Here is a 54,976-nt window from a genome sequence, read left to right on the forward strand (position 1 = left end):
GACGTGGTCAAGGCGGTCACCGGTGAGGAGATCACCCAGAACGGTCTGGGCGGCGCGGACGTGCACGCGGAGACCTCCGGCGTGTGCCACTTCGCCTACGACGACGAGGAGACCTGCATCCACGAGGTGCGCTACCTCCTCTCCCTCCTGCCGCAGAACAACCGCGAGAACCCGCCGCACGCCGCGACCGCCGACCCGGCCGACCGGCGCTGCGAGGCGCTGCTGGACCTGGTGCCGGTCGACGGCAACCGGCCGTACGACATGGCCAAGGTGATCGAGGAGATCGTCGACGACGGCGAGTACCTGGAGGTCCACGAGCGCTGGGCGCGCAATGTGATCTGCGCGCTGGCCCGGCTGGACGGCCAGGTCGTCGGCATCGTCGCCAACCAGCCGCAGAGCCTGGCCGGTGTGCTGGACATCGAGTCGTCGGAGAAGGCGGCGCGGTTCGTGACGATGTGCGACGCCTTCAACATCCCGATCATGACTCTGGTGGACGTGCCCGGCTTCCTGCCCGGCGTCGGCCAGGAGCACGACGGCATCATCCGGCGCGGTGCGAAGCTGCTGTTCGCCTACTGCAACGCGAGCGTGCCGAGGATCTCGCTGATCCTGCGCAAGGCGTACGGCGGCGCGTACATCGTCATGGACTCGCAGGCGATCGGTGCGGACGTGACCTACGCCTGGCCGACCAACGAGATCGCCGTCATGGGCGCCGAGGGTGCCGCGAACGTCATCTTCCGGCGGCAGATCGCCGCGGCCGAGGACTCCGAGGCGATGCGGCGTCAGATGGTCGAGGAGTACAAGGCCGAGCTGATGCACCCGTACTACGCGGCGGAGCGCGGTCTGGTCGACGACGTCATCGACCCGGCCGAGACCCGGCAGGTGCTGATCAGGTCACTGGCGATGCTGCACGCCAAGCACGCCGACCTGCCCTCCCGCAAGCACGGCAACCCCCCGCAGTAGCCGACCCCGCAGTAACCGTCCCACAAAGACACCGCACCGTCCGGTTCTCCTCAAGAAGGGGACCGGACGGTACTTTTTTTCGTCGGGAATGTGGCAGAGTTGAGGCTTCGCAGGGGGTCCACGGGAGGGCTCCCAGCCAATTTGCCGGGCCGACGCTGACCTAAAGCCGCGCGACCGGTATGATATTGGCCGACCGTTCGTGCTGTTCTTGGCTGTACTTGTCGTAGGGAGACGGCGTTGGACATCGACGTACTGGGGGCCCTGGCGGTGCGGGAGGGCGGAGTGCCGGTCACTCCCACCGCGCCGAAACAGCGTCAGATGCTGGCCCTGCTCGCGCTCAACGCCGATCACGCCGTGCCCGTCACGGACCTGGTCGAGGAGCTGTGGGAGGGGCGGCCGCCGCGCAGCGCCCGTACGACCCTGCAGACCTACGTCCTGCACCTGCGCGACCACATCGCCCGGGCACTCGCCCTCGCCGCCGACGAGCCGGGGGCGCGGGACAGGCTCCCGCGCGGCGCCAAGGACGTCCTCGTGACCCTGCCCGGTGCCTATCTGCTCGCCGCCGGCGGCGGCAGCAGCGATGTGCGCCGGTTCGAGAACCTCGCGGGCAAGGGCTACCGGGCCATGGACGCGGCCTCCTACGCCGAAGCATCCGCCCGGCTGACCGAGGCGCTGAACCTGTGGACCGGGCCGGCGTTCGCCGACATCCAGCAGGGCACGCTGCTGGCGCGCGAGGCCAAGCGGCTGGAGGAGAGTCGGCTGTGCGCGCTCGACCAGCGGATCGAGGCCGACCTGCACCTCGGCCGGCACCGCGAACTGCTCGCCGAGCTCATCGTTCTGACCAGCCGCTACCGCACCCACGAGAACCTGCACGCGCAGTTCATGCTGGCCCTCGCCCGCTCCGGCCGGCGCAGCGAGTCCCTGCACGTCTACCGGCAGCTGCGCACCACGCTCGTACGGGAGCTGGGGCTGGAGCCGTCGCCCCGGCTGCAGCGGCTGCAGCACTCCATCCAGGTCTCGGCCGCCGAGGTACCGGGAGAGGCGGCCCTGGCGGCGAGCTGATTCACCTCCCTCGCAGGAGCGAGTCGGCGGCCCGTGGATCACCCCGGACGGCGATGCGGTCGCGGTGAACCAGCCTGCACAATGCGCAGACGGCCACCCGGGAACCGACCTTGGAGACGCCACCATGACTGCTGCCTCGCCCCCGCCGGGGCACCCCGCCCCGCAGATGCCGGCCGCCGACGTGCTGGCCGAACTCACCGCGCTGCTGGCGGGTTTCGTGGCTGTCGAGGCCCAGGCCGTCGACGCCGAGGAGAGCTTCGCGGTGCTGGGGCTGGACTCCCTGCTGAGCGTGGGGTTCATGGGTGCGCTCAACACTCGCTTCGGCACCTCGGTGCCGCCGGACGCCCTCTACCAGTACCCGACGCCGAAAGCCCTGGCCGACCGGCTGGCCGCCGAACTCGGCGGTGCCGCATCCGACCCGGCCGTGCCCGTGTCCGCACCGGTCCCGGCCGGGGACCACGACGGCGACGTCCTCGACCGACTGCGCGGCCTGCTCGCGCGGATCCTCGGCTGCGCACCGGACGACATCGAGGCCGACGTCCCCTTCGTCCTGCTGGGCCTGGACTCCATCCTCTCCGCGCAGTTCGTGGAGGGAGTCAACCGGATCTGGGGGCTGCGCGAACCCACGGCGCTGCTCTACGACCACCCCGACCTGGCCTCGGTCGCGGCGCATGTCGCGGCCAACTCCCGTGCGGGTGGGGGTGATTCGGCGTCCGGGGACGTGGTGCCGCCGGTGCCTGCGGAGCCGTCGGTGTCGCCCTCGGTGGCCGCGTCGGCCGCATCGGGCGCTCCGGGCGCGCAGGTCGACCTGGAGGCGTTGCTGGACGCGGTCCGTGACGATCTGCTCAGCGTCGACGAGGCGGCCGCCCTGCTCGGCACCCGGCCGGCCTGAGGCGCGGAGCGCTCCGTGTCCATGGACAGCCGGGAGATACTCACACGGTTCAAGGACGGCACCCTGGAACGCCGACGGGCGCTGGAGCTGCTGGCGGGCGCATCGGACGCACTGGAGGCACCGGTCGCTCCCGACGTGCCACATGTGCTTTCCGTGCCGTCGGTCGCGCCGGCCGTCCGGCCCGAGCCCCTCGCCTCCGCCGACCCTCCCGCCGACTCCCCGAGCGCCGGATGGTGTGCCGTCGTGGGACTGCAAGGGCGCTGGCCGGGGGCCGACGGTCCGGACGCCTTCTGGGAGGCGGAACTGCGCGCCCGTGGTGCGGCCGTGCGGGAGAGCGTCCCGGGAGGCGCGGAGGCCGTCGGCCCCGACCCGTTCGGGACGGACCCCGGTGAAGCGGCGCGCATGGACTCCCGTGAGCGGCTCCTGCTGTCCGGCGCCCGGCAGGTCCTGGAGGCCGCCGGGTACGCCGGTGCCCGCCTCGACGCGCTGACCGGCCCGGACGGCGAGCGCCGCAGCGTCGGGGTGTTCGCGGTCGGCGGCGCCGCCCGCCTCTCGCGCATCCTGGATCTGCGCGGCCCCAGCCAGGACATCGACACCGGGCCCTCCTCGTTCCTCACCGCCCTGCACCTGGCCCTCGGCGCGCTGCGCGCCGGCGAGTGCGCGGCGGCCCTCGTCGCGGGCACCGAGCCGGGCGCCGGTGGCACGACCGCCGGTGGTACGAGCGCCGTACTGCTGAAGCCGCGCGCCGCCGCGCGCGCCGCCGGTGACGTCGTGCACGCCGTCGTACCGGCCAGCGCGGTGGGGCATCCGGGGCGCGGTGCGCACCCCGCGCTGCGCGACCGGCTGCGGCGCCGGGCCCTGCGGGCCGCCGGGACACCGGCCGCGCAGGTGCAGGTCGAGGAGGACGGGTACGGCGCCGGGGCCGGGGGAGCGGGACAGGCGGCGGCGACCGCGCTGACCCGTGCCGTCCTCCAACTGCGCCATGCCACCCTGCTTCCGGGGCCGGGCAGGCCGCGGCCCGCCGTCTGGGAGGCCGGGCGCGCTCCCGAGGGGGGAACACTGCCGCGCACGGTCCTGGTCGGCGTGCACGCGCCGGACGCCCAGCACGCGGTCGTGGTGCTACGTGAGCCGGACCCGGATCCGGACCCGTCGCCCGTGGCGCGGGCACCGGGGGAGGACGACGGCGGGCCGCACCTCGTACTGCTGTCGGCGGCCACGCCCGGGCACCTCGCCGCCACCGCCGAACGGCTCGCCGCCTGGCTCACCGACCGTGAACGCGTCACCGGCCCCCGCGCGCCCGCCCTGCCCGCCGTGGCCCGTGAACTGAGGCTGGGACGGGCTGCGCTGGAGTGCCGTCTGGCGCTGGTGGCGTACGACACCTCCCAACTCGCCACCGCGCTGGCCGCGTTCGCGGCACGGAGCGGCTCCGAGGACTTGCCGGACGGACCGCCGGTGCACAGCGCGGATCTGCGGGACCCGCCCGCCGAACCGCTGCTGCTCGCCGGACTTCCCGAGACCCGCGCCTATGTCGACGCCCTGTGGGAGGGCCGGCGCTTCGAGCAGCTGATCCGGCTGTGGCTGGCCGGTGTCGACGTGCTGGGCGCGGGCCGCGCCCACCTTGCGGGGCCGGTGACGGAACTGCCCCCGAGCGCGGCATGGCCCCGAGGAGCGCAGACGTGACGGCTGCCGCACAGGAGGCGGACACGGCCGAGGTCACCCTCTGGCTGTGTCCCAACGACGGGCTCAGCCCCGAGATCGCCCGGCTGCTCGCCGAGCACTGGCTGGACGCCCAGGAGCGGCGCACCGCGGGGAAGTTCCTCTTCGAGCGCGACCGTCTCCAGTATCTGATCGCGCACACCCTCGTACGGCGCGCCCTGGCGCTGGAGGCGGGGCTGGCCGAGGCGGAGCTGGTCATCTGGCGCTCGGCACGGGGGCGGCCCTTCCTGCGGCCCACCTCCGATCTGGCCTCGCGCGGCGGGCGGGTGCTCGACTTCAACCTCTCCCACGCGGGCGGCTACAACTTCCTGGGCATCGTGCGCCAGGCCCGTATCGGCGTGGACGTCGAGCGGATCGCGGAACGCGACGAGAACGCCATCGCCACCATCGTGAACGCCATCTCGCCGCAGGAGCGCGACTGGGTGCGGGAGGCCGACCCCGGGCCCGAGCGGGACCGGCGCGCGCTGCGGGTGTGGGTGCTGAAGGAGGCGTACTCCAAGGCGCGCGGCCTTGGCCTCGGCATCCCGTTCGACAGCTTCGTCTTCACCCTGGACGACGAGGGCGGAGTACGCGCCTTCACACCGCCCGCCGACGACACCGGACGCCCCTGGCGGTTCCTCGAACTGGAGCCGGTGCCCGGGGTGCTGGTCGCCGTGGCCGTGCCCGCGGACGGGAACGAGGAGGCGGTCGTCCACCTCAACCGCGGCTTCCCCTGGAGCCGGTCGGCGCCGCAGAGGTTCCTGCTGCCCGAGCCCGTGGGAGGAGACACGTACGCCGCTGCCGCGTAACGGGCCGGTTTCCGGAAGGACGCCAGGAAAGAGCGTGACGTTCTTCGGCGCCCGTCTTCCGTGTGCACTTCATCGCTATTTCGATGTCTGTCGCAGGGGCTTGTGCGGAAATTCTCAAGTTATTGACCCGGAGTGTTGATCGAAATTCTGGAAGACCTTGCCGGCGCTCGACGGAATGTTGAATTCCGCACGTCCTGGCCGGTCTGACGAGCAAGTATGTGACACTCGCACAGTTGCTCTTGAAAGGGCCTGATCGAAAGCGCAATACCGCCCATGGGACTTCGCTTGAGAACCGCTAGAGGAATTGACTGGAAGAAGGGGAATGCCGCTAGCTTGCCTTGAAGTGGAGGCACAATTCTGGCCACTGGAAGGAAAGAGACAAGGAACTCGACGAGTACGGAGGAGACCGTGAGGATTCAGGTTCTGGGTCCGTTGAGTGCCGAGGTCGACGGGGGATCCATCGTTCCGTCCGCGAGCAAGCCGCGGCAGATTCTGGCACTGCTTGCCCTCTATCCGGGCCGTGTGATGCCCGTACCCACGCTCATGGAGGAGATCTGGTCGACCCGGCCGCCGCAGAGCGCGCTGACCACCCTGCAGACCTACATCCTCCAGCTGCGCAGGCGCCTGGGCACCGCGATGGGGCCCGGCGCGCCCGGACGCGCCAAGGAAGTCCTTGCCACCCGGCACGGTGGCTATCTGCTGCAGATCCCCGAGGAATCGGTGGACGTGCACGACTACGAGCGCCTGATCCGCGAGGGACAGTCGGCCTTCGACGTGGGCGACAGCGAGGTCTCCGCCGCCCGCTTCGGGGCCGCGCTGAACCTGTGGCGGGGCCCGGCACTCGTGGACGTGCGGGTCGGACCGATCCTCGACATCGAGGTACGGCGGCTGCAGGAGAGCCGGCTGGTGACCGTGGAACGGCGCATCGACGCCGAGCTCAGGCTCGGTCGGCACTCCGAACTGATCGCCGAGCTCACCGAACTGACCGCCCGCCACCCCCAGCACGAGGGCCTGCACTCCCAGGTCATGGTGGCGCTGTACCGGTCGGGGCGGCAGGCGTCGGCACTGGAGGTCTACCGCAGGCTGCGGATGCGGCTGATCGACGAGCTCGGGGTCGAGCCCTCGCCCCAACTGCAGCGGCTGCACCAGGCCATGCTGGCCGTCGACCCGCAGCTGGACGTCCTGGCCGGCCCCCGGCACACCTCCACGTTCGACCTGTTCGCGGCGTGAGCCCCGGCTGCGGAGAGGGGAGTTCGCCGTGCGCATCCTGAGACAGCTGGACAGCCCCCTGGACGGACTGCTGCGGCGGGCCGCCGCCCGCGCCGGCGGCCGGCCGGCCGTCACCGCCCAGGGGGGCACCACCGAGGGGGGTACCGCCGAGGGGCACACCACGACCTTCGAGGCGCTCGACCGGGAGGCCGACCGCGTCGCCCACTGGATCGACGGCGCCCTGCGGCGGGCGGACTCCGCCGTCGTGGTGGCCTGCGCCCTGGACGCCGCCTTTCCCGCGCTGTACTTCGGCGCGGTGCGCAGCGGACGGCTGCTGGCGCTGCTCGACCCGGCGGCGGGATCCGCGGCCGCCCGCGAGCTGTGCACGGCGGCCGGGGCCGAAGTCGCCTTCGTGCCCGGCCCCTTGGCCGAGCTGCTCACCGCGGAGGCGGAGGAGGGGCGGCTGCCGTCACTGCATACGATCGTTGTCACCGACGGTGACAACGATGGCGTGGCCGTGCCGCTGGCGGACGCCCTGAACGCCGTACCCGGTACGCCGTTCCGGACTCCCGTCGGTGACCTCGACGCGGTGGCCTGCGTGCAGCTCGTGCCGCATCCCGCCGCGGGGCTGCGCGAGGTGCGCCTGAGCCACCGCAATCTGCTCGCCAACGCCGCGCAGATCGCCGTGGCCCATCAGCTGGACCCCGCGAGCGTCGTGGTCAACCAGATGCCTGCCTACCATCCCGCCCTGCTCGGCGCCGCCGTGCACGCCGGGGCCGAGCAGGTGCTGGTGAGCGACACGGACCCGTGCGCGGGCATGACCGTGAGCCGCAGCCGGCAGGCCACCCACTACTACGGGCTGTCGACCCGGCTCGCCCGGCTCGCCGAGGACGAGCGGCTCGCCGACCACCGCACGGCCCTGCCCGGCGGCCGCCTGAGGGCCGTACTGTCCGCCGGCGTGGCCCTGGAACCGGTCGTCGCCCGCCGCCTCGGGGACACCCTGCGGGTGCCCGTGTTGCAGGGCTACGGCGTCGGCGGGCTCAGCGCGCTCTCCCACGTCCAGGCGCCCGGGGCACGGCCCGAACGGGGCGCGGTGGGCGTGCCGTTGCCGGGGACCGAGTGCCGGGTGGTCGACCCCGTCACCCGGGCGCCCGCGCCGGTGTGGTCCGACGGCGAGGTGGAGATCCGCGGCCCGCAGGTGCCCTCGGGCCGTGCCGACGGCTGGCTGGCCACGGGCGACGTCGGCTACCTCGACCTGGACGACCAACTGCACCTGGTGCGCCGGTCCGGCTCCCCCTTCGCCTGCGGCGACGCCGTCGTCGCGCCCGGAGTGGTCGAGCGCGTGCTGCGCCAGGACCCCCGCGTGGCGGACTGCGCCGTCGCCGACGTCCCCGATCCCGTCACCGGCTCGTCGGTGTGGGCGGGGGTCGTGCTGCGGGAGGATGTCCGGGACGCGCCGGACATCCTCGACGCCGTCGCCGAACGCGCCAACGCCCAGCTGGGACCCGGCGAGCAGATACGGCGGCTCGAAGCGGTCGAGGCGCTTCCCCGGAGGATCGGGGTGAAGCCGGTGCCGCGGATGCTGGTGCGGCAGTACCTGACGGCGGCCTGAGGGTTCCGCGGCCCTGTTCGGCGCTGTAGGGCGCGTGCAGGGCGGCGGCCTCCTCGCCGAGGCTGGGCAGAATCGTTTCTTTGACTGGTCGCGCCTACTGCTTCGGCCAGCCGATGTCGTCCTCGGACTGGTCCTGGACCGGCTCGGCGGGCTGGGGCGCGGTGACCCGTGCGGCCTCCTCGTCGCCGGGGGACACCTTCGCCGTATCGGCTGCGGAAGGCGTGCTCGCCCACGGCCTCATCATGGACCCCCTGGAAACGGAAAAGGGCAGGAACCGGCCCCCGGGCAGGAGCCGGGCAGTTCGAGAGCCTGCCGGGAACCGCTGGAGAAGTGCTCGAAGAACGTACGAGATGCGTACGAGGACTGCTGCAGGGCGGCGGCCGGGCGGTGCTGGGGCGGCGGTTGGGGCGGCGGCTGGGCCCCCGGCTCAGGGGCGGCCGGCGAAGAGGGTGAGCCGCGGGGTCCTGCGCGGAGCGGGGGCCGGGGCGGCGTCCCGCATGATCATGGTTGCGACCGCGCCTACGGCCCGCAGCCGCACGCGGCGCAGCGCGCGGCCCGCGGAATGGGGTGAGGGCATGTCCTGCTCCTTCATCGGCCTGTTTGGCAACTGTTTGCCACACAGCCTGTTCAGGCTTGCTCGAATGCACGCGGAGCGGCGCTGGACCGGGGCCGAAATTCTGGAATGCGTCTTGAATTCCGGCGGAATGCGGGGGAGTTGTCTTGACCCCTTGGGCGGCCGCTGGCGAACCTCGATTCCGGGTAATTCGAGAAGGAGGCACTGCCGTGGCCAGCAACAACAAGAACGTGCCGAACAGCGAGCCGGAGGCCGTCACCGACGCCCTCGCGGACGTGGACGTGGAGGCCGTCCTCGGCAACATCGCCCTGCAGTAGGGCGTACCGCCGCACGGCAAGGAGGGAGGGGACACCCGGCGGGGTGGCCCCTCCCTCCTTGGCTCGCCCGGCCGTTGGGCCGGCTCAGCTGCTCACGAGCGCCACGCACATCCCGCCCAGCGCCAGGGCCTGCAGGGCCACGCGGGCGTTGATGACGCTGTCCCAGGTCCGCTGGAGTCCACGGGCGTCGGGGGCGACCCGGCAGTCCAGGGCCGCGCCGGTGAGCTCCTTGTTCACCGGGGCGCTGACCTTGTTGTAGATGGCCAGCCACACCACCAGGGACACGGCCGCGACGCCCGCGGCCACGGCCGGCACCGCCTTGCCGTCGACGGCGGCCACGGCGACCGTGGCAACCGTCGCCACCAGCCCGAACACGCCCGGTACCGGCATGCGCTGGTCGCCGAAGCGGTGGGTCTGGCCCATGGCGCTGGTGAGCACCACGTCGTCGACGTGGGCCATGGCGGGCCGCTGCACCAGGGCGGAGAAGACGTCGGTCCCGTAGACCACCGCGTTGGCCATGGTGGCTATCACGGCCAGCGTTTGCAGGAGCGCTTCCATCACACACAACCACCTTTGTGGGTCTGCCGGTTGGCATGTGGTCCTGAGCCACACGGATATGTCGATGCTAGATACTCTTTCGAGACTATATTGGTCGCCGCTCCGAATGCTAGCGTTGACAACAACATTGTTCCGTCGGGGACTTCGCACCGGACCTGCGCCCGGACAGAGCCACGAGGAGACCAAGAGATGGCCATAGGACGTGCCCGTCGCATACTCATCGCCGGCGGAGGGATCGGCGGCCTGGCCGCGGCCCTCGCACTGCAGCAGAGGGGGTTCGAGACCGTCGTGTTCGAGCGCGCCGAGTCGCTGCGCGACGGCGGCGCGGGCCTGCACATCTGGAGCAACGGCGTCCTCGCGCTGGACTACCTGGGCGTGGCCGAGCAGGTCCTGCGGGTCGCGCCCGTCCAGCAGGTCGCGCACTTCAGCACCTGGCGCGGCGAAGTGCTGGGCGCCTGGCCGGTCGGTGACTTCATCGAGCGGTACGGGGCACCCACCATCGCCGTCGAGCGGTCCGAGCTGCACGGTGTGCTGCGCGACGCCCTGCAGGGCTCGCCGCTGCGCACCGGCGCCCACGTCGTGTCCTTCGACCAGGACGCGGACGGGGTGACGGTGCACTTCGCCGACGGCGGCAGCGAGCGCGGCGACCTGCTGATCGGCGCCGACGGCATCCACGGTGCCGTGCGCGACTGCCTGTTCGGGCCCGCCCGCAACCGCTTCAGCGGCTACATCGCCTGGCGTGGCCGGGCGCCGATGGAGCACGCCGACATCCCGCCCGGCACCTTCAACGCGATCTTCGGACCGGGCACCCGGTTCACGTACTACGACGTCGCGCCCGGCCTGGTGCACTGGATGAGCGTCGCCAACGGGGCACCCGGCGGGCGCGACAAGCCCGGTACGGCGCGGGCGATGCTGCTGCGCCGGCACGAGGGGTGGGCCGGGCCGGTGGCCGACATCCTGCGGGCCACGCCGGAGGAGTGGATCCTGCGCGGCGACGTCGAGGGCCGCAAGCCCGAGCGCGAGTGGGGCCGGGGGCGGGTCACGCTGCTCGGCGACGCCGCGCACCCGATCACCTTCAACATCGGGCAGGGCGCCTGCCAGGCGCTGGAGGACTCCCTGGTGCTCGCCGAGTACCTCGACCAGCCGGGCGACCCGGTCGCGGCGCTGCGCCGGTACGAGGCCGAGCGGCGGACGCGGACCGCTCCGCTGCAGAAGATCGCCTGGCGGATCGGGAAGATGGGCGCGGTGGAGAACTCGCTGCTGATCAGGATGCGGGAGTCCTTCATGCGCAAGAACTGGAACACGAAGGCCTTCCAGGCGGCTGAGCAGGGGCAGGTCGCGTATGGGATGCGGTGGGCCAAGCGGGATGCCTCCCGGCGGGCTGCGACTCCGACCACTGGGGACTGACGCCCGCTTCGTGGGATTCTCTCCGGCTCGCGGCGGGGCGACTGAGATCACCGTTGTCGGGCAGTCGCCGGCCGGGGAGCGATCCGACGGCCCCCTGGGGTAGCGCGGACCGTGTTCAGATGGCGCGGGTGCTTTGTAGGTGATCTTCTTAGGAACCTGAGTGCGGTGAGCCGTTCGGCGAGGCTTCCGTCCCGGCAGTAGGGCTCGGGGTACGTGCCGTTGTCCTCCCGCCGACGCGGGGGTGTTCCGCTCCCAGTGTCGCGGAGATAGCCCGGGCGGTGGGGATGAGCAGCCGCGCGTCCGTGCACTACCAGCTGGGGGAACTGGTGGTGAAGGGCGCCATCATCCGCGAGCCCGGCCGCCCGCGCGGCATCCGGCTCACACGGTGACGACGGCTGCGTCGCGTCAGCTCCGCCGTGCTGCACCGTCCGGCCAGACGACGTCGACCGACAGGCCGGCGTCGCGGGCTTCGAGGACGGTGTCCGCAGTGCCGCCGCCCTTACCGGACGGGGGCTCGCCGTTCCAGACCGCGACGAGACGGTCCGCACGCCGGAGGAGTGTGCGGTTTGCGTCCTCGTACGCCGAGCGGTTCGCGGTCTCGTGCTCCAGCCGTTGCTCCGCCCGCTCCCGGGCCCGCACCGCCTGCCCGCTCTCCCCGAGCTTGCGCAACTGCTTGTCGCTGACGGCACGGTCCGGGGTCGTGGAACAGGCCGAGACGGCGAACAGGACGATCACCGCCAACGATCCCCACACGGTCTTCGAGCCGGCGGCACGCCGCGCGAAGGCCCTCATGCTTGTCCGCCTCTCATGAACAGTTGCCTCTCCATCGTCGTACGCCCGGCCCGACCGTCACTGTCCACCAGGACGGCCGGGCCGGGCATGAGTACCCGTACTCGGACGGCTACAGGCTCAGGCCTGCCATCGTGCGCTCGAGAGTGTTCGCGTACAGGCGCGCGCCCCCGATCTTCGGGTGGAACGACTGGGCCGACAGGCCGTACTGATCGCCACCTGGATCAGCAACATCTACAACAGCCGCCGACTACACAGCGTGTGCGGGTTCAAGAGCCCGATCGACTACGAGAACGAGTACTGGGCCGGCCTCACCGTGGGACTGGCTGCATAGGAAGGACTCCACACTTCGAGGGGATTGACACGCGCCAGACCTCGAACTTCGTGTCCACCCGCTCCCCGTGCATCTCCAGGTACGCGACGGCCGGGCCGTAGCCGGGCATCCTCCGTCACGCCAGAGGGAGAGTCCTTTCCAGCCACGGGTACGAACTGCACGACGAGTCCGATTCAGAACGAGGTCTGCGTCCGACAGGCGACCCCGTCCAACCCGCGGCGCAGCGCCTCAAGGCGGTTCACGGGTGCTCCGGAAAATCTGGTCCTGAGCGTGAACCAGGCTGCCCCCGGTCCACCGTCTCCACTCCGATCGACGGATCCAGCGCCTCCCAGACCCTGTGCTCCGGTGGGAAGTTCAGGGCCACCAGGGTGTTGACCAGCATGCCTCGGGACATGAACCAGGACGTGTCGTCGGGGTCGGTGCCCAGGGCCAGGTGGACCTCCTGCCACAGGCTCTGCCAGCCGGCCCGGACCGTCTCGCCGAACTCGTGGTCGCCCGCGGCCTCCGCGCCCGCCACCGCCGCGTACACCTGCATCTGCATCAGGAGGCGTTCCGGCTCCTTCACGATGACCCGGGTGTAGGCGATGGCCATCGCGTGCCGCGCCTCCTCGCCCACCAGGCCCTCGGCCGCCCCCGTCAGCAGCCGTGCGGTCTCGGTCACGCAGCGTGTCGCCGCGGCGAGGAACAGCGCGCGCTTGCCGGGGAACAGCCGGAAGAGGTACGGCTGCGAGACTCCCGCGCGCCGCGCGATGTCCTGCGTCGAGGTGCCGTCGTATCCGCGGTGGGCGAATTCGATCATCGCCGCGCCGACCACGGCCGTCCGCCTCTCCTGCGCGCTCATCCTCGGCATGGCAACACGCTCGGGTGTGCCCGCCCGCCGCGTCAAGGAAAACCGGCCGAATCCGTTTTCGAGACACATTCAAGGAATGCGCCAGAGCGGGGTGCGAGATTCACGGGGTCGAGAACCGCTCGTCGACGGCTCGATGACCCACGCCGCCACAATTCAGTGAGGTAGGAACGGGGATGAGCGACAACCAATTCACGATGTTTCCCGGACAGGGATCGCAACGCGCCGGCATGGCAGAGCACCTGCTGCGCGAGCATCCCCGCACGGCGGGACGCGTGCTGGAGCGGGCGGAGGAGGCGACCGGCCTGCCGCTGACCGAACTGTGCAGCACGGCGGCGGAGTCGGAGCTGGAGCCCACCGAGATCGCCCAGCCCGCCATCGTCGCCACCAGCCTCGCCGTGTACCAGGTGCTGCACCAGGAGACGGGCTTCGTCCCGGGTGCGGCCGCGGGGCACAGCCTCGGCGAGTACACGGCCCTGGTCGTCGCCGGTGTCCTCGACGCCGACGACGCGCTGCGTCTGGTGCGCCGCCGGGGTGAGCTCATGGCCGGTGTCTCGCGCCGGGTTTCGGGGGCGATGGCCGCGATCATCGGCCTCGCGCCCGCGAAGATCGAGGAGATCTGCGCGGCCACCGCCGCATCCGGCGTGGTGGAGGTGGCCAACTACAACGAGGCGGGCCAGACGGTCATCTCCGGCCAGAGCGCCGCGGTCGACGAGGCCGTACGGCTGGCGAACGGGGCCGGCGCCGAGCGCACCGTGCCGCTGAAGGTCTCCGCGCCCTTCCACTGCTCGCTGATGCAGGTCATCGAGGACGAGTTCGCCGCGGAGCTGGAGCGGGTCGAGTTCGGTGCCCCCCGGCTGCCGGTGTTCAGCTCGGTGACCGGTGCCCTGGTGCGCGACGGCGCGCACGCCCGCGATCTGCTGCGGCGTCAGCTGGCCGGTCCCGTGCGCTGGGTGGACGTGCTGGACGCCGCCGCCTCCTACGGGGTCGACGGCTACCTCGAGGTCGGCCCGGGCCGGGTGCTCAGCGGCTTCGCCAAGCGGACCGTGCCCGACGCCCAGGTGCGCAGTACCAACGACGCGCGCCGCATCACCACGCTCCTGCGCGACCTGCGCCAGGACGCGGCCGCCTCCGCGGTCGCCGCGTAACCGGCCGCGGCCGTCGGCGCACCGGACGCCGGCCCCGGTCCCTTCCCTGTCCGCTCCGGCTCCCGACCTCCCGACCTCCCGACCATCCGCGTGGCGGGGGCGCTTTGAGCCCCCGGCGCGTACTCACCACCCGAAAGGCAGCCAACGGTGTCCGAAACCCTGATTCCCACGTCGACCGACTACCTGTCCGCGGTGCAGGCGGCCGTCGCCGACGCCCTCGGCATCGACGAGTCCGAGGCCGTTCCCGAGGCGACCCTGCTGGGCGAGCTCGGCGCGGAGTCGATCGACCTGCTCGACATCCTCTTCCGCCTGGAGCGCGCCACCAAGGTGAAGATCACCGTCTCCGACATCGCCGACCTGCTCCAGGGCGGCATCCCGGACGAGGAGTTCGGCGACGAGAACGAGGTCGTCAACGACCGCGGCCTGACGCACCTGGAGAGCGTCCTGCCGCAGTTCGACCGCAGCCAGCTCGACGAGCCGCTGACGGCCGAGGGCGTGCTGGGCCTGTTCACCGTCCAGAACCTCACCGACCTCCTGACCGAGCGGGCCAAGGCCGCCGCGTCCGCCTGAGCGGCGCCCATGTCCTTCGCGGCCGGTGTCCGGGTCAATGGCGCCCCGGACACCGGCCGTGGGGCCCGGGCCCTGTCGTCAAACCCCCGCCTGCCCCACGACGCCATGCACGCTCCCCCAAGCTCTTCGAGCAGGGGGACCCCCATGACGCCGCAAGGCCCGCCCTTCGGGCGGACGACGGGAGTTTGACGACAGGCCCCGGCACCACCCGCCCCGCCCTGCCCCGGGCCCGTCCCGTCGGCAGCCAGGCCGCCCACCTCGTAGCAGAAACGGGAAGAGAGAGATGAAGCTGAAGGACCGTACCGCCTTGGTCACCGGCGCCTCCCGCGGCATCGGCCGGGCCATCGCCCTGGCCCTGGCCGAACAGGGGGCGGCCGTCGCAGTGAACTACCGCTCGCGCCAGGAGGAGGCGCTGGCCGTGGTCAAGGAGATCGAAGCGGCGGGCGGCCGGGCCGTCGCGGTCGGGGCCGACGTCTCCGACCCCCAGGAGGCCAGGCGCCTGGTCGACGAGGCCACCGCCGGGCTGGGCTCGCTGAACATCCTGGTCAACAACGCCGGCATCAGCGACGACGGGCTGATCTACGACTCGGCGCCCGACGCCTGGTGGAACGTCATGAAGGTCAACTTCGGCGGCGCGTACCACACCACGCACGCCGTCATGGACCAGTTCATGGCGCAGGGCGAGGCGTCCATCGTCAACATCTCCTCCGCCATGGGCGAGAGCGGCTGGATCGGCCAGTCCAACTACTCGGCCTCCAAGGGCGCGCTGAACTCCTTCACCCGCTGCGCCGCGATCGAACTCGCCCGCTTCGGGGTCCGGGTCAACGCGGTGCTGGCCGGCTTCACGCCGACCGAACTGGTCGAGGAGGTCTTCCAGCGCGACGGCGGCAAGAGCATCAAGCGGCAGATCCCGCTGCGCCGGTTCGCCACGGTCGAGCAGGTGGCGGCGGCCGCCGTGTTCCTCGCCGGACCCGACTCCGCCTACACCACCGGCGAACTGCTCACCGTCGACGGCGGCTTCACCGCCCAGCTCGGCATCGGGCGCCCGTAGGGCGGCGGGGGACGGGAGACGGGACGACGATGCGATTCCATCTGATCGACAGGATCGAGACACTCACCCCGCGCGAGACCATCACCGCGCGCAAGGTCACCTCGGTCGACGAGACGTACTGGCAGGCCACCCCGAACGGGCCGGCGCTGCCCTTCGGCCTCGCACTGGAGGCCCTGTGCCAGGCGGCGACCTGGCTGATCATGATCAGCACCGACCACCGGCTGCGTGCGGCGCTGCTCGCGGTCGGCGAGGCCACCGCCCACCGGGACGTGGCCCCCGGAGAAGTGCTTCAGATGCACGCCACGATCGAGTCGATGACCGACGAGGCCGCCATCCTGGACGGCACCGTCACGGTCGACGGCGAGAGCGTCCTGGAGGCCACCGGCATCCTGTGCGCGCTCATCGACGCCGAGCGGCTCGACGACCCTGACAACACCAGGCGCATGGCGCACCAGCTGCAGGGCGGAGGGCCGGTGGGATGAAACGTGTAGTGATCACCGCGGTGGGAGCGGTCACCCCGCTCGGCAACGACGCCGAGACGACCTGGGAGGGCCTGGCCACCGGACGCAACGGGGTGGGTCGGCTGACCACCTTCGACGCCGAAGGGTTCCCGGTGCGCATCGCCGCACAGGTCAAGGACTTCGATGCGGCCAAAGCCATCCCGAAGCACATCGGGCGCAAACACCTCTCGCGCGTGGGCCAGTTCGGCGTCGCGGCCGCCTGGGAGGCGGTGCGCAAGGCCGGGCTCGACACCCTCTCCGAGGAGGTGTACGGCGCCGACGAGCGCGGTGTCGCCATGGGCGCCAGCGTCGGCCGGCCCGAACTGCAGGTGCTGCTGGACATCGGCCATCTGCGCGCCAGTACCGGCAACCCGGACGCGTTCATCTGCCGTCCGCCGGCCGTGACGCTGACCGACGACCAGAACGTGCCGCTCGCCGCCATGACCCGGATGATCGGCGGCACCGGCCCGATGCTGGGCATCAGCACCGCCTGCTCCGGCTCCGGGCACGCCATCGGCGAGGCCTTCCGGGCCATCCAGGAGGGCGACGCCAAGGTGATGGTCGCCGGTGGGTACGACTCCCTGACCACCTGGCTCGACCTGCTCGGCTTCAGCCTCCTGGGCGCCCTGACCGACCAGCACAACGACGACCCCGAGCGCGCCTCGCGGCCCTTCGACGCGGACCGCAGCGGCTTCGTGATCGGCGAGGGCGCCGTCGCCCTCGTACTGGAGGAGCGGGAGGCCGCCGTCGAGCGCGGCGCCGAGATCCTCGCCGAGGTCCTCGGCTACGGCTCCACGCTCAACGCCTATCGCATCACCGACTCGCCGCCCGACGGCTCCGGCGCGATCCAGGCGATGGAGGGGGCCCTGCTGGACGCCGGCCTCGGCACCGGCGACATCGACTACGTGGTCGCGCACGGCACCAGCACCCACGGCAACGACCAGTCCGAGACGGTCGCCATCAAGAAGGTATTCGGCGCCGACACCCAGAAGGTGGTGGTCAGCGCCCCCAAGTCCATGGCCGGGCACCTGACTTCGGCGAGCCTGGGCCTCGGTGTGCTGGCCGCGATCGGCGCCATGCGGCACTCGCTGGTGCCGCCCACCGTCAACCTGGAGCGCACCGCTCCCGGTCTCGACCTCGACTACGTGCCGCACACCGCGCGCAAGATGCCGGTGGGCGCGGCCCTGATCAACGCGTTCGCCTTCGGCGGCAGCAACACCAGCATCGTCATCGGTGCGCCGCGGGAGGACGCATGAGTACGACCCGGACGGCCGGTACGAGCGCCGTGGCCCCCGCCTTCGACCGGATCGTGGAACTCGAACCGGGCCGCCGGGCCGTGGCCGTGCGCAACATCCCCCACACCCTCCCGTACTTCGACCACCACTTCCCGCGCTTCCCGATCCTTCCCGGGGTGCTGCTCCTGGAGAGCATGGCCGCCCTGGCGAAGGCCGCCGTCGGGGGCGAGCGGGCCTGGCGCCTGGCATCCGTCCGGGGCGTGCGCTTCAAGCACTTCGTCGGCCCCGGGGACCAGGTGCACATCACCGCCGAGGTGACGGGAGGCACCCAGCAGACGACCGAGGTACGGGCCACCGCCCGGGTCGGGGACCGGGTGGTCGCCACCGCTCGCTCCCTGGCGCTGGTGAGCGCCGACGAGCCCTGGGAGGGCACAGCATGAGCCACGACAGGCGACGCGTGATGGTGACCGGCATCGGCCTGATGACCGCGATCGGCCAGGGCGCCGCACCGACCTGGGAGAACCTGCTGGAGGGCCGCATCGGCATCGGCCCGCTGCAGTCCTACGACCCGACGCCGCTGAACACCCGCATCGGCGCCGAGATCCACGACTTCGACCCGAACCAGTGGGCGAAGCGGCGCACCCTGCGCATGCTGTGCCGCGGGGACCAACTGGCCCTGGCCGCGGCCATCCTGGCGTTGCGCGACGCGGGCCTGGAGGACGCGGGCGACCTCGGTCACCGCACGGGCCTGTTCCTGGGCAGCAACAAGGAAATGCCCCGCATGGACGAGCTGATCTCCCAGCTCCAGTCCGTGCGCTCCCCGGACGGCACCCCGGACCTGCACAAGCTGGGCCAGACCGCTTCCTCGGTGATCGCCCCGCTGTTCTTCGTCGAGGGTCTGCAGCCCGCGGCCGGCTTCCACATCTCCGAGAAGTTCGGCATCCGCGGCGCCAACGCCTACTTCGCCGGCACCGCCGACTCCGGCGCGATGGCGGTCGGCCGGGCCATGCGCACGGTGCGCCGGGGCGAGGCCGACGTGGTCGTGGCCGGCGGCTACGACGACGCCACCGGCTGGTGGGCGATGTCCAAGATGGACGGGATCGGCGTGCTCAGCGACCGTACCGACCTGGGCAAGGAGGCCTTCCGGCCGTTCGACCGCGACCGCAGCGGCTCCGTCTTCGGCGAGGGCGCGGCCTTCCTCATCCTGGAGGAGCGCGAGCACGCCCTGGCCCGCGGTGCCCGCTGCTACGCCGAGGTCACCGGCTTCGGCTCCGGCAACGACTGCGTCCGCCCGCCCAGCCCGCAGCCCCGCGCCCGCGGCCTGTCCCGGGCGATCACCCGCGCGCTCGGCGACGCGGGCGGCTCCTTCCCCGACGGCAGCTACATCGCCGCGCACGGCTGCGCCACCCGACAGGGCGACGCCAGCGAGACCATCGCCCTGCACGACGCGCTCGGTACGGCCGCCAAGGCCGCGCAGATCAGCAGCGTCAAGCCGCAGACCGGGCATCTGGTCGGCGGAGCCGGGGCGCTGAACGCCGCCGTGGCCGCGCTGACCCTCGACTCCGGTGTCGTACCCGCCACCCAGAACCTCCACAACCCCGCCGAGGAGTGCGACCTGGACTACGTCCCGCTCACCCCGCGCGAGACCCGGCCCGGCCATGCGCTGGCCGTCGCCCGTGGCCTGGAGGGCCAGGCGGTGGCCATCGCCCTGGAGCGGACCTCATGACGGACATATCCGAGGACACATCCGAAAGGAGCGCGGACATGAGCCACGGCGAGCACGGCAACATCTCGCCGGATCGCGGCGCTCGGTCCCGGCGGGTCGTGGTCTGCGGTGTGGGCGCGGTGACCGCCCACGGCGACGGCGCCACGGCACTGTGGGAGGGCATACGGTCGGGCGAGGCGGCCATCACCCCGGTGCGCGGAATGCCCATGGAGGGCTGCGCCACCGAGATCGGCGGCGAAGTCCGTACCGAACGCCGCCCCACCTACGACTACCTGGCCTCCTTCGGCGGCCGCGAACGCGAACCGGCCGTGGACTTCGCTTTGCTGGCGGCCGAGGAGGCACTGAGCCAGGCGGGCCTGACCGAGGTGCCCGCGGAGCGCTGGGGCGTGGCCCTCGGCTCCTGCATGGGCGGTCTGCGCAGCGCCGAGAAACTGGCCCGGCGCGGTGCCGACGGCGTCTCGCCCGAGGACGACGGCCGGCACAATCTGCTGGTCCCGCCGCAGTCCATCGCCGAGGCGGTGAGCAGCGCCTTCGGGCTCAAGGGCCCGTCGCTGTCGGTGAACACCGCCTGCGCCTCCGGCGCCCACGCCATCGCCCACGCCAGCGAGTCCATCAGCGCGGGCCGTGTCGACGCCATGCTCGTGGGCGGCAGCGACGCGTTCACGGAGACGGCGTTCGCCGGGTTCACCAGCCTGCAGTCGCTGTCCACCAAGCCCGCCGCGCCCTACTCCAGGGACCGCGACGGCCTCTCGCTCGGCGAGGGCGCCGGCATGCTGGTCCTCGCCGAGGAGTCGGTGGCCCGCGCCGCGGGCGCGCCGATCCTCGCCGAGGTCCTCGGCTACGGCCTGTCCGCCGACGGCTACCACGCCACCGCCCCGCACCCCAAGGGCGAGGGCGCGGCCCGTGCCATCCGCGCGGCGCTGGAGTCGGCCGGCATCGACCCCGAGGACGTGGCCTACATCAACGGCCATGGCACCGGCACGCCGAAGAACGACTCGGCCGAGAGCAACGCGGTGCGCTCCGCGCTCGGCGAGGCCGCCGAGAACACCGCGCTGAGCAGCTCCAAGTCCATGATCGGGCATCTGCTCGGGGCGGCCGGCGCGGTCGAGGCCATCGTCACCGTGCAGGCGCTGGTCGAGCAGATCGCGCCGCCCACCGCCAACTTCACCGAGGTGGACCCCAAGTGCGGCCTGGACGCGGTGCCCACCGCGCGGCCGCTGGCCATGCACACGGCGCTGTCGAACAACTTCGCCTTCGCCGGCGCCAACGCGTGCGTCGCCTTCGGCCGTCCCGGCCACGAGCGCACCCCCGCTCAGGCGCCGGCCGACTCCGCCGACGACAAGGTCGTGATCACCGGGTATGCGGCGGTCACCTCGGCCGGCGAGGGCGCCGAGGCGCTGTGGCAGGCCTGGCGCGACGGACGGGTCCTGGGCGCCGAGGAGGACGGACTGCACGTCGCCCGTGCCGACTTCGACCCGAAGGCGATCCCGCCGCGCGAGCGGCGCCGCATGGACCGGCTCGGCCAGCTCGCCGTGGCCACCTGCCGCGGCGCGCTGGAGCACGCCGGGATCACCGCCGACGAGCGGGTCGGCGTGGTCCTCGGCACCGGACTCGGCCCGATGCGCAGCATCGAGGAGTTCCTGCTGCCGGTCCTGGCCGGCTGCCCCGACCACGGCAGCCCGGCGATCTTCCCGAACACCGTCTTCAACGCCGCCGCCGGGCAGGTCGCCATGAACGTCGGCGCCAAGGGCCCGACGTCGACCGTCACCACCGGGCACGCGGCCGGGGCCTCCGCCCTGACCGTCGCCCACGACCTGCTGGTGCAGCACCGGGCGGAGGCCGTGCTGGTGCCCGCCGTGGAGGACCTCTCGCCGGGGGTGCTGGAGGCCTACCGCAGACTGCCGCTGTTCGACGACACCGACTACACCCTCGCCGAGGCCGGCATCACCCTCGTCCTGGAACGCGAGTCGACCGCGCGGGCCCGCGGGGCGCGCATCCTGGCCGAGTTCGCCGGGCACGGCACCGCCTCCGACGCCCAGGGCGTCGGCCGCTGGGACCCGCAGGGCCAGGGAGTGGAGCGGGCCATGCGCCAGGCCCTCGACCACGCCGGGGTCAGCGCCGGGGAACTGACCGGGATCTGGGCCAACGCGGCCGGCCTGAAGCGGGCCGACGCCCCCGAGGCGCTGGCCACCGACCGGCTGTCCACCCGGGCCACCGTGCACACCCCCAAGCGGATCGTCGGCGAACCCATCGGCGCGGGCGCCCAGTTGGCCGCCCTGCTCGCGGTCACCGGCTGGGAGCACGGCGTCGACGAAGGGCCCCAGCTCATCAACAGCTCCTCGCTCGGCGGCACCCACATCAGCCTCGTCCTGCGTCCCGCTACGGAGAAGTGACATGCCCTCCAGCACCGACCGCCATGTGTCGATCCTCGCCACCGGTGCCCATCTGCCGGGCGAGCCGCTCGACAACGACGCCCTGGCCCGGGTGACCGGGCCGCTGCCCGACGACGTCCTGGAGGGCATCCAGGTCCAGCGCCGGCACTGGATGGTGGACCCGGACACCGGTGAACACCGCATCAGCACCTCGCAGATGGCCACCGCGGCGGCCCGCCAGGCCCTGGAGCGGGCGGGTGTCGAGGCCGACGAGATCGATCTGATCGTGGTGTCGACGGCCAGCCCCGACTATCTGCTGCCGGTCGCCGGCACCTACGTCCAGGAGCAGCTGGGCCTGGAGAGCGTCGCGGTGATCGAGGTCCGGGCCGGCTGCGTCGGCGCCGTCCAGGCCCTGGACATCGCGCGCCGCCAGCTCGCCGACGGCACGTACAGGACGGCGCTGGTGATCGGTGTGGAGGCCGTCTCCCCGCTGCTCGCCCCCGTCTTCCTGGGCCTGGACCCGCACCGCGTGCGGATGCGTGACCGGCTCACCGTCTACACCTTCGGCGACGGCGCCGGCGCGGTGGTGCTGCGCGCCGGCGAGGAGGGCTCCGCGCACGAGGGCAGCAAGCAGGTCTTCGCCACCGCCTCCATGGGCGGCAAGCGCAAGCCCGGCATGCTCATCGTCGGCGGCGGCACCGATGTCCCGCTGGCCGAACAGCAGCGCCGCAAGCGGCTGATGGACATCAAGCTCGACATCCCCGGCACCGCCACGTTCGGCCCCCGGGTCTTCGTGCGCGGCATCCACGACATGCTGGAGCGCTCCGGGCTCGCCCTCGCGGACATCGACGCGTGCGTGCTGCCCGAGGGCAACGCCGAGTACTTCGCCAGCGAGTACGGCACCGCCGGGCTGTCCGAGGAGGACCAGGCCACCCTCTCCAAGAACATCGTCGAGAACCTGACCGACGTGGGCGCCACCGGCTCCGCCGCGGTGCCGCTCGCGCTGGACGCCGGCTGGACCGAGGGCCGTATCCGCCCCGGTCACAAGGTGCTGCTGCTCGCCATCGAGGCCAGCCGCTACCTGTACGCGGGGCTCACCCTCACCTGGGAAGCGCCGTTCCCCGGGAAGTGACGGCCCGTCGCGTCCCGTAGACCGTCACATCCCGAACACCCTTCGAGCATTAAGGACGGAACGTGTCGACACAGCAGACGGTGCAGACCGGTGAGAGCGTCGAGGAGCGCAACAAGAAGACCATCCGCTCGGTCTTCGACGTCTTCGTCAACAAGGGCGACTTCTCCATCGTCGACAAGATCTACAGCCCCGACATGATCGACCACCAGCCGCTGCCGGGCGCCACCGAGGACCTGGACGGTGTCAAGTACACCATCGCCGCTCTGCGGGAGGGCTTCCCCGACCTGCACGTGACCATCGAGGACATGAGCGCCAACGCCAACTACGTGGTCATCCACAACACCTGGCGCGGCACCCACAAGGGCGAGTTCCTCGGTATCGCGCCCACCGGTCAGTTCATCGAGTTCATCGGCGTCGTGGTGTGGCGTCTGCTGGACAACGGGCTGATCGCGGAGCGCTGGGGCATCGGCGTGGAGTCCAACATGCTGGAGGTGCTCGGCATGCGCCGGCTCGCCCCCGCGGCGCGCGGCGGCGCACGGGCCGAGGCCCGCAGGAGCGCCAGGCCCGGCTCGGTCCTGGTGCCGCTGCTGCCCGGCAAGAGCGAGCGCTGGGCCGAGGTCCAGGCGGAGCTCGACACCTTGCGGCGGACGGCCTACGACGCCTCCCGGCGCCGTGTCGGCATCGTCCAGGAGTCCTTCGCCGTGCAGAACGTGGGCGGCCAGGACGTGGTGGTGCTCCAGGTGGAGTCCCGTGACCCGGCGCTGTCGGGGCGCAAGCTGCGCGACTCCGCGGACGAGTTCGACGTCTGGCTGCGCGAGGCGGCCGTCGAGGTGTTCGGCAGCGACCCGTGGGCCGCGCTCGCCGACGGCGGCGCCGCCGCGCAGGGCCACCACTGGTCCAACGTCACCAGCGAGCTCGTCGCCCGCTGATCGTCCGTCAAGCCGGCCGCCCCGCTCGGGCATTGCCGGTCTTCGAAGTCGGGCGGTGGGCGGTGCGCGGGCCGGCGCGGCCGGTCGCAGCCGTCACGCCGGTCGTCGATTGGCGGATCTGGGCCAGAACCGAGGACGTCTGCCCGGCCGTACTGGGGCCGCCGGTGGCCCAGAGCTGCCACTTGCCGACCGTGGACCACCGCCCGACTTCGAAGACCCGCATTGCCGGGCTGGGCTGCTGGCTTCCCGGATTATATCAATGCTAGGATTTCTATCAATGGTAAGTGCCCGGGGGAGCAAGACCCGAACCGCCAGCCCTCCGAGGCCCGCACGGCTCAGGAAGGAACCGATTCATGCGGCAACGTAAGCTCGGCAGCCAGGGGCTCGTGGTCTCCGAGCAGGGCCTCGGGTGCATGGGCATGACCTTCGCGTACGGCCCGGCCGACGAGGCCGAGGCCCTGCGCACCGCCCACCGGGCACTCGAACTCGGCGTGACCCTGCTGGACACCGCCGACTTCTACGGCCCCCACACCAACGAGGAGTTCGTCGGCCGGGTCATCGCCGGCCGGCGCGACGACGTCGTCGTCTCCTCCAAGGTCGGCAACGAGGTCTCCCCCGAGGGCACCATCACCGGACAGATCAACGGCCGCCCCGAGTACATCCGGGCCACCGTCGAGGGCACCCTGCGCCGTCTGGGCACCGACCGGCTCGACCTGTACTACCTGCACCGCGTCGACCCCGAGGTGCCCATCGAGGAGAGCATCGGCGCGCTCGCCGAGCTGGTGGCCGCCGGCAAGGTGCGCCACATCGGCATCTCCGAGGCCTCCGCGGCCACCATCCGCCGGGCCCACGCCGTCCACCCCCTCAGCGCCGTACAGACCGAGTACTCGCTGTCCACGCGCGACGTCGAGGTCAACGGCGTGCTGGAGACGGTCCGCGAACTGGGCATCGGCTTCGTCGCCTACAGCCCGCTCGGCCGCGGCCTGCTGACCGGCCGTATCCGCAGCCTCGACACGCTGGCCGCCCACGACTTCCGCCGCATCGTCCCCCGCTTCCAGGAGGAGAACCTCGCGGCCAACCTCACCGTGGTCGAGCGCCTGGACGCCCTGGCCGCGGACAAGGGCGTCACCACCGGACAGCTCGCCCTCGCCTGGGTCCTCGCCCAGGGCGAGGAGGTCATCGCCATTCCGGGCACCAAGCGTGTCGCCTACCTGGAAGAGAACGTCGCCGCCTCGGACGTCCGCCTGACCGCGGCCGACCTCGCGGCAATGGACGAGATCGCCCCGTACGGCAGCACCGTCGGGGACCGCTACCCCGCCAACTCCATGGCCACGCTCAACCGCTGACGCGGGCCGCGGAAGCGAAGGTGACTGAGGAGCAACCATGGTGAACATAACGATCATCGGCGGTGGGATGGCCGGCCTGACAGCGGCCATCGCCGCCGCCGAGCAGGGCGCCCGGGTCACCGTCCACGAGGCGCACTCCCACCTCGGCGGCCGTGCCCGCTCGGCCGAGGGGCCGTACATCACCAACGACGGCCCGCACACCATCATGAACAACGGCGAGGCCTGGCAGTGGCTCATCTCGCGCGGTGTGGCCGGCCATTATGTGCGCCTGTCCTTCCACGAGTGGACCCGGATGCGCTTCCGCCACCAGGGCCGGCTGCGGATGACACTGCCGCCCGGCTACATGCGCATGACCCTGCTCGACCGCGACCGGCCGGTCCCCGTCGACCAGTCCTTCCAGGACTGGGCATCGAAGATCTTCCCGCAGCAGACGGTCGACGAGGCCCTCGGCTTCCTCGGCCCGATCGTCTTCCACGGCGACCCGGGCACACTGTCCGCGGCGTTCATCTGGGAGCGGCTGCTGCGCGTGGGCACCCCCAAGTTCCCGCTGCCCAGCCGGTACTTCATCGGCGGCTGGGGCACGGTCGTCGACCGCATGGCGCGGGTCGCCCGCCGGCACGGCGTGATCATCGAGACCAACTCCCGCATCACCGAACTGCCGGTCAAGGACGGCCCGGTGATCGTGGCGACCTCGCTGGCCGCCGCCCGCGGACTGCTCGGCGACAGCCAGCTCGACTGGCCGAGCGGCACCGCCGCCCTGGTGGACATGGCCGTCACCCACTCCAAGAAGGACGGCAACGTCTCCTTCGACATGGACGAGGGCGGCTTCACCTCCCAGTACTCCGACCACGACCCCTCCCTCGCCCCCGAGGGCGAGGCGCTCTTCCAGGGCGCGATGCCGCTTCGCCCCGGCGAGAACAAGGCCCAGGCCATCGAGCGGCTGGAGGGACTCTTCGACCTCACCACCCCCGGCTGGCGCGACCGCATGCTGTGGCGCCGCGAGGGCGTCTCCCGCGGCCGCACCGGAGCCGTCGACTACCCCGGACACACCTGGCGGGACCGGCCCGCCATCGACCAGGGCGACGGCGTGTACCTGATCGGCGACAGCGTCGCCGCCCCGGGCATCCTCGCCGAGACCTCGATCAACAGCGGTCTGATGGCCGCCGAACTCGCCGTACGGGCACGGCCGGTGAGCGCACCGCGGCCCGCCGTCCTCGGCATGTGACCACCCCGACCACAACAACCGACCTCACATCCGACTACTCGTCCCACCCGACCCCGTAAGAGGGGGTGCACCCATGCGAATCACGCTGTCCATGCGCGACACCCCGGACTGGCAGGTCGCCGCCGACCTCGTCCAGGACGTGTTCGCCGCCCAGTACGACGCCCGCATCCGGCCCAACCCGGACGCGTTCCTCGCCTACTTCGAGACCGCGGAAGACGAGACGGAATCCGCCCTCGCCTGCGCGGGACTGTCCTTCCCCGAGCAGGAGGGCATCCTGCTGGAGCGCTACCTCGACGCCCCCGTCGAGCAGATCATCGCCGATGAACTGGGCTCTCCGGTGGAGCGCGGGCAGATCCTCCAGATAGGCAACATCGCCTCCGTGCGCGCCAGCGCCGGCGGCGAGATCATCAAGGCCCTGCCCCTGGTGATGGCCTGCCTGGGCCGCCCGTACGCGGTGATGACCATGACCGGCCGGCTGGCCATGCTGATGCAGCGCCTCGGCGTGGTCTTCCACCCGCTCGTCGACGCCTCCCGCGACCGCCTCTCGCCCGAGGAGGCGGCCCTGTGGGGCTCCTACTACGACACCCGGCCGGTCGTCGGCTGGGCCGAGGCGGCCGCGCAGAGCACCCTGCTGCTCGCCGCGATCGGCCGCTACTGCTTCGAATCGGTCGACATGCGGTTCGTCGGCAACCGCCCCGAGCAGAAGGTGCTGACCCGTGCCGCGTGACACCGAGACCGTGAGCCTTGCCGCCGGACTGCTCGCGCGGGCGGACAGCGACGACGTCATGGTGCGCGTGCTGTCCGCCGACGGCGGCCCCGCCACCGACTTCGGTTACCGCGACCTCATCGGCGCGGCCCTCGTCCTCGCCGCCCGGCTGAGCGAGTGGGAGCGGGAGCACGGCCGCCCCGCCCGCGTGGGGCTGCTCGCCGAGAACTCGCCCGAGTGGGTCGCCGCCGACCTCGCCCTGCTGTTCGCCTCCGCCGTGGAGATCCCGGTCCCCACCGCGTTCGCCGCCGAGCAGGCCGCCTCCCTCTTCGAGACGGCCGACCTGTGCCTGGTCGACGCCGGCGGCGCCCGCGCCCTGGAGCGCTGGACCAAGGACCGCGAGGGCGGCGTACTGCCCGAGGGCTGCCCGGTGAACGAGATCGACCTGCCCGCCCTGCGGGCCGCCGCGCCCGCCACCGCACCGAAGTGGCCGGTGCCCGCAACGGACGCCATCGTCAAGGTCATCCACACCTCCGGCACCACCTCCGCCCCCAAGGGCGTACAGATCCGCCGGCACGGCCTGGACGCCCTGCTGACCTCGCTGCGCGCCCGCACCGGCACCGCCCTGTTCGAGCGCTATCTGTCGATCGTCCCGCTGAGCCTGCTCATCGAGCAGGTCGCCGGGCTCTACATGCCCTTCCTCGCGGGCGGTTCGGTCACCTTCATGCCGCCCGGCACCGCGCTGGTCGGCACCGCCGCCGACGCCGCGCCCCGCATGCTCGAACTGCTGCGCAGGGCCCGGCCCACCGCCCTGGTCATCCCGCCCACCGTGGCCGGGCTGTTCCTCGCCCTGTGCGACCAGAAGCCCGAGGAGAACGTGACCGAGCGGCACCTGCGGATCTTCGGCCACGAGGGCCCGGTCTTCGTCGCCTGCGGCGGCGCCCCCGTGCCCGCCGAGATCCTCCAGCGCCTGCACGACTTCGGCCTCACCGTCCACGAGGGCTACGGGCTGAGCGAGAACTCCTCGGTGGTCTCCTGGAACTTCCCCGGAGAGGTCCGCTTCGGCACCGTCGGCCGCCCCCTGGACCATGTCGAGGTGGAGCTGGCCGAGGACGGCGAACTGCTCATCCGCAGCAGCTCGCTGTTCGCCGGCTACACCCGCGAGGACCCCTCCAGCGTCGTCGTCGACGACCGGGGCTGGCTGCACACCGGCGACCTCGCCGAGCTCGACGAGGACGGTTATCTGCGCATCACCGGCCGCAAGAAGAGCCTGGTGATCACCGCCGGCGGGCGCAACGTCTCGCCCGAGTGGGTCGAGGCCCGCTACCGCGAACTGGGCTTCGTCCGCGAGGCGGCGATCGTCGCCGACGGACTCGAGTCGGTGCACGGCCTGTTCGTCGTCGAGGCGGGACTCGACCACGACACCGCCCGCCGCCGGATCGAGGAGTTCGGCCGGGAGCGGCTCTCCGACATCGAGCGCGCCGCGGTGATCCGCCTGATGTCCGAGGACGACCCCGACTACGCCCGCTGCTTCACCGTCACCGGCCGCCCGCGTCGGGACGTCATCCGCGCCCATGTGCTCGGCGGCGCCCCCGGTGCGGCCGCCGGTGACACACGTATCAAGGAGAAGGCATGACCACCGCCTCGAACACCGTCGTGAAGACCAGTCCCTACGGCACCGGCAGCGGCCTGCTGGTGGAACCCGCCGCCGGCACCGCCCTGGACGCCATCGACTCCGCGAAGCTGCTCGAACTGCTCGAGGAGGCCGGCTTCCTGTTGCTGCGCGGCTTCGACACCGACATGACGTCGTTCACCGCGCTGGTGCAGAACACCTCCACCTCCACCACCCTCGACCCCGCCCGCGACTTCTACTCCGACGTCGCGCAGAAGGTCGACGCCGGCCTCGACGAGGTGGGCCTGCACACCGAGAACGGCAACAGCCCCTTCCGCTCCCACCTGGCCTGGTTCTTCTGCGAGAAGGCCGCCTCCTCCGGCTCCCAGACCACCGTCTGCGACGGCTACCGCGTCTGGGAGGCCCTGTCCCCGGCCGCGCGCGAGGCGTTCTCCGGGCAGGACATCGTCTACAGCCGGTACGTCTCCGAGCCCCAGTGGCGCGGCATGGCCCACCACCTGATGGGCCGCACCAAGCCCGCCGAGGAGATCCAGATCTCCGAACTGCTCGCCCTGACCGGCAGGCTGAAGGGCACCGAGATCGTGCCCGAGGCCGACGGCGGCATCCGCTACTCGTACACCACCCCGGCCGCCGACTCGACCGTCTTCGGCACGCGCCTGTCCTTCGCCAACAGCATCCTCGGCCCCTCCTTCAACTACGAGAAGCCGAAGATCACCTTCGCGGACGGCACCGAGTTCTCCCCGGAGCTGCTCGCCGAGGTCGAGGCCGTCACCGCCGCCCTGACCGAGAACCTCGACTGGCAGCACGGCGACGTCGCCGTCATCGACAACACCCGGGTCATGCACGGCCGCCGCGCCATCACCGACCCCGACCGCACCATCTACAACGCCCTCAGCTACATCGCCGTACCCGCCGCCGCCTGACGCGGCGCGCCGGGCCGCCGGACGCGCACCCCGCCGGGAGCGCGTCCGGCACGCAGGACTCACAGACAGGGGGAGCCATGGACACACGAGAGGGAGCCATGGGCACCGAACGCCATGCGTCACCCGCCGACAAGCCGGTCGACACCGCCGTGGTCGAGGCCGAGGACCACACCCCGCCGGATCCACGGCGCTGGACCCTGCTCGTCTTCGTCGCCATAGCCCAGTTCATGGTGCTCCTCGACACCACCGTGGTGAACCTCGCCCTGCCCGCCATCCAGTCCGACCTGAAGGCGAGCGCCACCGCCACCGAATGGGTCCTCACCGGCTACATCCTCTGCTTCGGCGGCCTGATGCTGCTCGGCGGGCGCACCGCCGACCGCTGGGGCAGGCGGCGCACCTTCCTGGTCGGCGCCGTCCTGTTCACGGCCGCCTCCCTGGCGTGCGGACTGGCCGGCGGCACCACCGTGCTGATCGCCGCACGTGCCCTGCAGGGCTGCGGCGCGGCCTTCCTGTCGCCCGCGGCCATGTCCCTGGTCACCACGTCCTTCCCGAAGGGCCGCGAACGCACCACCGCCCTCGCCGTCTGGGCGGCGCTCGCCGGACTCGGCGGCACCCTCGGCGTCGTCCTCGGCGGCGTCATCACCGACAGCCTCGACTGGCGCTGGATCTTCTACATCAACATCCCCTTCGGCATCGTCGCGGTCGCCGGAGTCCTGCTGCTCGGCAGCCGCCGCGAGGACCTCACCCCCGGCTCCAGCCCCGACCTGCTCGGCGCGGTCACCGTCACCGGCGGCCTGGCCGCGCTCGTCTACGCCATCGTCAACATCCAGGACCACGGCTGGCGTTCGGGACTGTACGTGGTGACGCCGTTCGTCGGCTCGGTGGTGCTGCTGACCACGTTCGTCCTCGTCGAACTGCGGGTCGCCGACCCGCTGATGCCGATGCGGCTCTTCGCCACCCGCTCCCTGGTCGCGTCCTCCATCGGCCGCGTCCTGACCAGCGGTGTGCAGGCGGCCGTACTGTTCCTGAGCAGTTACTACCTGCAGCGCACCCTCGGCTGGTCCACCCTGAAGTCGGGCTTCGCGTTCCTGCCGCTCGGCATCATCGCCATCGTGATCACCGCCCCGGCCACCCGGGTGATGCACAAGTCCGGCCCCCGCCCCGTCTACATCGCGGGCGCCGTCGGCTCCGTCGCCGGCCTGTTCCTGCTCACCCAGGCCCCGCACGACGGCGACTACGTCACCCAGGTACTGCCCGCGCTGCTCATCCTGGGCGCGGCCATGCAGTGCTGCACCATCCCGGTCAACGTCGCCGGCGTGTCCGACGTACCGCAGGAGCAGCAGGGCATCGCCTCCGGCGTGCTCGTCGCCGCGTTCCAGGTCGGTGCCTCGCTGGGCGTGGCCACGGTCGCCACCAGCGCCCTGACCCGCACCACTTCGGAACTCACCGGTGGCACCGCCCCGGCCGTCGCCTGGCTCGACGGTCTGCACCTCGGCTTCTGGATCGCGGCCGGGATCGCGGTGCTCAATCTGATCAACGCCGTCGTCGGTCTGCCCGGCCGGCGTCGCGCCACCAGCACGGCCCGGGCACAGACCACCTGACCCCCCACCCTTACGAGGGAGACCCCCATGGCAAGCCCCGGAGACGTCCTGCGGCTCGGCGAGGACCGGCTCACCTTCCTGAAAACGGCGGCCGAGACCGACGGCGCCTATGTCGAGGTGGCCGTGGAGTACTCCCCGGCCAGCATCAAGCCGCCCCAGCACTACCACCCGCGGCAGACCGAGCGGATGCAGGTGGAGCGCGGGCATCTGCACCTGCTGCTCAACGGCACCCTGCACGAGTACGGTCCCGGCGACGAGTTCTACATCCCGCCGGGCGCCGTGCACTCCATCTGGAACCCCGGCCCTGAGCGGGCCCGGATCACCTGGCGCACCACGCCCGCGTACAAGACGGAGAAGGTCTTCGAGACCCTGTGGGGCCTGACCAACGAGGGCCGGCTCAAGCCCGACGGCACCCCCAGGCTCCAGATGCCGCTGCTCGCGCTCGGCTTCCGCGACGAGTACCGCGTCGTCACCGGCCGCCCGTTCCTGGTCGACATGGCACTGTGCACCGCGCTGGCGCCGCTGTCGGTGGCCATGGGCTACCGCCCCACCTACCGTCCGCCGCAGGAGCGGGCCGGCCAGCCGCAGACGGCCTGATTCGTTCAGGCAGGCTGCTCGGTCGGTTCGGGTCGCTCGGCCGGTTTTCGAGTTCCGTGCGAGGGCCGGCCTAGGCGTGCGTCCTAGCGTCGGCCCCAACGGATTCACCGCGACGCGTGGAGGAACGGGAACATGGCCAGTGACAACGGATTCACTCTCCCGGGCGCGGATCTCCCCGCGCCCGACGCCGACCTGCGCGCCCGGCGCGAGGCGGTGGTCATCGCCCACACGATCGCCGAGACGCAGTGGGACATCGACGGTGTCTTCGCCACGTTCCCGCGCGGCCCCGTCTACCGCATCCAGGCCTTCGAGGAGGAGTCCTTCGTCGGCCCCGAGGCCATCCGCAAGGGCTACTTCGACGACATGCAGAAGGCCTTCCCGAACCTGGAGCACGACGTGCTCCACCTGCACCACACCCCCACCGCGATCATTCTCGAGGCCTGGGCCCGCGGCAAGCAGGAAGCCGACTGGCGGGACATACCCAACCGCGGCAAGTCCATCGACGCGCCGATCCTGGTCATCTTCCACTTCGACGGTGACGTGCTGATCGACGAGACCCTCTACTTCGACATCGACACCTTCAAGCGCCAGCTCGGCTGATCCCGGGCCGCGACACCGCGGGGCCCCGGCCGGCCACGGACGCTGCTGACACCGGCAGCGCCGCCGACGGTCCGGGGCCCTGTGGCGCACCCGCACACCTGGGGGTTCAGCGGTCGCCGAGTGAGGCTCAAGGGGAAGTCGAGTGCCCGTCCGTAGCGTCGTCCGCGCCGGCCGGCCGTGCGCCCGGTCCGCGTTGTCGTACGTCGGACAAGTCTCCGCGACGAGCATCTCGCACTGACCGCCTCCAGAAAGGATGCTCGAATGAGCACCGTCAACCCCCCATCTACGGGCGGAGGAACGAAGGGGCTGGTCTTCTGGGCCATCCTCACCACCGGCCTCGCCTCCTTCATGGCGGGCCTGGACAACCTAGTGATCATCACGGCGCTGCCCACGATCCGGGAGAAGCTCGGCGGCAGCCTCGCGGACCTGGAATGGACGGTCAACGCCTACACGCTGTCCTTCGCGGTCCTGATGATGTTCGGTGCCGCGCTCGGTGACCGGTTCGGCCGGCGCAAGGTCTTCTGCCTCGGTCTGCTGCTGTTCACGGGTGCCTCCGCGGCGGCGGCGCTGGCGCCGGGGGTCGGTGAACTCATCGCGGCCCGTGCCGTCCAGGGCGCGGGCGCGGCCATCGTGATGCCGCTGTCGGTCACTTTGCTGACGGTCGCCGTCCCGCCCGAGAAGCGCGGTTCGGCCCTCGGTATCTGGGGCGCGATCAACGGCCTGTCGATCGCCGCGGGTCCGCTGGTCGGCGGTGTCATCGTCGAGCACCTGTCCTGGCAGTGGATCTTCTGGCTGAACGTGCCGCTCGGTCTGCTCCTGGCCCCGCTGTCCTGGCGCAAGCTCGCCGAGAGCAGCATCGCCGACTCCCGCCTCGACGCGGTCGGCACGGTCCTGTCCGGCGTCGGCCTGTTCGGCATCGTGCTGGGCCTGATCAAGGGGCACGGGGACGGCTGGACCTCGCCGATGGTGCTCACCGGGCTGGTCGGCGGCGCCGCCGTGATGGGCCTTTTCGTGCTGTGGGAGAACCGCACCGACAAGCCCATGGTGCCGATGCGGCTGTTCCGCGGCCGGGCGTTCACCGGGATCAACCTGGCCGGTGTGCTGATGTCGGTCGGCATGTTCGGCGCCATCTTCCTGATGACCCAGTTCTTCCAGCTGATCCAGGGCTACACCGCGATGCAGGCCGGCGTACGGCTGCTCGCCTGGACCGCGATGCCGATGGTGGTCGCGCCGATCGCAGGCATGGTCTCCGACCGGATCGGCGGCAAGCCGGTGGTCGCCGTCGGCCTCGCGCTGATGACGGCGGGCATGGCCTACTGGGCGCTCGTCATGGACCCGGACGTCTCCTACGTCAAGCAGTTGCCGGCCCTGATGATCTGCGGCGCGGGCATGGCCATGTTCTACGCCCCGCTGATGAACCTCACGATGGGCTCGGTCGCCGAGCACGAGCAGGGCATCGCCTCCGGTGTCACGGCCGCCACCCGTGAGGTCGGCGCGGCGCTCGGCGTCGCCCTCCTGGCCTCCATCTTCAGCGCCAACGGCGGCTTCGCCTCACCGCAGAACTTCGTCGACGGCCTGGTCCCGGCGATGTGGGTGGGCGCCGCCGCGGTGGGCCTCGGCACGCTGTTCATGCTGATCGTGCCGGGCCGCGGTGCCCAGGACGCGACCCAGTCCGCGCCGGTGGCGAAGTCGTCCCCGGCCACCGCGGACGACAAGTCCGCACCCGCCCCGGCCCGCTGACCCCCGTGGCGCGGCGCCGGCTCCCCGCTCCGGGGCACCGGGCCCCGGCAACCCGACCACGCCCGCGGGGGGGTTGGCGCCGCGCCCGGGCGTTCTAGGCCAGCTCAACCCCGTTGCCCGAACAGGAAACCGAGGAAGCGGAGCATGGCAATCGAAGAAATGAAGGTCAAAGACGCCTTCAGGATCACGCCGTCGCAGATCCCGGACAACCGCGGCCACTTCTTCGAGGCGTGGCGACTGAGCGAGCTGAGCGAGGCGAGCGGCCAGACGTTCGCCGTCCGGCAGGTCAACTACTCGGTCTCGCACCGCAACACACTGCGCGGCATCCACGGTACGACCCTGCCGCCGGGCCAGGCCAAGCTCGTGACCTGTGTGCGCGGGGCCGCCCTGGACGTGGTGGTCGACCTGCGGGTCGGCTCGCCCACCTTCGGCATGTTCGACACCACGCTGCAGGAGGCCGGTTCGGGCATCGGCGTCTACCTCGCCGACGGCCTGGGCCACGCCTTCCTCGCGCTGACCGACGACACCTGCATGAACTACCTGTGCTCCGAGGAGTACGTGCACGGCACCATGGTCGACATCCAGGCCCTGGACCCCGCGATCGGCATCCCGTGGGACACCTCCGAGCCGTTCGTCCGCTCGGACAAGGACGCGGCCGCACCGACCCTCGCCGAGGCCGTCGCCGCCGGGCTGCTGCCGACGTACGAGGAGGCGAAGGCGTCGTACCGGACGCCGGTGCTGTCATGACGGCGATCGCGGTTCTCGGCTCGGGCACCGTCGGCAGCGGCCTGGCCCTGGGCCTCGCCCGCGCCGGCCACACGGTGCTGATCGGCTCCAGCCGGCCCGAGCGCGCACCGGACGAGGAACTGACGCAGGCAGGCGTACGGCTCAGGACGCACGCGTCGGCCGCCGAGTCGTCCGAGGTCGTCTTCAACGCCACCCCCGGCGAGCTGTCCCTGGACCTCCTGCGCCCGCTGGAACCGCAGTTGCGCGACCGGGTCCTGGTGGATGTCTCCAACGCGTACGTACGCGGCCCGGACGGACTGCCCGCCGCACCGGTCTACGCGGACTCCAGCCTGGCGGAGGAACTCCAGAAGGCGCTGCCGCGGACCCGGGTGGTCAAGGCCCTGAACTCGATGGACAGCCGGGTGATGACCAACCCCTCCATCCTGTCGATGCCGCCGACCGCGTGTCTCTCCGGCGACGACCCCGGGGCCAAGGAGACCGTCGTCGGCCTGCTGCGCGACCTGGGCTGGAAGGACGACTGGATCCTGGACCTGGGCGGCCTCTACAGCGCCCGCACCCAGGAGTGGCTGATCCTGTTCCTGGGCCCCTTCGTCATGCGCTACGGCATGATCCCCTTCAGCCTGGGCATAGCCCGCTGAGCCCGCGCGGCGGTTTTGGCACCCCCCGCCACCGCCGCGCCCCGGGCGCGCCCTTCAGTCCCCCGGCCCGCCCCACCGCGCCCCCGGTCCACGCCGGGGGCGTGGTCGTGTGTCGAACGACATCGTCTGTTGAACGACATCGTCAGTTGAACGACATCGTGTGGTGAACGATGTAGCTGCCCGCGACGTATCAGTCGCCGTAGGTGGCGTCGTCATATCACCCGGAACGCCGCTCACAGCAGCGACATCGACTTGGCCGTCCGGGCGCGGCAAGGGGACGGGACGGACGAAGTGCACGACCGCAGCCATGTGCAGGGCCTCGACGGACTCCGCGGCCTGGCCGCACTGTATGTGCTGCTGTTCCACTGCTGGCTGCTGACCTTCCCGGGATTCCCCCACAACTCGGGCCCCTCCTGGCTCGGCTGGCTGATGTACGGGCGTCTCGCCGTCGTCTTCTTCCTCGTGCTGTCCGGGTTCTCCCTGGCCATCACACCGGCCCGCCGCGGCTGGCAACTGGGCGGCGGCGCACGGTTCCTGCGCAGGCGGGCGTGGCGGATCCTGCCGCCGTACTGGGCGGCACTCGCACTGAGCCTGGCGGTCGCCTGGTTCGTGGTGCCCGCCTCGCACTACGGCCCGCCGACCGGCAGGACGCTTCTGGTGTACGGCCTGGTACTCCAGGACCTGTTCACGGCCCCGACGCCGAACGGCGCCTTCTGGTCGATAGGTGTGGAGGCGGAGCTCTACCTCCTCTTCCCGCTCTTCCTCCTCGTCCGGCGCCGCCTGGGCGCGGTGGTCCTGGTTGCGGGCGTGACGCTCCTGGTGGTCGCACACGGCCTGGCGGCGGCGGACGGGACGCCGGTGGAGGGCATGAACCGGCTGACCCCGGATCTCGCGCCGGTGTTCGTCGCCGGCCTGGTCGGCGCGGGGATCGTCACCGCGCCCGAGCGGGTACGGCGCCTGCCGTGGCACTGGCTCGCGGTGCTGACGGCGGCTCCGGCCCTGGCACTTGTGGCCGTCAAGGGATCGGTGTGGACGGTGGACCACTACTTCTGGGTGGACCTGGCCGTCGTACCCGCCATGACGATGCTCCTGGCGGCGGTGGCCACCGGCAGGCCCGCCTTCCTCACCCGGCTCCTGGCCACACGGCCGATACGCACTCTCGGCAACTTCTCCTACAGCCTCTACCTCATCCATCTCCCGATCGTCATGCTCGTCGTCCGCAAGCTCGCCCCGCACGTCGTCTCACCCGGCCTGCCGACGTTCTGTTTCACCCTGCTGCTGGCCGCGCCGGCCTCGGTGCTGGGGGCGTGGCTGTTCGCGGAAGTCTTCGAGCTGCCGTTCAAACGGAACCGGTCGTGGAAGGCGATGCGTGCCGCGCTTTCCAGCCGGACAGTCCCGGCGGCCGGCGCCGACGGCCGGGGGCAGATGAAATGGGATAAGGATGTGACGCACGCCGGCGACCGCGGCTAGCGTCTGCCTGACTTTCACACCTGGACCAGGGGGCATTCATGGCTGCGCTGACGAAGCGATGGATATTGGTGAATACGGTGCTATTGATCAGAAACTGATGGGGTTCACTCGTCGAGGACGTAGCGGACGTGCCGAGGCTGGGGCAGACCCAGAAGGATGGTGGAGCCTCATGGGTGACAAGCTGTTGCGAGTCCCGCTGGACAGCGCAACTCCGGTATCCGAGAGAGCAACGACGTGCTGAGAATGAGCCATGACGCCTGCCGCCTCTGAGCAACCGGTGCCCGAGCCCTCGCAGAACACGCCAAGACGCAGAATCCGGGGCTCAGCCAACACCTGGATCTCGGCTTCGGCGGTGTTCGTGTCCCTCTTCAGTTTGTATCGGTCCGATCAGGCTGACAAGAAGGCGGAGGAGGCACAGAAACGGGATCGGGCCACAACGGCGTCGTTCTTCTGGCAGGCGAACCTGAGACCGCAGCCCAAGTTGTACATTATCAATCGCACCCGCTTCGACATCAAGAAAGCGCAAATCATCTTCAAGGACGGTAACTACCTGGAAGCCGGTCTCATCCCCGCCTGCGCTTTCTATGTTCTCTCCGGCACACAGCCGGACTGGACGGCGAGCCTCCCCGCCCGGCTGCACTTCGTCGATGCCAACGATGATCACTGGGCTCACGTAAATGGCCGACTTGAGCACCTGAAATCGAACCAAGAGCCAAATGGCAAAGACATTACGTACGAATACGCCGGAAACGTCGATCTCCAGTTCCTGGCCTCATGCTAGATCAGAAACTCAAAGGGTTCTCTTCGAGGGTGTAGCGGACGTGCGGGCCGTGGAAGTAGCCGCGGACGATGTGCGGCTGGCGCTGACGGCGGTGGAAGAACCGTCGTGCCTCGCTGGCGAGTTGGGCCTGGGTACGGCTTTGCTTGCTCGCGGGAAGGCTCCGTTTGAGGTCGGCGTTGACGAGCTCGTCGGGGTTTAGTTCGGGCGAGTACGACGGCAGGAAGTGCAGCTCGACCTGGTCGGCGTGATCGGCCAGCCAGTCGCGGACCGTGCGGGACCGGTGGGCTGAATGCTGGTCCACCACGAGGTGGATCTTGCGGTCGAAGTGGCCGGCGAGGCGGTCGAGGAACCGGCACATCACGTTCGCGTCGAAGCTCTCGGTGAACACCATGAAGTGCATGCGGCCCTTCGTGCTGATCGCCGACATCGCGTTCACGGACATCCGGTTCCCGGTCCGCCGGACGATTGGGGTGCGGCCCCGCTCGCCCCAGGTGCGGCCGCTGACCTGGTCGGAGCGGATGCCGACCTGGTCGGCGAAGAGGACCTCGCCGCCCTCGGCCTTCGCCTTCGCGCGGAACATTGGTGAGCGCATCAGTCAACTGCACGGCCAGCAGGTGCAGTTCGCCTGAGGTCCATTGGCGTGCGTCCAGAACACGCTGGGCCTCCTGAAGGAGTTCACCGGCCAGACCGAGCTGGGCCGACTCCATGTTGTCGGCGAGACGGGAGAGGTATCCCGTTCTCCCGCCCACGAGGTAGCACGGCTTGCCCTCCGGTCCGGTCCAGGGCAGCAGACGCGCCTGACCTGCTGGGCTCACCATGCCCGTACCCCCGCGCCGTGGATCAGCCGACCGATGGCGATGCTTTGTCCTCCCAGCCGCAGCGGCTCGAAGATATGGGCGATACGGCTCGGCATGTCGACGCTCCCTGTCAGCGTGGGCCATGTCCCCGGACCGTTCGTCCGGTCGCGGAGATCCTGACGAGTCGTCAGCCTGCCGACTGGCGATGCACGGAGGTTGCACCGAAAGGTGCAACTCCTCTCGTGGGGAATCCGCTATATGCCGACCCACTCCGCGTACTGCGCCAGCGAACCGTTGCGTGCCCGCTGCTGCCGCTTCAGGGCCAGCACGGTCTCCCGCACGGTCGGGTGATAGCGAGTCTGCTGCGGGGCGATGCGCCTGGCCTGGTACAGACAGTCCAACGCCTGCTCCGGGTGGCCTGCCCAGGCGTGGGCCCGGCCGAGGTCCATCCAGTGATGCCCGGCCCGGGAGCGGGTCCAGCCGCGCGGGATGCGTACGTTCTCGGCAAGTTCGATCGCGCGCCCGAAGTCGTCTGCTTCCGAGGCGATGGCCACGGCGTGCACGCCGACGTTCACCGGCCCCCAGGTGACCCCGAAGTCGGGCAACTCACCTGTCGCCTGGGCAAGGGCACGGGCCTCGGTCAGGCGGGCGTCGGCGTGGTCTCTGTCCTTCATGCGACCCGCGATGGTCGCGGCGCGCAGGTGCAGCATGCCCCGCATGGCCTCGATGCCCGCCCGGCGGCGTGACTCCTGGCCATCGAGGTCCCGCAGAGCCCGGTCGACCACCCGGAGACCCACGTCGTACCGTCCGGTCGACATCGTGGTCTGCGCTCGCAGGACGGCGTGCAGCGCGGCCAGGCCCGGCTCGTCGGTGTGCGGAGCGGTCCACGCCAGCCTGTCCAGCGCGATGGTCGCCAGATCGTGGAAGCCGAGCTTCCACGCCACGGTGAACACACATCGGAAGGTCTCTGCCAGACACTCGTAGGCCAGCCGCTGCTCTTCCCCGGTACTGGTGTGCACCGCCTGCACCGACTCGTCGATCAGTACTGGTAGGTCACGCACTATGTCCGTGTACCGAGCCTGACGGCGCTGCTCCAGCGCCCGCTCGACATCCGTCCAGATCAACGCGGCCGGGCGTGGAGCCGTCTCCCAGTCAAGAGGGATGTCCCAATTCTCCAGCCCTTCACGAATCGGCTGGATCAACGCGTCCATCCGGTCTCGGCGCAGTTCGTCGGCGTACGGCTGCCCCAGTAGCTCGGAAGTAGAAACACCCAGCGCGCGGGCGCAAGCAGCGACGAGAGCCGGTGAGGCGGGCTTCTGCCCGCACTCCACCTTCGACAACAGCGACTTGGACAGATGAGCCCGCATCGCCAGCCCCTGCTGCGTCAGGCCGCGCTGCTTACGGATTCGGGCGATCCGAGCGCCGGTGTGTTCCTCGATGCTCTGCGGCACGGCGAACTCCGTTCTGCGGCAACATTCAGACGGTACCGAATCTCATGTGGACCGACCCGACACGGAAGCCGAGTGAGTGGAAGCAACGAACCTCCTCTATCGGGATCCGGCGCTTTACGACGTGGTCCAGTCCGACAGCACGAGTGCCGAGATGTGCCAGACGCTCATCGACTCGCACGGGCCGAACGCCCGGACCCTGGTCGACTTCGGATGCGGTACCGGCCGGGACCTGGAGATTCTGGCCAAGCGCTTCGAGTGCATCGGCGTGGACCTTCAGCCCGGCCTGGTCGACTACGCCCACCGGGGCCGGCCGGAACTGGACATCCGTACCGGTGACATGCGCACCGTACGGCTCGGCGAGCGCATGGACGTGGTGACCTGCATGGGCAACAGCCTCGCCTACGTCCACGACAACGAGGAGATCGGTCAGGTCTTCGCCACCTTCGCAGCCCACGCCCGGCCGGGCGCGCTGCTGGTGCTGTGTTCCCCCGTCGCCCCGATCACCCGGACTGAGCCGACCACCGCCACGGTGGACACCCCGAGGGGACCCGCTGCCGTCACCGTCCGACATGAGTGGGACCTGCGGACTCAGATCAACACCATGCACCGGCACTGGGTGCTCCCCTCGGGCGACGAGGCCCGGGACGAGATCCGCAGACGCGTTCTGTTCCCCCGCGAACTGGAGCGCTACGCGGAGGATGCCGGCTTCGAGGTCCTGGACATGCTCGACAGCGCAGGGCCAGGACTCACCGGCCCAACCGCGTACACGGTGGCTCGAAACACCCGGCCGTGACTGGAGAAGCGGAAAGAGGCGCCGACGCCAGCGGCCGGAGAGGAAGGGTGACCGTGACCCGCACCGAGTACTACGACGACCCGGGCGCACCCGAGCCGAACAGCATGGTCGTCGCCGCATCCGCCGTCGTCACCGACGACCATGGGCGCATCCTCCTGCAGCGCCGCCTCGACAACGGCCTGTGGGCGCTGCCCGGCGGCGGCACGGAGCTCACCGACTCCCTGCCGGGGACGGCCGTCCGCGAGGTCAAGCAAGAGACGGGCCTCGATGTCGCACGCCTACCTCCGCCGGCGCAACAAGAACGCCCGCCACCCGGACCTCCTCGCTGCCCAGCGGAGGGAGCGCGCACGCGTCCGCAGCGAGAAGGGCCTGCGCTGGGGCGGACGCCCACTGCTCACCGCGGCCCGACAGGCTCCTCAGCCCGAGTGAGTCAACGGTGCTGTCGCCCCGGGAAGAACGCGCTGAGCGCCGCACACACCGTCGCCCCGAACAGCAACCCGCCCCACGGCATCCCGCCCATCGGGCGATGCCGCATCACCCCGTAGACGAGGGAGCCAAGCCCGCCACCGACGAAGAAGAACAGGAAGCCTCGAAGTGCAAACCGCCATTTCGGGCGGGCTGCGTCTGAAGTCACGGGAGGCATTATCCACACGCGGCGGCAGCAGACCGCGACCGCACGGATGATCACGCAAAACCGGTGAGCCTATGCGGTCACAGCACTAGCATGCCTGTTATGGACACGGCAATGCGTTCGGTCGTCAGGGACATCGTCGCCGACCAGGCCCCGCATGAGCTGGTACTCCTGGACACCATGGAGCCGCTTAACGACGATCAGATCACAGCGGCACTCACGGGACGCGGAAGGGACGAGAAGGGCCTCGGCTTCGGGCTCACCGAAGTCACCCCTCTGGTCACTCCCGTCGTATGGCTCGTCCTTCAGGAATTCGTCTCTCATGGGGTCGGGACCGCCGTGGACGGCATCGTTGCCCGCGCACGCAGGCTGTTCCGGCGGGGGGCTCGGGGTGGGTCCGCCGAGGAGTCCCACACGGTACCGACGCTGACTGCGGACGAGTTGGACGCGGTTCACCGGCGCATACGCGAGCAGGCGGCCGAAGTCGGCATCGGCACCGACGAGTCACAGCGTCTGGCGGACGCCGTCGTCGCTCGGCTGGCATGTGGCCGACGCTCCGAGCCAGAGCCGCAGCAAGACGACGGGCAAGCCGTGAACTGACGCGACGGACAGCGGCTACTGCCTTGGTCTCCGTCCAGTCCCGGGACCTCGCCGGGCGCGCCTCGACCCGAAGGTTTCTGTTGCTGGTCATGGTGCTGCTCGCCAGCAGCACGGCACTGGTGGGCGCATCGGTACTGACGCTCCACTCCGTCACGTCGCTCCCGCACTGTGCGGCGGCGGCTGGAGTGGACCTGCACGAACCGGCATGGCGCGCTCGGCTCGCGGTCCAGTTTCACGAGGACCTGGCCGGGTGCCGGTCGGGCGCCGCCCGGACCGCACTGTATGCGGCGCTCTCGTACACCTGCGTCGTGGCCGCGGCCGCAGTGGCTCTCTACTGGTGGCTGCCGCGCCGGGAGCTGCGCCGTGGGCGGCACTCTCTTCTGCTTGCCGCCGACGACGCGAAGACGGCGGCCGTCGCGGCAGGCCCGCCCGACGTGCCGCACGGCCGAGAACCGCTGCCGCGCCACCTCGCCGGGCTGGTGCGGCAAGCCGGTGTGCCCTCCGCCAGTACCCCCACGTTCGTGGTCAATCCGCGGGCGATGTCGGCAGGAGCGGTCACCTTCGGCCGAGCGGGCCGCTACACCGTCTGCGTGCACGCGGGACTGCTGGTGCGCAGGGCGACCGCCCCGAGCCAGTTCGACGCCGTCGTACTGCACGAGCTGGCCCATGTGCGCAACCGCGACGTAGACCTCGCGTATCTCACGGTGGCCCTGTGGCGGGTCTTTTTGGGTCTGGTGCTCGGCCCGTATCTCCTGCTGAACGGGTGGCTGTCGTTCCAGGAGCACGTGCTGGGAACGGAACGTGTGTACTGGGACGGCGGCGCACCGGGACCGGCGTCGTTCGCCCTGGCCGCCGGGCTGGTGGTGCAGACGCACCTGGCCCGCGCGGACATCCTGCGGCACCGCGAACTGGTCGCCGACCACGACGCGGTCACGTGCGGGGCCGACCCTTCGGTGTGGGCCGCGCAGCGGCCGAGCCGTGCGCCCGGCGCCACCATGACGCGACTCACCCGCGTCTGGCGCTCCCACCCGAACTGGGCCGAGCGGCACCACACGCTGACCCACCCTCCGGTGGCGGACAAGGGAGGCACCAAATTACAGTTCCTCCTTTTTGTCAGTGCGTACGTGACGCTGCTGTACACGCTGCTCTCGTGGCTGGGCAACGAGACGATCCCACAGCGCGTCGTCAGGTCGCTTGCCTATCTGGCGGCGCCGCTCATCATCGCCACGGTCATCGCCGTACGCCCGCGCCGCAAACCCAAGCCCCTGGACCTCTCGTCGGCCGCACCGGCCGGGGTTCGCCGCGGGCCGCAGGCAAACCGCGCTTGGGCTGTGGGCGTCTTGATCGCGATCTCGTTCTTCATCACCGATCCGCTCGCCGGCATCGGCGAAGACTCAACAGGTGAGGGGGCGCCCAACCCGTTTGGCGAGCTGCCGCAGCCATGGCAGCAGCCGGAACCGCCGCAGTACGACGCCGGCACCCGGTCGCGGCTGATGGCTTGGTACGACGGAGGCGGCACCGATCTCCTGAAGCGTCTCGGCGCCGACCTCAGTGCCGCCAGGGACCGCAAGGGCGGCTCAGGGCACGAACACCGGGACTGCGTCGCCCTGAAGCGGACGATGAGTGAGGCGCTGACGTTCCCTGTCTTCCCCGCGCACGAGGGCGCTGAGAGCTGGCGGCGGCTGCTCACATCGACCACCAGGGGATACGCAATCCAGTGCCGCCCGGGGAGTCAGGACCCGAACACCAAAGAACTGGCGGCCAACTGGTGGTACGTGTCCGCCCAGGCCACCCTCGAGCGCCTCAGCGGCCTCCGGCCCATGCCGTCCGATCAGTCGACGTCCGACTCGTCGGGCTGAGCGGGGGAACGCAGACGGCGCGGTAACGGGCTGTCCGGAGGAAACCGAGCAGTTGCCGATGCACCACACTCCAACGGCTCAGACTCCAGTACTTCCTGGAACGGCGCGAGCGGCCGTACCTGGGCTGAACCGACGCAGAATGAAAGGCCTTCCTGAATGTCAGAAGATCTTCCGCTGCGCTTCGACCATGTCTTCCAGACATGGTCGTACAGCAAGTCCCACCAGAAGCTCGTCCTGCGTGGCCGTCCCGGCCAGGATTATGACGAGTTCGTGGATGTGGTCTTCAACCACGTGCTCGGCATGAAGGTCGCGTCCAGCTATCCGCGGCTCTCCGTCTCCATCGCGGCCGATGCGAGGGAGATGGATGCTCTCCTTGAATTGCCAGGGCGCTACGACCGCGGGTTTGTGAACCTCGAGGTCTCGGACGGAATCCGTAGGGGGTTCGTCGTGTGCAAGAGCGTCGTGGTTCGCCGCGGAAGCGGGTGGTGCTACGGGCAGGGGAACGCTTCCGGCGGCACCCCGTCCTCCTGAAGCGCGGCCGCCCCGGACCGGGCGGGGTCCGGGGCGGCATGCGAGACCGGGGCGGCATGCGGGAACGAGGCCCGCTCGGTCAGTTCACAGCGCCGCCCGCTCCTTCAGCGGCTCCCACCACGAACGGTTCTCGCGGTACCACGTGAACGTCTCCGCCAGGCCCTCGGTGAAGTCCTTGCGCGGGCGGTAGCCCAGTTCTGTGGTGATCTTGGTGCAGTCCACCGAGTAGCGCAGGTCGTGGCCCAGGCGGTCGGGGACGTGTTCGACGCTGTCCCAGGTCGCGCCGGCCAGGTCCAGGAGGAGCTGGGTCAGCTCCTTGTTGCTCAGTTCCGTGCCGCCGCCGATGTTGTACACCTCGCCCGCGCGGCCGCCGGTGCGGACCAGTTCCAGGCCCTGGACGTGGTCGTCGATGTGCAGCCAGTCGCGGACGTTGAGGCCCTCGCCGTACAGCGGCACGCGCAGGCCGTCGAGGAGGTTGGTCACGAACAGCGGGATGACCTTCTCCGGGAAGTGGTGGTGGCCGTAGTTGTTGGAGCAGCGCGTCACCCGCACGTCCAGGCCGAAGGTGCGGTGGTACGACAGCGCCAGCAGGTCGGAGGAGGCCTTGGACGCGGCGTAGGGGGAGTTGGGCTTGAGGGGGTCCGTCTCCGGCCAGGAGCCCTCCGCGAGGGAGCCGTACACCTCGTCCGTGGATACGTGGAGGAAGCGGGCCGGGCCGCCGGGGCGGCGCAGGGCCGCGTCCAGCAGGGTCTGGGTGCCCAGGACGTTGGTGATGACGAATTCCGCCGCCCCCTGGATGGAGCGGTCTACGTGGGACTCCGCGGCGAAGTGCACTATCTGGTCGTGGCCGGCGACGAGTTCGGAGACCAGGTCGCGGTCGCAGATGTCGCCCTGGATGAAGTGGAAGCCGGGGTGCTCGCGGACCGGGTCGAGGTTGGCCGGGTTGCCTGCGTAGGTCAGCTTGTCGAGCACGGTGACCGAGACGTCGTCCGGTCCGTCGGGGCCGAGAAGCGTGCGGACATAGTGCGAGCCGATGAAGCCGGCGCCGCCGGTGACGAGGATGCGTGTGGTGGTCGTCATGACGAAATCTGCACCTTGCTGTGGTCGCCGAGGATGAGCCGGTGCGCGGCGGGCACCCGCGGAGCGGGCGTCACCTCCACGTTGCGTCCGATGATCGACGCCTCCACACGGCGGGCGCCGCGCACCGAGGAGTGGTCGAGGACGATCGAGAACTCGATCTCGCTGTCGGTGATTTCGCAGTCGCCGGCGATCGAGGTGAACGGGCCGATGTAGGAAGAGGAGACCACCGTGCCCGGACCGATCACCGCGGGGCCGACGATGCGCGACGCGGTGACCGTCGCGGTCTCGTCGATCTGCACCCGCCCGATGATCTCGCTGGCCTCGTCGACACTGCCGTCCAGGCGCGGCTCCGCACGCTCCAGTACCGTCCGGTTGACCTCCAGCATGTCGGCGACGTTCCCGGTGTCCTTCCAGTACCCGGAGATCGTCGTCGAGCGCACGTCGCGGCCGGCGTCGATCAGCCACTGCAGTGCGTGGGTGATCTCCAGCTCGCCGCGCCAGGACGGCTCGATGGCGCGTACGGCCTCGTGCACGGCCGGCGTGAAGAGGTAGACGCCGACCAGCGCCAGGTCGCTCTTCGGCGACTTGGGCTTCTCCTCCAGGTTGACCACGCGTCCGTCGGCCCCGAGTTCGGCCACGCCGAACTGCCGCGGGTCGGAGACCTGGGTCAGCAGGATCTGGGCGTCGGGACGGTCCGTGCGGAAGGCGTCGACCAGGGAGGAGATGCCGCCCACGATGAAGTTGTCACCGAGGTACATCACGAAGTCGTCCTCGCCGAGGAACTCCCGGGCGATCACTACGGCATGGGCCAGGCCCAGCGGCGCCTCCTGCGGGATGTAGGTGACGGAGACACCGAACTTGGAGCCGTCGCCGACGGCCTCCCTGATCTCGTCGGCCGTGTCCCCGACGACGATCCCGACCTCCGTGACACCGGCGTCCGCGATCGCCTCCAGACCGTAGAACAGCACGGGTTTGTTGGCCACGGGCACCAGTTGCTTGGCCGATGTGTGGGTGAGGGGGCGCAGGCGGGTTCCGGCCCCGCCGGAGAGTACGAGAGCCTTCATGGCGTCGAGGCTAGGAGCGGGTACTTGAGCGGGGGTGGGGGATCGGCCGCGCCCACAGGGGCCCTCCAGGGCGGCTCAAGAGGGAGTACGGATCCTCGGTGCAGTTCCGTCACGAGTTCCATGAGGCGAGGCCGAGCCCGAGCCCGAGCCGAGAGAGGCACACACCCATGGCAGACACCCACCGCGCACTCATCCAGGCCTTCGTCGACATGATCAACAGTCATGATGTGAGCACGATGAGCGAGCACACCGCGCCCGGGCACATCGACCACAACCCGGTCGTCGCCGACGGCATAGAGGCCAACGCGGCCTTCTTCCAGCAGATCTTCGACGCGTTCCCGGACGTCCACGTCGTCGCCCACGACGTGATCGTCGACGGGGACCGGATCGCGGGCCGGTTCGAGTACTCCGGTACCCACCGTGGCACTTTCTTCGGCGTCGAGGGCACCGGCCGCACGCTGAGCTTCCAGTCCATCGACATCTGGCGCGTGGAGAACGGGCTGCTGGCCGAGCACTGGGACCAGCTGGACATGGCCGGCATGTTCCACCAGCTCGGCGTCGACTTCTACGCCATGCAGGGCGCCTGAGCAACACACGCGGAAACGCCGGCGGCCCGGCGCGGTGACGGGAGGTTCTCCGTCGCCGCGCCGGGCCGCTTTCCCTGTGGCCGCGCTCCGTCAGCGGCCGGCCGCCCGCTCGACCTCCTCTACGAGCCGGGCGTGGTCCAGGATCGCCTCCGCGTGCGGGGCGAAGTCCTCGCCGTGCAGTACGGCACGGGCGAAGACACCGGCGATGTTGGTGAAGTGGTGGTCCTTGTCCAGGGCCATTTCGCTCACCTCGCCGTCGCGTTCCACCTTGAGTACGGGGGTGAAGTCGTCCGGGGTGCTGAAGGCCCGCTCCAGCCGCAGCCGCCCCCGGCTGCCCCACAGCCCGTACCCGCTGATGTAGGCGTGCTCGACGCCGTAGGCCAGCTGCGCGGCGGCGCCGGACGGCGACACCAGCAGCGCGCTGCCCGCGGGGCTCGGCCCGTGGGCACTGGCCGGGCGTTCCTGGGCCCCGGCCACCCGGAGCCCGGGGCCCAGGAAGAGCTGGGCGGCGCGGATCGGATAGGCGGCCACCTCCGGCAGGGTGCTGGCCCGCCGTGGTGTGCCGCCGGGCTCCTGGGCCGGCCTGAGGGGGATGCCGAACTCCGAGGAGAACAGCTGGACTTCACCGATCAGCCCGTCCGCGACGAGCTCCCGTACCCGGGCGTGCTGGGAGTGGTGGAGGAACATGAAGCCCTCCATCAGCAGCAGTCCGCGCTCCCTGGCGAAGGCCACCGCCTTCTCGGCGTCGGCCAGGCTGGTGGCGAACGGCTTCTCGCACAGCACGTGCTTGCCGGCCGCCAGCGCCCGCAGGGTCCACTCCACGTGCATCTCGGGCGGCAGCGGTATGTACACCGCGTCCACGTCGTCGCGCTCCAGCAGCCGCTCGTAGCCCTCGACGGGCGTGCCGCCGAAGAGGTCGGTGAACTGCCGGGCCTTTTCCGAGGTGCGGCTGGCCACCGCGGTCACCTCGACCAGCGGCTGCCGTTCCAGCGAGGGGAGCATGCGCCGCCGGGCGATGTCCGCGCAGCCCAGCACGCCCAGGCGCAGGGGTCGTACGGCCGTGGCGCTCACCGGGCGAACACCCCGCCCAGCGACCAGACCGCGCGCAGCCCGGTCAGCAGCGTCCGGGCCTCGATGTTCAGGTAGTTGCTGTGCCGTACCAGCGCGCTGAGCTGCTCGGCCGTCACCCACACGAACTCCTCGGGTACGTCCACCGGGAACTCGTCCCCGACCTCCATGAGGACGTAGCGGTTGCCCGCGTGGTGGAAGCGTCCGCCCTCCTCGGACTGCACGGTGTCGTACAGCAGCTCGTCGGGGGTCGCGCGCAGGACGACGTCCAGGTAGCGCGGCCGCAGCTCGGGCGGCAGGGTCAGCGCCCGGCCCGGCTGGCACTGCACGGTCGGGCCGAGTTCGGCCACGTCCAGCACGCCCGCCTCGGACCTGGCCTGCGCCAGCAGGTGCGGCACCCCGCAGATACGGCGGATCAGGAAGGCGGACAGGCCCTGTTCGGCGGGGGCCAGCAGGGGCTGGGTCCAGCTCTTCACCTCGCGGTTGGCGGCTGCCACGGACGCGGCGATGACGGTGAAGTGGTGGCCCGTCTCGTGCTCGATGCCCTCGTCGGTGCGCCGCCAGCGCTCCACGCGGTTCAGCGGCAGGGTGCGCTGCACCAGCTCGCGCCGGGCCTTGACCTCGGTCAGCCGGCTCAGCACCTGCTCGGTCGGGTGCAGCGGGAGCCCGCTCTCGCCGAAGGCCGGGATCAGCGACAGCACCGTACGGGCGTCCATGTTGATGACGTTCGACTCGTGCAGCAGCTGGTGGATCTGGCCGAGGGTCAGCCAGACGAAGTCCTCGTGCTCGGGGACGTCCCCGACGGCCTCCACCACGATGTTGCGGTTGCGCTTGCGCAGGAACCAGGAGCCCTGCTCGGACTGGAGCGAGTCGTACAGCACCCGCGACTGCATCCGCGGCGGCTTGAAGTAGTCGATGTAGCGGACCGCGGCGCCCTTGTGCACCCCGGTGTAGTTGCTCCGGGTGGCCTGCACGGTGGGGGAGAGCTGCACCGTGTCGACGTTGCCGGGTTCCATCTTGGCCTGCATCAGACAGTGCAGGACGCCGTCGAACTCCTTGACGACGATGCCCAGGATGCCGATCTCGGGCTGGTTGATGATCGGCTGCTCCCACGACGCCTCGTGCCCGTTCCACTCGGTGCGCACGCTCAGGCCCTCGACCGAGAAGAACCGCCCGCTGTCGTGCACCAGGTTCCCGGTGGCGTCCTCGAAGTGCCAGCCCACGAGCTCGGAGAACGGGATGCGGCGCACGTCGTAGCGGTTGGTGCGGCGCTGGGCGGAGAACCATTCGTGGAACACCTCGTTGGGCGTCACCGCGCTGTCGAGGGCCTGCGCGGACAGCATGAACCGCTGCACATGACTCCTCGATACACCCGGAGGCGCGACTGCCTGGGTGGTGATGGTCATCAAGGGGCTCCTTCGGCTTGTCTCGCGCACCCTGGGGCGGGCGGCCGCACCACGACGATGGGGCGGCGCGATCGGCTGTGCCTGGAGAGCGCCTCGACCTGTCCCAGAGGGCCGCTCGATCCGCCGAGCGACGTCCGAGTGGCCTTCAAATGGCCTGCCAGCAGCGGTAGTTGGCGCTGCAATTGTCAATGACAGAAAATCTGTCAGCACTAGACAGCGGCTGTTCGCGTCCCTACGCTGAGGCGGTATGAGAATCCTCTTTGCCGGCGCCGGTAACTTCGGCCACGTCTATCCCCTCCTGCCGTTGGCGAAGGCCGCCCGGGCTGCGGGCCACGAGGTCTCCTTCGCCACGGGTGAGCAGTTGCACCCCGCCGTGGTGACGGCCGGCCTCGAGCCGGTGGCCGCGGGCCGGTCGGTGCCCGAGGCGTTCATGGAAGCAGTCAGCTCTCGAGCCGACCTCGCGGGAGCGGGCGAGCTCGGGGCCCAGGACGTGCCGCCGGAGGTGCTGGCGGACCTGCACGTGCAGGTGTTCGGCTCGGTGCTGCCGCGCTGGGTGGCGGCCGACCTGGCCACCGCCCTGGAGCGGCTGCGGCCCGACCTCGTCGTCTACGAGGCGCTGAACCCCGGTGCCGCCTTTGCCGCCGCGCTCGCGGGTGTGCCCGCCGTCGCGCACGGCGTGGGTGTGATGGCGCTGGGCCCGGAGGAGGAGCGCATCCAGCAGGAGCTGCTCGCCACCGCCGGCGACCTCGGCGTGGACGTGCCCTTCGGCCAGCTGCTGGCCCTGTCCCGCAGCTACATCGACATCGTCCCGCCGTCCATCCAGGACCCGGGCTTCCTGGCCGCGCCGCTGCCCCGCATCGAGCAGCGCACGGTCGCCTACTCCGAGCCGGGCGAACTGCCCGAGCGGATCCGGGAGTCGGGCAAGCCGTTCGTCTACCTCACCCTGGGCACCGCGCTCGGCTCGCCCGAGGTGCTGCGTACGGTCCTGCAGGGGCTGCTGCCGCTGGACGTGCCGGTGCTGGTCGCGGCCGGGCCCGTCGTGCCGGTCGAGGAGCTGGGCGAGCTGCCCGAGCGCGTGGTGGCCGTGCCGTGGGTGGCACAGCCGGAGGCGCTCAAGCACGCGTCGGTGGTCGTGCAGCACGGCGGCGCCGGCACCACGCTGGCGACGCTCGCGGCCGGACTGCCGCAGCTGGTCCTGCCGCAGGGCGCCGACGGCCCGGCCAACGGGAAGGCAGTCGCCGCCGCGGGCGCGGGCGAGGTCGTCCTCGCCGCGGACCAGTCGCCCGAGGCGGTCACCGAGGCCACCCGTCGCCTGCTCGCCGAGGAGGGCTACCGGGTGGCCGCCCGCAAGGTCGCCGCGGAGATCGCCGCGATGCCCGACCCGGCCGAGAACGTCGCCAAGCTCGTCGAACTGGCCGGCTGAAGCTGAATTGGTCGGCTGAAGCTGAACTGGCCGGCTGAACCCGCCGGGACCGGCCCGCACCGGTCCCGGCCACCGACCGGTCCCTCGGGCCACCGGGGACCAACGGCCCCGGTGCGCGCGCCGATTCCCCCGCGGCGTGCGCACCGGCGTCGCCCCGCTCCTGCCCCGACCGGGTCAGGGGTAGGGGCCGGGGTTGGGAGCTGCGAAAACCTCCTTGCGCTTACCCGATGGGTGACCACAATCGGGGCGTGCAGATCCTGTCGTTCCCCGAAGAAGCCACCCCCTTCGAGCTGCGTGCGCAGGTGCGGGAGATCCAGGAGCAGGCGTGGCCGTCACCGCCCGGCGCGGCGGCTCCGCCCGACGCACCGGCCCACGATCCCGCGCTGCGGCCGCTGTCGATGCTGCTCGTGGCCGACGGGACGGTGGTGGCCGCGCTGGACATCCTGTCCAAGGAGATCGTCCACGCGGGCGGGGCCTATGCAGCCGGGGGCCTGAGCACCGTGGTCACGCGGCACGAGACCCGTGGCCGCGGACACGGCCGCCGTCTGGTGGCGGCGGCCCGCGAGACGATGGTCGAGCGGAAGCTGGACCTGGGGCTGTTCACCTGCGACCGCCCGCTCCAGGCGTTCTACGAGAGCGCGGGCTGGGCGGTCCTCCCCGGAGCGGTACTGATCGGCGGCACGCCCGAGTCCCCGTTCCCCAGCGACCGTCCCGGCTTCGACAAGGTGACGATGGCCGCCTTCTTCTCACCCGAGGCCCGCCGGGCGGAGGCGCTGTTCCGCGACAGCCGTATCGAGCTGTATTCCGGGGAGATCGACAGGCTCTGGTGAGGTCCGCCGGGAGTTCGGACGTCCTGCGCTGCGTCCGGGCTGGCAGTACCGCGCCCGACCGGCGCGGTAGGGCGTGCGGCAGCGGTTACGTTTCCTTCCGCGCGTAAAGCCAGGTCAATGCGCGCGACCGGTCGCCAGCCCATACGCGCGCGGCGCCGGTCTGGCGTTCAGCGCAGGTCGAGCAGCATCACGTCATGGAGGTCCGCGCCCTCCCACGGTCGCGCCTCGCCGACCTTTCGGTACCCCCACGCCCGGTAGGCGGCCGACGCCGCCTTGCTGTCCGGGTGGACGTTGAGCAGCACCCGCTCTGCCTCGACGCCGACGAGCAGCGCCTCGTGTAGGCGGCGTGCGATCCCTTGTCCACGCCACGGCCCACGTACGGCAAGTTCCATGAGCCCGAAGGTGCGGTGTCCGTCCTCCCGCCGTATCTCGTCGGGCGCGGGCTCCGTCAGTTGGTCCCACCACTGTGTGGTGGGGCCGAGTAGATAGCCGTACGCCATTCCGACCGGCTCGCAGTCCTCGGTACGGGCCAAGGTGGCACGGAAGGAGGCTTTGCGTGTCTGGTAGCGGAAGCGCCTGAAGGTGGCCGTGACGTCGTCGGCGGTCTCGTTGTACGGCGGTTCCGCGAACGCTTCGGCGTAGACCAGCCTGAACGCGTCCTCGGCCTGCGCCGCAACCGATCCGTCCAAGCGCTCTACCGCGATGGTCTCTTGCTGTGTCATGCGACGCCCTTTCGGATGGTTTCGCGGATGCGCTCACCGCACTCGCGCGCCGCGGCGCTGTCGACCGTGGCCGCAGTCCGCTGAAACCCCCGGATCTTGCCGAGCAGCCGCGGAGAGGAGATCCCGTCGCACCCGTCGAGAACGGCGCTCATCTCCGCGCATGCTTCGTCGACTTCCCCTGCGTTGAGGAGTACGCCCGCGAGTTTCACGCGATACGAGGCGCTGTTGCGGGCGAGGTCACCGCCGATGCCGCGCACGGCGGCACGCAGAAACGGCACGGCGCGTTTGGGCTGCTCGGCCTGCACGTACATGTCCGCCGTGGCGTAGTCAACCTCGAACGGGCCGACGAACCGCGCCCAGTTGGGCACCTCGGCGTCCGTGTCGGCGCGCCCCTGGTGGCTGACTGCCCGGCTGAGGGCGCGGCGTGCCCCGGACAGGTCTCCGGTGTGGGTGGCCACGTTGGCATCTCGTAGCGCGATCACCAGGTGCACCGTATGTCCGGCGCCCGCGCGCGTGGCGAGCCGGTAGGCGTTCTCGACCGCGCTCGCGGCCTCCCACGCCCGGTCTGCCTTGATCGCGAGGAGTACGAGCGTCTCCAGTACGGACACCTGTAGCAACGGGCTGTCGACGAGCTGTGCTGCCGCGAGAGCTTCCATGCAGTCGGCGCGCCCCTGGTCGATACGACCGCCGTCGTACCCGTACCACGCCCGGTGGCCGTGCAACTCGGCGAGCATCGTCTGTAGCTCACGGCCGATGCGGCTGGTGTACGAGGCGGTCCCGAGGGCGCCCGTGACCTCGCCCTCGATGCGGTTCGCCTGCGTCATGGCCGGCACGCTGCCCGCCATGTGGTCCGTCTGGTAGAGGCCGTCGAGCCTCACGCGCAGTCGGGCGATGTCGGCCGCGCCGATCCTCGGGCCCGGCCGAGCAGGAAGAAGGGCCACCGCGGCGAGCACCCCGGCGTCGGCGACGAACGTCCTCCGCTTCACTTCTTCAGGGTCGCTGACCGGCGCCGAAACCGTCACACGACGTGCGGGGACGTCGAACCCCATCTCGGCAAGCGGTACGCCGAACAACGCCTCCAACACAATCTGCTGACTCGGGTGGGGGAGCGGCGGGGGCATCTCGCGCTCCCACCGGCGGAGTTGCCGCACGCTCACCGACGCGTCCACACCGAGGCGTGCGGCTTCCCGCCCGAACGCCGTCACAAAGGATTCCTGCGTGTACCCGGCGGCATGCCGTAACCGTGCCAGTCTGCTCACGCTCGTGTCGGTCATGCGTTTCCCTCGGTGACTGCCGACTGCCCTCTCACGGTAGTGACTTGGCTTCTGCAGCGAATGCGAAAACGTCCGCCCAAACGTCCGGTCGCCCGTTGCCCATCGTTCCGCCCGAGCCGGTGCACTGGTCCTACGCCACTTCAGCACCCGCTCTGAACTGCGGAGAGGACGTACCCCATGCCGCCCCCGGAGACGCCTTGCCCGCCTTCAGTCCCAAGGAGAGAGCAGCAGCGATGCAGCACAGCCCCACATGGACCCGCAACGTCAGCGAGCCGAAGCTACTCGTGGCCGGTGAGGACTGGGACGCCGTTCGCGTATCGGCCGACGTAGGGGCGCGCCGACTGCATGGAAGTTCTCGCGGCAGCACAGCTCGTCGACAGCCACGTGAGCATTGCCCTTCTGCATGGCGAGGCCTGCTTCCACTGCGGGGCCGTCAACAGGCGCCTGCGCCCCGCAGGGCACGTCGTGGTCCGAGGCCGCACACGCGTGTGGCAGATCCGGACGTGTGGCTGCGGCATCACCGCGGCGGCAGCGTGACCGCCATCGGAACCGCACGAGAAACCCCGGCGGCCGCGTGCACGGCCCTGGGAGCGGACAACGCTCGATCCGGAGAGGGAGCGTCGACATGAAGAGCGGTACCGCTCAGCCGCTGGGTTGCCCACCCGGCGCGAAGATGACCATTAGGGTCTACACGGTCACCCGTGAGGGCATCGTGACCGAGCCGCGCGTCCGTGTGAGCGTGCCGCACGACTACGTGCCGCCCCCCGAGGGACTGGGCACCCAGCTGCCGCCCTGCGACTGCCCGCAGCACACCAAGGCGGGTGCGGCGCGATGACCGCCATCAGCCCTCACACAGAGAAGGCGCCGCTGGACACGGTGGCGCTGCGCGGTACGGCGCACGACTTCATCCGCGCCGGGGATGTGCTTCTGCGCCACGAGGACCTGAAGCAGCAGAGCGCCGAGTTCAGCAGGAACCTGCGGCAGCTGATCGACCAGATCGGACGGCTTGCCGCTCCTCAGCCGCAAGAGGTGGTCGCGGTCGTGGCCATGGCCGGAGTCGCCGAGGCACAGCGCCGACTCGACCTGATCGAGCGTCCCGGGCTGCAGGGTGAACACAAGCGCGTG

General features: G+C 70.9%; 55 protein-coding genes and 1 pseudogene (1 of these 56 cut by a window edge). 43 read left to right on the forward strand and 13 right to left on the reverse strand.

All coding sequences use genetic code 11. The features are described from left to right. The 7 genes from ACZ4EG_RS41630 to ACZ4EG_RS41660 all read left to right on the forward strand — a co-directional run. A partial coding sequence (locus ACZ4EG_RS41630) for an acyl-CoA carboxylase subunit beta (RefSeq protein ID WP_467794332.1) occupies positions 1-960 on the forward strand: 960 nt, incomplete at its 5' end. 237 nt (positions 961-1,197) lie between these two features. Next, positions 1,198-2,022 carry an AfsR/SARP family transcriptional regulator gene (locus tag ACZ4EG_RS41635; RefSeq protein WP_467794333.1) on the forward strand — a complete coding sequence of 275 codons (825 nt, stop codon included), beginning with the start codon at positions 1,198-1,200 and terminating at the stop codon, positions 2,020-2,022. Positions 2,023-2,146: 124 nt separating this feature from the next. Continuing rightward, positions 2,147-2,914 (forward strand): phosphopantetheine-binding protein, encoded by a 768-nt coding sequence (locus ACZ4EG_RS41640; RefSeq protein ID WP_467794334.1) that lies wholly within the window; start codon positions 2,147-2,149, stop codon positions 2,912-2,914. Between the two features lie 21 nt (positions 2,915-2,935). After that, on the forward strand, positions 2,936-4,594 hold the full coding sequence (locus ACZ4EG_RS41645) for a beta-ketoacyl synthase N-terminal-like domain-containing protein (protein WP_467794381.1): 1,659 nt from the start codon (positions 2,936-2,938) through the stop codon (positions 4,592-4,594). Continuing rightward, positions 4,591-5,418, forward strand: a complete 828-nt coding sequence (locus tag ACZ4EG_RS41650; RefSeq protein ID WP_453560263.1) for a 4'-phosphopantetheinyl transferase family protein — start codon at positions 4,591-4,593, stop codon at positions 5,416-5,418. Before ACZ4EG_RS41645 ends, ACZ4EG_RS41650 begins: the two co-directional genes overlap by 4 nt. 408 nt (positions 5,419-5,826) lie before the next feature. Continuing rightward, entirely contained in the window at positions 5,827-6,648 is an 822-nt protein-coding gene (locus ACZ4EG_RS41655) for an AfsR/SARP family transcriptional regulator (RefSeq protein ID WP_453560266.1), read from the forward strand. Between the two features lie 28 nt (positions 6,649-6,676). After that, entirely contained in the window at positions 6,677-8,239 is a 1,563-nt protein-coding gene (locus ACZ4EG_RS41660) for a class I adenylate-forming enzyme family protein (protein WP_467794335.1), read from the forward strand. Between the two features lie 94 nt (positions 8,240-8,333). On the opposite strand, the gene ACZ4EG_RS41665 is transcribed toward ACZ4EG_RS41660, so the two are convergent. The 3 genes from ACZ4EG_RS41665 to ACZ4EG_RS41675 all read right to left on the reverse strand — a co-directional run bounded on the left by ACZ4EG_RS41665 (position 8,334) and on the right by ACZ4EG_RS41675 (position 9,688). Further along, a complete protein-coding gene (locus tag ACZ4EG_RS41665) occupies positions 8,334-8,483 on the reverse strand; it encodes a hypothetical protein (RefSeq protein ID WP_467794336.1) in 150 nt (49 codons plus the stop codon). A gap of 183 nt (positions 8,484-8,666) precedes the next feature. After that, a complete protein-coding gene (locus ACZ4EG_RS41670; protein WP_453560273.1) occupies positions 8,667-8,816 on the reverse strand; it encodes a hypothetical protein in 150 nt (49 codons plus the stop codon). Positions 8,817-9,214: 398 nt separating this feature from the next. After that, positions 9,215-9,688: a DUF1772 domain-containing protein gene (locus tag ACZ4EG_RS41675; RefSeq protein ID WP_390712934.1), complete on the reverse strand. Its 474-nt coding sequence runs from the start codon at positions 9,686-9,688 to the stop codon at positions 9,215-9,217. 189 nt (positions 9,689-9,877) lie between these two features. Here ACZ4EG_RS41675 and ACZ4EG_RS41680 point away from each other — a divergent pair, with 189 nt between their 5' ends. Both ACZ4EG_RS41680 and ACZ4EG_RS41685 read left to right on the forward strand, forming a co-directional pair. Further along, positions 9,878-11,095 carry an FAD-dependent monooxygenase gene (locus ACZ4EG_RS41680; RefSeq protein WP_467794337.1) on the forward strand — a complete coding sequence of 406 codons (1,218 nt, stop codon included), beginning with the start codon at positions 9,878-9,880 and terminating at the stop codon, positions 11,093-11,095. Positions 11,096-11,355: 260 nt separating this feature from the next. Next, positions 11,356-11,484: pseudogene (locus tag ACZ4EG_RS41685) on the forward strand (LexA family protein); the annotation flags it as partial. Between the two features lie 16 nt (positions 11,485-11,500). On the opposite strand, the gene ACZ4EG_RS41690 reads toward ACZ4EG_RS41685, so the two are convergent. Beyond that, positions 11,501-11,887 (reverse strand): hypothetical protein, encoded by a 387-nt coding sequence (locus tag ACZ4EG_RS41690; protein WP_467794338.1) that lies wholly within the window; start codon positions 11,885-11,887, stop codon positions 11,501-11,503. Between the two features lie 178 nt (positions 11,888-12,065). Between ACZ4EG_RS41690 and ACZ4EG_RS41695 the strand changes: the two genes are divergently transcribed. Next, on the forward strand, positions 12,066-12,218 hold the full coding sequence (locus ACZ4EG_RS41695) for a hypothetical protein (RefSeq protein WP_467794339.1): 153 nt from the start codon (positions 12,066-12,068) through the stop codon (positions 12,216-12,218). 238 nt (positions 12,219-12,456) lie between these two features. Here the strand turns inward: ACZ4EG_RS41695 and ACZ4EG_RS41700 are convergent, their stop codons facing one another. Beyond that, positions 12,457-13,068 (reverse strand): TetR/AcrR family transcriptional regulator, encoded by a 612-nt coding sequence (locus ACZ4EG_RS41700; protein ID WP_467794340.1) that lies wholly within the window; start codon positions 13,066-13,068, stop codon positions 12,457-12,459. 194 nt (positions 13,069-13,262) lie between these two features. Here ACZ4EG_RS41700 and fabD point away from each other — a divergent pair, with 194 nt between their 5' ends. The 23 genes from fabD to ACZ4EG_RS41815 all read left to right on the forward strand — a co-directional run bounded on the left by fabD (position 13,263) and on the right by ACZ4EG_RS41815 (position 37,735). Further along, positions 13,263-14,213 carry an ACP S-malonyltransferase gene (gene fabD / locus ACZ4EG_RS41705; RefSeq protein ID WP_453560412.1) on the forward strand — a complete coding sequence of 317 codons (951 nt, stop codon included), beginning with the start codon at positions 13,263-13,265 and terminating at the stop codon, positions 14,211-14,213. 147 nt (positions 14,214-14,360) lie between these two features. Then, positions 14,361-14,783, forward strand: a complete 423-nt coding sequence (locus ACZ4EG_RS41710) for an acyl carrier protein (protein ID WP_316762619.1) — start codon at positions 14,361-14,363, stop codon at positions 14,781-14,783. Positions 14,784-15,066: 283 nt separating this feature from the next. Continuing rightward, a complete protein-coding gene (locus ACZ4EG_RS41715) occupies positions 15,067-15,834 on the forward strand; it encodes an SDR family NAD(P)-dependent oxidoreductase (RefSeq protein WP_467794341.1) in 768 nt (255 codons plus the stop codon). 29 nt (positions 15,835-15,863) lie between these two features. Next, the gene (locus tag ACZ4EG_RS41720) at positions 15,864-16,316 is read left to right on the forward strand and encodes a hotdog family protein (protein WP_263217268.1); all 453 of its coding nucleotides are present in this window, start codon (positions 15,864-15,866) and stop codon (positions 16,314-16,316) included. After that, positions 16,313-17,590, forward strand: a complete 1,278-nt coding sequence (locus ACZ4EG_RS41725; RefSeq protein WP_453560287.1) for a beta-ketoacyl-[acyl-carrier-protein] synthase family protein — start codon at positions 16,313-16,315, stop codon at positions 17,588-17,590. Before ACZ4EG_RS41720 ends, ACZ4EG_RS41725 begins: the two co-directional genes overlap by 4 nt. Next, complete coding sequence (locus tag ACZ4EG_RS41730; protein WP_453560289.1) at positions 17,587-18,009, forward strand: 3-hydroxyacyl-ACP dehydratase FabZ family protein; 423 nt, start codon at positions 17,587-17,589, stop codon at positions 18,007-18,009. Before ACZ4EG_RS41725 ends, ACZ4EG_RS41730 begins: the two co-directional genes overlap by 4 nt. Continuing rightward, positions 18,006-19,295, forward strand: coding sequence for a beta-ketoacyl-[acyl-carrier-protein] synthase family protein (locus ACZ4EG_RS41735; RefSeq protein WP_453560291.1), 1,290 nt, complete (start codon positions 18,006-18,008; stop codon positions 19,293-19,295). Before ACZ4EG_RS41730 ends, ACZ4EG_RS41735 begins: the two co-directional genes overlap by 4 nt. A gap of 38 nt (positions 19,296-19,333) precedes the next feature. Further along, positions 19,334-21,688, forward strand: coding sequence for a beta-ketoacyl synthase N-terminal-like domain-containing protein (locus ACZ4EG_RS41740; RefSeq protein WP_467794342.1), 2,355 nt, complete (start codon positions 19,334-19,336; stop codon positions 21,686-21,688). 1 nt (position 21,689) lies between these two features. Further along, entirely contained in the window at positions 21,690-22,799 is a 1,110-nt protein-coding gene (locus ACZ4EG_RS41745) for a 3-oxoacyl-ACP synthase III family protein (RefSeq protein ID WP_467794343.1), read from the forward strand. Between the two features lie 62 nt (positions 22,800-22,861). Then, entirely contained in the window at positions 22,862-23,728 is an 867-nt protein-coding gene (locus tag ACZ4EG_RS41750; RefSeq protein WP_390712943.1) for an ester cyclase, read from the forward strand. Between the two features lie 353 nt (positions 23,729-24,081). After that, a complete protein-coding gene (locus ACZ4EG_RS41755; RefSeq protein ID WP_390712944.1) occupies positions 24,082-25,074 on the forward strand; it encodes an aldo/keto reductase in 993 nt (330 codons plus the stop codon). 37 nt (positions 25,075-25,111) lie between these two features. After that, the gene (locus ACZ4EG_RS41760) at positions 25,112-26,299 is read left to right on the forward strand and encodes an FAD-dependent oxidoreductase (RefSeq protein WP_453560300.1); all 1,188 of its coding nucleotides are present in this window, start codon (positions 25,112-25,114) and stop codon (positions 26,297-26,299) included. 73 nt (positions 26,300-26,372) lie between these two features. Continuing rightward, a complete protein-coding gene (locus ACZ4EG_RS41765) occupies positions 26,373-27,026 on the forward strand; it encodes a thermostable hemolysin (RefSeq protein WP_453560302.1) in 654 nt (217 codons plus the stop codon). Continuing rightward, the gene (locus tag ACZ4EG_RS41770) at positions 27,016-28,641 is read left to right on the forward strand and encodes an AMP-binding protein (RefSeq protein WP_467794344.1); all 1,626 of its coding nucleotides are present in this window, start codon (positions 27,016-27,018) and stop codon (positions 28,639-28,641) included. The genes ACZ4EG_RS41765 and ACZ4EG_RS41770 overlap by 11 nt, the downstream gene beginning before the upstream one ends. Beyond that, positions 28,638-29,561 carry a TauD/TfdA family dioxygenase gene (locus ACZ4EG_RS41775; RefSeq protein ID WP_467794345.1) on the forward strand — a complete coding sequence of 308 codons (924 nt, stop codon included), beginning with the start codon at positions 28,638-28,640 and terminating at the stop codon, positions 29,559-29,561. Before ACZ4EG_RS41770 ends, ACZ4EG_RS41775 begins: the two co-directional genes overlap by 4 nt. 77 nt (positions 29,562-29,638) lie before the next feature. Next, on the forward strand, positions 29,639-31,162 hold the full coding sequence (locus tag ACZ4EG_RS41780) for an MFS transporter (RefSeq protein WP_467794346.1): 1,524 nt from the start codon (positions 29,639-29,641) through the stop codon (positions 31,160-31,162). 27 nt (positions 31,163-31,189) lie between these two features. Then, on the forward strand, positions 31,190-31,759 hold the full coding sequence (locus ACZ4EG_RS41785) for a cupin domain-containing protein (protein ID WP_390712950.1): 570 nt from the start codon (positions 31,190-31,192) through the stop codon (positions 31,757-31,759). Between the two features lie 132 nt (positions 31,760-31,891). Continuing rightward, complete coding sequence (locus ACZ4EG_RS41790; RefSeq protein ID WP_363301378.1) at positions 31,892-32,359, forward strand: ester cyclase; 468 nt, start codon at positions 31,892-31,894, stop codon at positions 32,357-32,359. Between the two features lie 261 nt (positions 32,360-32,620). Beyond that, entirely contained in the window at positions 32,621-34,099 is a 1,479-nt protein-coding gene (locus ACZ4EG_RS41795) for an MFS transporter (protein ID WP_467794347.1), read from the forward strand. A 144-nt stretch (positions 34,100-34,243) separates the two neighbouring features. Continuing rightward, positions 34,244-34,846 carry a dTDP-4-dehydrorhamnose 3,5-epimerase family protein gene (locus ACZ4EG_RS41800; protein WP_363301380.1) on the forward strand — a complete coding sequence of 201 codons (603 nt, stop codon included), beginning with the start codon at positions 34,244-34,246 and terminating at the stop codon, positions 34,844-34,846. Beyond that, positions 34,843-35,484, forward strand: a complete 642-nt coding sequence (locus ACZ4EG_RS41805) for an NADPH-dependent F420 reductase (RefSeq protein ID WP_453560315.1) — start codon at positions 34,843-34,845, stop codon at positions 35,482-35,484. Before ACZ4EG_RS41800 ends, ACZ4EG_RS41805 begins: the two co-directional genes overlap by 4 nt. 291 nt (positions 35,485-35,775) lie before the next feature. Further along, entirely contained in the window at positions 35,776-36,954 is a 1,179-nt protein-coding gene (locus tag ACZ4EG_RS41810; RefSeq protein ID WP_467794348.1) for an acyltransferase family protein, read from the forward strand. A gap of 250 nt (positions 36,955-37,204) precedes the next feature. Continuing rightward, positions 37,205-37,735, forward strand: a complete 531-nt coding sequence (locus ACZ4EG_RS41815; protein WP_467794349.1) for a hypothetical protein — start codon at positions 37,205-37,207, stop codon at positions 37,733-37,735. A gap of 1 nt (position 37,736) precedes the next feature. Here ACZ4EG_RS41815 and ACZ4EG_RS41820 read toward each other — a convergent pair whose 3' ends face one another. Then, on the reverse strand, positions 37,737-38,327 hold the full coding sequence (locus ACZ4EG_RS41820; RefSeq protein WP_467794350.1) for an IS630 family transposase: 591 nt from the start codon (positions 38,325-38,327) through the stop codon (positions 37,737-37,739). Positions 38,328-38,786: 459 nt separating this feature from the next. Continuing rightward, positions 38,787-39,983, reverse strand: a complete 1,197-nt coding sequence (locus tag ACZ4EG_RS41825; protein ID WP_453560329.1) for a helix-turn-helix domain-containing protein — start codon at positions 39,981-39,983, stop codon at positions 38,787-38,789. A 76-nt stretch (positions 39,984-40,059) separates the two neighbouring features. On the opposite strand from ACZ4EG_RS41825, the gene ACZ4EG_RS41830 reads away from it, so the two are divergent. The 5 genes from ACZ4EG_RS41830 to ACZ4EG_RS41850 all read left to right on the forward strand — a co-directional run bounded on the left by ACZ4EG_RS41830 (position 40,060) and on the right by ACZ4EG_RS41850 (position 44,397). Continuing rightward, a complete protein-coding gene (locus ACZ4EG_RS41830; RefSeq protein ID WP_467794351.1) occupies positions 40,060-40,776 on the forward strand; it encodes a class I SAM-dependent methyltransferase in 717 nt (238 codons plus the stop codon). Between the two features lie 53 nt (positions 40,777-40,829). Beyond that, positions 40,830-41,321, forward strand: coding sequence for an NUDIX domain-containing protein (locus tag ACZ4EG_RS41835; protein WP_467794352.1), 492 nt, complete (start codon positions 40,830-40,832; stop codon positions 41,319-41,321). A gap of 188 nt (positions 41,322-41,509) precedes the next feature. Further along, positions 41,510-42,007, forward strand: a complete 498-nt coding sequence (locus ACZ4EG_RS41840) for a hypothetical protein (protein WP_467794353.1) — start codon at positions 41,510-41,512, stop codon at positions 42,005-42,007. Positions 42,008-42,096: 89 nt separating this feature from the next. Continuing rightward, a complete protein-coding gene (locus ACZ4EG_RS41845; protein WP_467794354.1) occupies positions 42,097-43,866 on the forward strand; it encodes a M56 family metallopeptidase in 1,770 nt (589 codons plus the stop codon). A gap of 156 nt (positions 43,867-44,022) precedes the next feature. Next, complete coding sequence (locus ACZ4EG_RS41850) at positions 44,023-44,397, forward strand: hypothetical protein (protein WP_467794355.1); 375 nt, start codon at positions 44,023-44,025, stop codon at positions 44,395-44,397. Between the two features lie 84 nt (positions 44,398-44,481). On the opposite strand, the gene rfbB is transcribed toward ACZ4EG_RS41850, so the two are convergent. Together rfbB and ACZ4EG_RS41860 are read right to left on the reverse strand one after the other, a co-directional pair. Further along, a complete protein-coding gene (gene rfbB, locus ACZ4EG_RS41855; protein ID WP_467794356.1) occupies positions 44,482-45,477 on the reverse strand; it encodes a dTDP-glucose 4,6-dehydratase in 996 nt (331 codons plus the stop codon). After that, on the reverse strand, positions 45,474-46,541 hold the full coding sequence (locus ACZ4EG_RS41860) for a glucose-1-phosphate thymidylyltransferase (RefSeq protein WP_467794357.1): 1,068 nt from the start codon (positions 46,539-46,541) through the stop codon (positions 45,474-45,476). Before ACZ4EG_RS41860 ends, rfbB begins: the two co-directional genes overlap by 4 nt. A 167-nt stretch (positions 46,542-46,708) precedes the next feature. Between ACZ4EG_RS41860 and ACZ4EG_RS41865 the strand changes: the two genes are divergently transcribed. Next, positions 46,709-47,128, forward strand: coding sequence for an ester cyclase (locus tag ACZ4EG_RS41865; RefSeq protein WP_390733115.1), 420 nt, complete (start codon positions 46,709-46,711; stop codon positions 47,126-47,128). A gap of 90 nt (positions 47,129-47,218) precedes the next feature. On the opposite strand, the gene ACZ4EG_RS41870 is transcribed toward ACZ4EG_RS41865, so the two are convergent. Further along, entirely contained in the window at positions 47,219-48,199 is a 981-nt protein-coding gene (locus tag ACZ4EG_RS41870) for a Gfo/Idh/MocA family protein (RefSeq protein WP_453560359.1), read from the reverse strand. Continuing rightward, the gene (locus ACZ4EG_RS41875) at positions 48,196-49,602 is read right to left on the reverse strand and encodes an NDP-hexose 2,3-dehydratase family protein (RefSeq protein ID WP_390713078.1); all 1,407 of its coding nucleotides are present in this window, start codon (positions 49,600-49,602) and stop codon (positions 48,196-48,198) included. Before ACZ4EG_RS41875 ends, ACZ4EG_RS41870 begins: the two co-directional genes overlap by 4 nt. A 247-nt stretch (positions 49,603-49,849) precedes the next feature. On the opposite strand from ACZ4EG_RS41875, the gene ACZ4EG_RS41880 reads away from it, so the two are divergent. Next, positions 49,850-51,025, forward strand: coding sequence for a glycosyltransferase (locus ACZ4EG_RS41880; RefSeq protein ID WP_467794358.1), 1,176 nt, complete (start codon positions 49,850-49,852; stop codon positions 51,023-51,025). Between the two features lie 227 nt (positions 51,026-51,252). After that, positions 51,253-51,855, forward strand: coding sequence for a GNAT family N-acetyltransferase (locus tag ACZ4EG_RS41885; RefSeq protein ID WP_467794359.1), 603 nt, complete (start codon positions 51,253-51,255; stop codon positions 51,853-51,855). Positions 51,856-52,022: 167 nt separating this feature from the next. Here the strand turns inward: ACZ4EG_RS41885 and ACZ4EG_RS41890 are convergent, their stop codons facing one another. Continuing rightward, on the reverse strand, positions 52,023-52,577 hold the full coding sequence (locus tag ACZ4EG_RS41890; protein ID WP_467794360.1) for a GNAT family N-acetyltransferase: 555 nt from the start codon (positions 52,575-52,577) through the stop codon (positions 52,023-52,025). Further along, positions 52,574-53,851 (reverse strand): helix-turn-helix domain-containing protein, encoded by a 1,278-nt coding sequence (locus ACZ4EG_RS41895; RefSeq protein ID WP_467794361.1) that lies wholly within the window; start codon positions 53,849-53,851, stop codon positions 52,574-52,576. The genes ACZ4EG_RS41890 and ACZ4EG_RS41895 overlap by 4 nt, the downstream gene beginning before the upstream one ends. A 673-nt stretch (positions 53,852-54,524) precedes the next feature. On the opposite strand from ACZ4EG_RS41895, the gene ACZ4EG_RS41900 reads away from it, so the two are divergent. Then, the gene (locus ACZ4EG_RS41900; protein ID WP_467794362.1) at positions 54,525-54,686 is read left to right on the forward strand and encodes a hypothetical protein; all 162 of its coding nucleotides are present in this window, start codon (positions 54,525-54,527) and stop codon (positions 54,684-54,686) included. Further along, a protein-coding gene (locus ACZ4EG_RS41905) for a DUF6415 family natural product biosynthesis protein (protein ID WP_467794363.1) crosses the window boundary here: on the forward strand, positions 54,683-54,976 show its 5' portion. The gene runs 201 nt beyond the window's last position; only the first 294 of its 495 coding nucleotides appear in the window; it begins with the start codon at positions 54,683-54,685; its stop codon lies off the right edge, out of view. Before ACZ4EG_RS41900 ends, ACZ4EG_RS41905 begins: the two co-directional genes overlap by 4 nt.

This window comes from Streptomyces sp. NPDC025638 (assembly GCF_055558775.1).

What these genes read in the sequence shown, in the direction of transcription:
- ACZ4EG_RS41865 (WP_390733115.1), top strand. Translation starts at nt 46,709, where the DNA reads ATGGCAGACACCCACCGCGCACTCATCCAGGCCTTCGTCGACATGATC.
- ACZ4EG_RS41740 (WP_467794342.1), top strand. Translation starts at nt 19,334, where the DNA reads ATGAGCCACGGCGAGCACGGCAACATCTCGCCGGATCGCGGCGCTCGG.
- ACZ4EG_RS41805 (WP_453560315.1), top strand. Translation starts at nt 34,843, where the DNA reads ATGACGGCGATCGCGGTTCTCGGCTCGGGCACCGTCGGCAGCGGCCTG.
- ACZ4EG_RS41720 (WP_263217268.1), top strand. Translation starts at nt 15,864, where the DNA reads ATGCGATTCCATCTGATCGACAGGATCGAGACACTCACCCCGCGCGAG.
- ACZ4EG_RS41745 (WP_467794343.1), top strand. Translation starts at nt 21,690, where the DNA reads ATGCCCTCCAGCACCGACCGCCATGTGTCGATCCTCGCCACCGGTGCC.
- ACZ4EG_RS41795 (WP_467794347.1), top strand. Translation starts at nt 32,621, where the DNA reads ATGAGCACCGTCAACCCCCCATCTACGGGCGGAGGAACGAAGGGGCTG.
- ACZ4EG_RS41730 (WP_453560289.1), top strand. Translation starts at nt 17,587, where the DNA reads ATGAGTACGACCCGGACGGCCGGTACGAGCGCCGTGGCCCCCGCCTTC.
- ACZ4EG_RS41735 (WP_453560291.1), top strand. Translation starts at nt 18,006, where the DNA reads ATGAGCCACGACAGGCGACGCGTGATGGTGACCGGCATCGGCCTGATG.
- ACZ4EG_RS41775 (WP_467794345.1), top strand. Translation starts at nt 28,638, where the DNA reads ATGACCACCGCCTCGAACACCGTCGTGAAGACCAGTCCCTACGGCACC.
- ACZ4EG_RS41675 (WP_390712934.1), bottom strand. Translation starts at nt 9,688, where the DNA reads ATGGAAGCGCTCCTGCAAACGCTGGCCGTGATAGCCACCATGGCCAAC.
- ACZ4EG_RS41900 (WP_467794362.1), top strand. Translation starts at nt 54,525, where the DNA reads ATGACCATTAGGGTCTACACGGTCACCCGTGAGGGCATCGTGACCGAG.
- ACZ4EG_RS41700 (WP_467794340.1), bottom strand. Translation starts at nt 13,068, where the DNA reads ATGCCGAGGATGAGCGCGCAGGAGAGGCGGACGGCCGTGGTCGGCGCG.
- ACZ4EG_RS41885 (WP_467794359.1), top strand. Translation starts at nt 51,253, where the DNA reads ATGGGTGACCACAATCGGGGCGTGCAGATCCTGTCGTTCCCCGAAGAA.
- ACZ4EG_RS41875 (WP_390713078.1), bottom strand. Translation starts at nt 49,602, where the DNA reads ATGACCATCACCACCCAGGCAGTCGCGCCTCCGGGTGTATCGAGGAGT.
- ACZ4EG_RS41680 (WP_467794337.1), top strand. Translation starts at nt 9,878, where the DNA reads ATGGCCATAGGACGTGCCCGTCGCATACTCATCGCCGGCGGAGGGATC.
- ACZ4EG_RS41850 (WP_467794355.1), top strand. Translation starts at nt 44,023, where the DNA reads ATGTCAGAAGATCTTCCGCTGCGCTTCGACCATGTCTTCCAGACATGG.
- ACZ4EG_RS41640 (WP_467794334.1), top strand. Translation starts at nt 2,147, where the DNA reads ATGACTGCTGCCTCGCCCCCGCCGGGGCACCCCGCCCCGCAGATGCCG.
- ACZ4EG_RS41820 (WP_467794350.1), bottom strand. Translation starts at nt 38,327, where the DNA reads ATGCGCTCACCAATGTTCCGCGCGAAGGCGAAGGCCGAGGGCGGCGAG.
- ACZ4EG_RS41670 (WP_453560273.1), bottom strand. Translation starts at nt 8,816, where the DNA reads ATGCCCTCACCCCATTCCGCGGGCCGCGCGCTGCGCCGCGTGCGGCTG.
- ACZ4EG_RS41785 (WP_390712950.1), top strand. Translation starts at nt 31,190, where the DNA reads ATGGCAAGCCCCGGAGACGTCCTGCGGCTCGGCGAGGACCGGCTCACC.
- ACZ4EG_RS41725 (WP_453560287.1), top strand. Translation starts at nt 16,313, where the DNA reads ATGAAACGTGTAGTGATCACCGCGGTGGGAGCGGTCACCCCGCTCGGC.
- ACZ4EG_RS41815 (WP_467794349.1), top strand. Translation starts at nt 37,205, where the DNA reads ATGACGCCTGCCGCCTCTGAGCAACCGGTGCCCGAGCCCTCGCAGAAC.
- ACZ4EG_RS41755 (WP_390712944.1), top strand. Translation starts at nt 24,082, where the DNA reads ATGCGGCAACGTAAGCTCGGCAGCCAGGGGCTCGTGGTCTCCGAGCAG.
- ACZ4EG_RS41790 (WP_363301378.1), top strand. Translation starts at nt 31,892, where the DNA reads ATGGCCAGTGACAACGGATTCACTCTCCCGGGCGCGGATCTCCCCGCG.
- ACZ4EG_RS41845 (WP_467794354.1), top strand. Translation starts at nt 42,097, where the DNA reads ATGGTGCTGCTCGCCAGCAGCACGGCACTGGTGGGCGCATCGGTACTG.
- ACZ4EG_RS41780 (WP_467794346.1), top strand. Translation starts at nt 29,639, where the DNA reads ATGGACACACGAGAGGGAGCCATGGGCACCGAACGCCATGCGTCACCC.
- ACZ4EG_RS41715 (WP_467794341.1), top strand. Translation starts at nt 15,067, where the DNA reads ATGAAGCTGAAGGACCGTACCGCCTTGGTCACCGGCGCCTCCCGCGGC.
- ACZ4EG_RS41690 (WP_467794338.1), bottom strand. Translation starts at nt 11,887, where the DNA reads ATGAGGGCCTTCGCGCGGCGTGCCGCCGGCTCGAAGACCGTGTGGGGA.
- ACZ4EG_RS41800 (WP_363301380.1), top strand. Translation starts at nt 34,244, where the DNA reads ATGGCAATCGAAGAAATGAAGGTCAAAGACGCCTTCAGGATCACGCCG.
- ACZ4EG_RS41645 (WP_467794381.1), top strand. Translation starts at nt 2,936, where the DNA reads ATGGACAGCCGGGAGATACTCACACGGTTCAAGGACGGCACCCTGGAA.
- rfbB (WP_467794356.1), bottom strand. Translation starts at nt 45,477, where the DNA reads ATGACGACCACCACACGCATCCTCGTCACCGGCGGCGCCGGCTTCATC.
- ACZ4EG_RS41665 (WP_467794336.1), bottom strand. Translation starts at nt 8,483, where the DNA reads ATGATGAGGCCGTGGGCGAGCACGCCTTCCGCAGCCGATACGGCGAAG.
- ACZ4EG_RS41860 (WP_467794357.1), bottom strand. Translation starts at nt 46,541, where the DNA reads ATGAAGGCTCTCGTACTCTCCGGCGGGGCCGGAACCCGCCTGCGCCCC.
- ACZ4EG_RS41880 (WP_467794358.1), top strand. Translation starts at nt 49,850, where the DNA reads ATGAGAATCCTCTTTGCCGGCGCCGGTAACTTCGGCCACGTCTATCCC.
- ACZ4EG_RS41840 (WP_467794353.1), top strand. Translation starts at nt 41,510, where the DNA reads ATGGACACGGCAATGCGTTCGGTCGTCAGGGACATCGTCGCCGACCAG.
- fabD (WP_453560412.1), top strand. Translation starts at nt 13,263, where the DNA reads ATGTTTCCCGGACAGGGATCGCAACGCGCCGGCATGGCAGAGCACCTG.
- ACZ4EG_RS41890 (WP_467794360.1), bottom strand. Translation starts at nt 52,577, where the DNA reads ATGACACAGCAAGAGACCATCGCGGTAGAGCGCTTGGACGGATCGGTT.
- ACZ4EG_RS41895 (WP_467794361.1), bottom strand. Translation starts at nt 53,851, where the DNA reads ATGACCGACACGAGCGTGAGCAGACTGGCACGGTTACGGCATGCCGCC.
- ACZ4EG_RS41765 (WP_453560302.1), top strand. Translation starts at nt 26,373, where the DNA reads ATGCGAATCACGCTGTCCATGCGCGACACCCCGGACTGGCAGGTCGCC.
- ACZ4EG_RS41760 (WP_453560300.1), top strand. Translation starts at nt 25,112, where the DNA reads ATGGTGAACATAACGATCATCGGCGGTGGGATGGCCGGCCTGACAGCG.